This is a genomic window from Streptomyces sp. NPDC031497 (assembly GCF_055580905.1).
In genome coordinates, this window is sequence record NZ_JBVIKO010000040.1 from 1 (window position 1) to 57,671 (window position 57,671).

General features: G+C 66.4%; 31 protein-coding genes and 5 pseudogenes (1 of these 36 running past the window's edge). 17 read left to right on the forward strand and 19 right to left on the reverse strand.

Annotated elements, in window-relative coordinates; translation table 11 throughout:
* The first annotated feature begins 33 nt into the window (after nt 1-33).
* The 5 genes and pseudogenes from ACZ5K7_RS44940 (at nt 34) to ACZ5K7_RS44960 (ending at nt 20,260) form a co-directional block, all read left to right on the forward strand.
* Nucleotides 34-16,401 (forward strand): EndoU domain-containing protein, encoded by a 16,368-nt coding sequence (locus ACZ5K7_RS44940; RefSeq protein WP_468923721.1) that lies wholly within the window; start codon nt 34-36, stop codon nt 16,399-16,401.
* A gap of 265 nt (nt 16,402-16,666) precedes the next feature.
* On the forward strand, nt 16,667-17,365 hold the full coding sequence (locus ACZ5K7_RS44945; RefSeq protein ID WP_468923723.1) for a type VII secretion system-associated protein: 699 nt from the start codon (nt 16,667-16,669) through the stop codon (nt 17,363-17,365).
* Nucleotides 17,366-17,806: 441 nt separating this feature from the next.
* Nucleotides 17,807-18,097, forward strand: a complete 291-nt coding sequence (locus ACZ5K7_RS44950) for a fic family toxin-antitoxin system, toxin component (RefSeq protein WP_468923726.1) — start codon at nt 17,807-17,809, stop codon at nt 18,095-18,097.
* 804 nt (nt 18,098-18,901) lie between these two features.
* The gene (locus ACZ5K7_RS44955; protein WP_468923728.1) at nt 18,902-19,303 is read left to right on the forward strand and encodes a hypothetical protein; all 402 of its coding nucleotides are present in this window, start codon (nt 18,902-18,904) and stop codon (nt 19,301-19,303) included.
* Nucleotides 19,304-19,488: 185 nt separating this feature from the next.
* Nucleotides 19,489-20,260 (forward strand): annotated as a pseudogene (locus tag ACZ5K7_RS44960) (transposase family protein).
* A 76-nt stretch (nt 20,261-20,336) separates the two neighbouring features.
* Here the strand turns inward: ACZ5K7_RS44960 and ACZ5K7_RS44965 are convergent.
* Nucleotides 20,337-21,195: pseudogene (locus ACZ5K7_RS44965) on the reverse strand (IS5 family transposase).
* 100 nt (nt 21,196-21,295) lie between these two features.
* Here ACZ5K7_RS44965 and ACZ5K7_RS44970 point away from each other — a divergent pair.
* From ACZ5K7_RS44970 to ACZ5K7_RS44980, 3 genes are all read left to right on the forward strand, one after another.
* Entirely contained in the window at nt 21,296-21,619 is a 324-nt protein-coding gene (locus ACZ5K7_RS44970; RefSeq protein WP_468923731.1) for a CU044_2847 family protein, read from the forward strand.
* Nucleotides 21,620-21,638: 19 nt separating this feature from the next.
* Nucleotides 21,639-25,538, forward strand: a complete 3,900-nt coding sequence (locus ACZ5K7_RS44975) for a trypsin-like peptidase domain-containing protein (protein ID WP_468923734.1) — start codon at nt 21,639-21,641, stop codon at nt 25,536-25,538.
* 121 nt (nt 25,539-25,659) lie between these two features.
* Complete coding sequence (locus tag ACZ5K7_RS44980) at nt 25,660-25,917, forward strand: hypothetical protein (protein ID WP_468923737.1); 258 nt, start codon at nt 25,660-25,662, stop codon at nt 25,915-25,917.
* 74 nt (nt 25,918-25,991) lie between these two features.
* Here ACZ5K7_RS44980 and ACZ5K7_RS44985 read toward each other — a convergent pair whose 3' ends face one another.
* Nucleotides 25,992-26,408 (reverse strand): hypothetical protein, encoded by a 417-nt coding sequence (locus ACZ5K7_RS44985; protein ID WP_468923740.1) that lies wholly within the window; start codon nt 26,406-26,408, stop codon nt 25,992-25,994.
* 17 nt (nt 26,409-26,425) lie between these two features.
* Here ACZ5K7_RS44985 and ACZ5K7_RS44990 point away from each other — a divergent pair, with 17 nt between their 5' ends.
* The 3 genes from ACZ5K7_RS44990 (at nt 26,426) to ACZ5K7_RS45000 (ending at nt 31,247) form a co-directional block, all read left to right on the forward strand.
* The gene (locus tag ACZ5K7_RS44990; RefSeq protein WP_468923743.1) at nt 26,426-26,701 is read left to right on the forward strand and encodes a zinc ribbon domain-containing protein; all 276 of its coding nucleotides are present in this window, start codon (nt 26,426-26,428) and stop codon (nt 26,699-26,701) included.
* Nucleotides 26,702-27,131: 430 nt separating this feature from the next.
* Nucleotides 27,132-30,884 (forward strand): S8 family serine peptidase, encoded by a 3,753-nt coding sequence (locus tag ACZ5K7_RS44995; protein ID WP_468923746.1) that lies wholly within the window; start codon nt 27,132-27,134, stop codon nt 30,882-30,884.
* Nucleotides 30,885-31,109: 225 nt separating this feature from the next.
* On the forward strand, nt 31,110-31,247 hold the full coding sequence (locus ACZ5K7_RS45000) for a transposase (RefSeq protein ID WP_468923843.1): 138 nt from the start codon (nt 31,110-31,112) through the stop codon (nt 31,245-31,247).
* Here the strand turns inward: ACZ5K7_RS45000 and ACZ5K7_RS45005 are convergent.
* Nucleotides 31,244-31,513, reverse strand: a pseudogene (locus ACZ5K7_RS45005) (zinc ribbon domain-containing protein); the annotation flags it as partial. The gene ACZ5K7_RS45000 and the pseudogene ACZ5K7_RS45005 overlap by 4 nt on opposite strands.
* A gap of 303 nt (nt 31,514-31,816) precedes the next feature.
* On the opposite strand from ACZ5K7_RS45005, the gene ACZ5K7_RS45010 reads away from it, so the two are divergent.
* On the forward strand, nt 31,817-32,644 hold the full coding sequence (locus ACZ5K7_RS45010) for an alpha/beta fold hydrolase (RefSeq protein ID WP_468923749.1): 828 nt from the start codon (nt 31,817-31,819) through the stop codon (nt 32,642-32,644).
* A gap of 391 nt (nt 32,645-33,035) precedes the next feature.
* Here ACZ5K7_RS45010 and ACZ5K7_RS45015 read toward each other — a convergent pair whose 3' ends face one another.
* Both ACZ5K7_RS45015 and ACZ5K7_RS45020 read right to left on the reverse strand, forming a co-directional pair.
* Nucleotides 33,036-34,259 carry a PP2C family protein-serine/threonine phosphatase gene (locus ACZ5K7_RS45015; protein WP_468923752.1) on the reverse strand — a complete coding sequence of 408 codons (1,224 nt, stop codon included), beginning with the start codon at nt 34,257-34,259 and terminating at the stop codon, nt 33,036-33,038.
* Between the two features lie 139 nt (nt 34,260-34,398).
* Nucleotides 34,399-35,022: pseudogene (locus ACZ5K7_RS45020) on the reverse strand (transposase family protein); the annotation flags it as partial.
* 160 nt (nt 35,023-35,182) lie between these two features.
* Here ACZ5K7_RS45020 and ACZ5K7_RS45025 point away from each other — a divergent pair.
* On the forward strand, nt 35,183-35,677 hold the full coding sequence (locus ACZ5K7_RS45025) for a hypothetical protein (RefSeq protein ID WP_468923755.1): 495 nt from the start codon (nt 35,183-35,185) through the stop codon (nt 35,675-35,677).
* Here the strand turns inward: ACZ5K7_RS45025 and ACZ5K7_RS45030 are convergent.
* Nucleotides 35,643-36,425 carry an IS5 family transposase gene (locus tag ACZ5K7_RS45030; RefSeq protein WP_468923758.1) on the reverse strand — a complete coding sequence of 261 codons (783 nt, stop codon included), beginning with the start codon at nt 36,423-36,425 and terminating at the stop codon, nt 35,643-35,645. The two genes, ACZ5K7_RS45025 and ACZ5K7_RS45030, sit on opposite strands and share 35 nt — an antisense overlap.
* A gap of 308 nt (nt 36,426-36,733) precedes the next feature.
* On the reverse strand, nt 36,734-37,075 hold the full coding sequence (locus ACZ5K7_RS45035; protein ID WP_390984630.1) for an ArsR/SmtB family transcription factor: 342 nt from the start codon (nt 37,073-37,075) through the stop codon (nt 36,734-36,736).
* Between the two features lie 116 nt (nt 37,076-37,191).
* Here ACZ5K7_RS45035 and ACZ5K7_RS45040 point away from each other — a divergent pair, with 116 nt between their 5' ends.
* Nucleotides 37,192-38,304 (forward strand): alkene reductase, encoded by a 1,113-nt coding sequence (locus tag ACZ5K7_RS45040; protein WP_468923762.1) that lies wholly within the window; start codon nt 37,192-37,194, stop codon nt 38,302-38,304.
* Nucleotides 38,305-39,652: 1,348 nt separating this feature from the next.
* Here ACZ5K7_RS45040 and ACZ5K7_RS45045 read toward each other — a convergent pair.
* From ACZ5K7_RS45045 to ACZ5K7_RS45060, 4 genes are all read right to left on the reverse strand, one after another.
* Nucleotides 39,653-41,761: a SpoIIE family protein phosphatase gene (locus tag ACZ5K7_RS45045; protein WP_468923765.1), complete on the reverse strand. Its 2,109-nt coding sequence runs from the start codon at nt 41,759-41,761 to the stop codon at nt 39,653-39,655.
* Between the two features lie 365 nt (nt 41,762-42,126).
* Nucleotides 42,127-42,969 (reverse strand): MBL fold metallo-hydrolase, encoded by an 843-nt coding sequence (locus tag ACZ5K7_RS45050; protein WP_075032050.1) that lies wholly within the window; start codon nt 42,967-42,969, stop codon nt 42,127-42,129.
* Between the two features lie 292 nt (nt 42,970-43,261).
* A complete protein-coding gene (locus ACZ5K7_RS45055; protein WP_468923769.1) occupies nt 43,262-44,227 on the reverse strand; it encodes a zinc-dependent alcohol dehydrogenase family protein in 966 nt (321 codons plus the stop codon).
* Between the two features lie 103 nt (nt 44,228-44,330).
* Nucleotides 44,331-44,954: a TetR/AcrR family transcriptional regulator gene (locus ACZ5K7_RS45060; RefSeq protein WP_468923772.1), complete on the reverse strand. Its 624-nt coding sequence runs from the start codon at nt 44,952-44,954 to the stop codon at nt 44,331-44,333.
* Between the two features lie 183 nt (nt 44,955-45,137).
* On the opposite strand from ACZ5K7_RS45060, the gene ACZ5K7_RS45065 reads away from it, so the two are divergent.
* The 3 genes from ACZ5K7_RS45065 (at nt 45,138) to ACZ5K7_RS45075 (ending at nt 46,763) form a co-directional block, all read left to right on the forward strand.
* Entirely contained in the window at nt 45,138-45,554 is a 417-nt protein-coding gene (locus tag ACZ5K7_RS45065; RefSeq protein WP_468923775.1) for a nuclear transport factor 2 family protein, read from the forward strand.
* A 128-nt stretch (nt 45,555-45,682) separates the two neighbouring features.
* The gene (locus tag ACZ5K7_RS45070) at nt 45,683-46,099 is read left to right on the forward strand and encodes a nuclear transport factor 2 family protein (protein ID WP_468923778.1); all 417 of its coding nucleotides are present in this window, start codon (nt 45,683-45,685) and stop codon (nt 46,097-46,099) included.
* Nucleotides 46,100-46,172: 73 nt separating this feature from the next.
* Entirely contained in the window at nt 46,173-46,763 is a 591-nt protein-coding gene (locus ACZ5K7_RS45075) for a flavodoxin family protein (RefSeq protein WP_468923781.1), read from the forward strand.
* A gap of 1,132 nt (nt 46,764-47,895) precedes the next feature.
* Here the strand turns inward: ACZ5K7_RS45075 and ACZ5K7_RS45080 are convergent.
* The 8 genes and pseudogenes from ACZ5K7_RS45080 to ACZ5K7_RS45115 form a co-directional block, all read right to left on the reverse strand.
* Complete coding sequence (locus tag ACZ5K7_RS45080) at nt 47,896-48,609, reverse strand: P1 family peptidase (RefSeq protein WP_468923784.1); 714 nt, start codon at nt 48,607-48,609, stop codon at nt 47,896-47,898.
* Nucleotides 48,610-48,637: 28 nt separating this feature from the next.
* Nucleotides 48,638-49,612, reverse strand: a pseudogene (locus tag ACZ5K7_RS45085) (low temperature requirement protein A); the annotation flags it as partial.
* The gene (locus ACZ5K7_RS45090; RefSeq protein ID WP_468923787.1) at nt 49,555-49,992 is read right to left on the reverse strand and encodes a hypothetical protein; all 438 of its coding nucleotides are present in this window, start codon (nt 49,990-49,992) and stop codon (nt 49,555-49,557) included. The pseudogene ACZ5K7_RS45085 and the gene ACZ5K7_RS45090, both read right to left, overlap by 58 nt.
* Before the next feature lie 204 nt (nt 49,993-50,196).
* Entirely contained in the window at nt 50,197-51,573 is a 1,377-nt protein-coding gene (locus ACZ5K7_RS45095; RefSeq protein WP_468923790.1) for a SagB family peptide dehydrogenase, read from the reverse strand.
* A 182-nt stretch (nt 51,574-51,755) separates the two neighbouring features.
* The gene (locus ACZ5K7_RS45100) at nt 51,756-54,005 is read right to left on the reverse strand and encodes a TOMM precursor leader peptide-binding protein (protein ID WP_468923793.1); all 2,250 of its coding nucleotides are present in this window, start codon (nt 54,003-54,005) and stop codon (nt 51,756-51,758) included.
* A gap of 1,388 nt (nt 54,006-55,393) precedes the next feature.
* Nucleotides 55,394-55,945, reverse strand: coding sequence for a hypothetical protein (locus tag ACZ5K7_RS45105; RefSeq protein WP_468923796.1), 552 nt, complete (start codon nt 55,943-55,945; stop codon nt 55,394-55,396).
* Between the two features lie 83 nt (nt 55,946-56,028).
* Nucleotides 56,029-56,553 carry a hypothetical protein gene (locus ACZ5K7_RS45110; protein ID WP_468923799.1) on the reverse strand — a complete coding sequence of 175 codons (525 nt, stop codon included), beginning with the start codon at nt 56,551-56,553 and terminating at the stop codon, nt 56,029-56,031.
* Nucleotides 56,554-56,563: 10 nt separating this feature from the next.
* Nucleotides 56,564-57,671 carry the 3' portion of a hypothetical protein gene (locus tag ACZ5K7_RS45115; RefSeq protein WP_468923802.1) on the reverse strand. Its footprint extends 44 nt past the window's final position, so the window shows 1,108 of its 1,152 coding nt (coding positions 45-1,152); its start codon lies off the right edge, out of view; its stop codon occupies nt 56,564-56,566.

Sequence of the window (57,671 nt, forward strand, 5' to 3'; positions counted from 1 at the left end):
CTGGCGCAGGATCTGCCGGCCGGCCGGGTGGTGGTGCGTCACTATCTTCTGGATCCGGTGTGGCACACCATGACCGTGGGTCACCAGGCTGCTGCCGTCGCGCAGTGGCTGCGTACCGGAACACGTCCTGTCCCGCCCGCCCGGACACCCCTTACCGAGGTCTCGCAGGACACCGTGCACGAGCCGGCCGGGGTGGACGGGGTTGATCAGGGGCTGTATCTGGAGGTGCGGCGTGAGTATGCCCGTCTGATGTCCGGCACGGCCGCGTTGTCCGTGGAGGCGGTCGGTGAGGCTGCCCGGGTTCTGCCCCGGGAGTACCGCACCCTGCCGGTCCGCCAGCGCGGCGAGGCCATCGCGAGGTACCTGGTCTCCGGCCACCACCACACCATCAGCGGCGGTATGAAGGGGGATGAGTTCGAGACGGGTTTCGCGGCGCACCGGGTGGAGGAAGGCAAGCTCGTACCGGTCACTCTGAGTCTTGGCCAGGTGCTGGCGGTGCGGGACACTCTCGGGATCGTGGTCGATAATGCCATCGATCCGCAGGGGAGGAAGAGGTCGATCCTGGAGATCGCGACGGCTCCCTACCGGATTCTGGACGGTGAGCGGGCAGGCTTTGACGCTGATGCGGTGGCGGCGGACGTCGCGGACGTCTTCCGCCGTCTTGAGGGCGGTGGCTCTCTTGGTGTCATGTTCCCGGACAGTGACGGGTTCCAGGTGAGTCCGGAATACGCCGACTTGCATTTCCGTGCATTCAGGCAGGGCGTGTACGCCCAGTTCAACGTCGGTGTGAGTTACGCGGGTCTGCCGGCCTTTCTGCGCAGCATCAAGGATTACTCGCTGCAGCAGCCGACCAGGGAGATGGGGACCGACAACCTGGTAGCCGGGGAGCTCTTCGCCGAACGGGTGACCGAGTGGTTCACGGGTCCTGCCGCGCGGCATGCGGGAAGTCCAGGGTTCACCCACGCTGCTTTGCAGGAGGCCGCGGCACTGCACGGGTTTGCGGATCTCGCGTATATGCATACCGCGGGCGCGCTGCTCAGCCGCATACGGGGACTGAACCTGGGCAAGAACGAAATACCCGTAATGGCCAGGACTCCCTTCGATGAAGTACGCGAGACGCTCCCGCGGAACGTGAGGGAATTCCTCGAGGCGAACAGTCCGCGCATTGCGGCGCTCTTCGAGGACGTGCTGAGGGCAACGAACCCATGGATCGACCGCAACGTCGACGCGAGGCAATCGGTGCTCGACCTGCCACCCGGTGGCGGCAAGCCGTCCTTCCGTTTGTACCTCGACAACGCGTTGATGGAGCGGCCTGAGCGGTCCGTCAGTCATACCGACATGTTCGGCAGTTCCACCGAGCTGGATCTGGATTATGACGGCCCGGATCCTGAGATCCCGCGTCTCGTGCTTGAAATCAGGAGAATCGGCAACGGCACCGACACGCGAGAGAGCGTCGCCCGTAAGAGCCGGCTGGTGGAACGCTGGGCCCAGGACGCGGAGACCGGCGCGGCGCGGCCAGTGGCGCCACGCCCGGCACTCGTACCGCCGGGTCCTGGCGACGAGTCGTTGGACACCCTCGTCCAGGCGTACCAACAGCAACTGTCGGTCACCGCTCCGCGCCGACGCCGACTGCCGGCTGTGCCGCCGGCTCCGCAGGCCGGACCGTCGCGCCCGGCGCCGGCGGTTGCCGCCGGCGCACACGACGCCACGTCGGTGCAGCGGTCCGTCAACCGCATCCTGACCCGGCAGGAATGGCCGTACGGCGAGATGAACTTGACCACGGTCGAGGACTACCTGCGCCGCTACCCCACTCTGTGGGCGAACCAGCCCGAGGACGTCGTGGCGACCCGCATCGCATCGATGATCCATGACAGAGGCCGCTTCGGCGACCCCACTGTGCAGACCGCCGCCGCGTCTGGCTCCCTGGGCGCCGGAAGGGAAAGCACCGGGCCGGCAGCCCGGCAGCCGGCCGACGGACCGGCCGCCTTGCGTCCCTGGCGAGACATGTCCGACCGCGCACAGGAAACCCTGCGTCTCATGGACACGCCGCTACGACAGCGGCTCTTCACCGATGCCGAGAACATGATGGCGATCCACCGCCTGGCCATGCGTGAGCCCGCACAGGCAGTCGGCCAGATCGGCGAACTGCAGCGCCGGGTAAGGGATTTGGTGGCCTACCGGCTCTACCGCAGCGGTACGCAAGCCGCTGGAGAACTGGCCCAGCAGCTGCGCACGGCGCTGGAACCCCACCTTCGCTACCCCGTCGGCGGCGGTGCGGGGGATGGGTACCCGCCGGACACCGAGGCGGCGTTCGCGGCAGCGGTGCGTGAGGAGCCCTTGCTCGCGGGGCTGGAACCCGCCCTGGTGCGTCAGGCCATGGACATCCAGCAGCAGCACGAGCCGGCCCGGATGCTCATCGGCACCGACCCCGAGACGGTGATGCGGCGCGAGCAGCGGGTCACACACCTGGAACAGATCACCCGGGTACTGCGGGAACAGGGCGAGAGCCAGGCCCATCGCACCGCCCGGGAACTGGCCGAGAACGCCTTCGCACCATCACCGCACACCTCCCGCGACCGCGGCCTGCTGGCCGGCGGCGCCCCGCCCCGCACACGGCAGACGGCCGCACAGACAACCGAAACCGTGCAGGTCCCCACCGCCCAGGACCTCAGCCGCCGCATCGAAGGCGCACTCCGCAACATCCCCGGCATGACACCCACCCGGATCATCCAGACCACACGCACCGTAGACACCGCCGCCCGAACCACCAACTCATGGCACCAAGAATGGCCAGTCCGTGCCATTGCGCAAATGGTTGCGCAGGGTAAGTGGACGGTAGGGTCGCATCTGCAGACGCTCGTGTCTCTGGCCCGGCCTGGTAGGCAGCATGTGGCCGAGGCTGCCGCTGCTTCCTCGAATCTAGCCGATCTTATAAAGGCGCATCCGGACCTGGTGGACGTGTTCGTCGATGCGCCAGTCATGCTGGAAAGAATGGCGGCCATGGACGATGCGGCCCTCCAGCTCTATCTGACCAATCCTCGCATCGTCGAAGGGCTGCTCACGCAGGACGGCGAACGTCGTCCTGCGGTCGAGGCGATCAATAGCGGACACAGGTCCTACCGCAACCTGCTTCGGTTGCCCGGACTGTTCCTCAAGTTCGGCCCCCGGCTTCCGCTCATCCTGAGCTTGGCAGGCGAGGGCCCGGTCGGCCGAGTTGTCCAGTCGAACACGAGGCTCGCAGAAGCCTTGGCGGCGAGTTACGACACATACAAGGAGCAGTACACGGCCAGGTTTGGTTCGGAGTGGACACTGGCTCGGGCCTTCGAAACGGATCGGGGTGTCGATTACGGCCTGGTGCTTCGTGAGGTCGGGTTGCGCCGGAAGCTTCAGGTACATGCGGATCAGGCGTTTTTGTGGATGAGTTCTCCGCAGTTGGCCAGGGCGGTAGTGGCGAGGCCTGCGCTGATCGATGAACTGGCTGTGCCATCAGCGGTGGGCCTGGTCGATGTGCTGGAAGATTTGCCTCGGGTTGCCGAGCGACTGGCGCGTGACGAGCGATTGCTGCGGGCGGCGGCGGGCAATTCGGCTGTTTCGGACGTGCTTTCGCTTGATCCGGGCGCGTTCGACCAAGTGAGCGCTGAGGAGCTGGAGGGAGAGCTTTTCAGGGCGGGGGAGCCGGTGTTGCCCAATTCGGTTGAGCCCGATGCGGCGGCGCCCTTGCTGGTGCGGGTGCGTCAGGCGAACCCGGCACTGGCGGCTTTGTTGGATCGGGAGCCTGATTTGACTTCTGTGCTGGAGGCGGACACGGCGCTGGCGACGGTGTTGGCCGATCACGGTGGTCTGCTGACGTCTCCTCATCATTTCCGGCGGCTGCTGAGCGAGCCTGGCAAGAGGCTGCGGCCGGCGGTGCGTGAGGGCTCCCCGCTGCTGGCTCCGTACATCCTCGCTGCTGCACTCCGCCACGCGCAGGTGCGTCGCTGGCTGCTCACCCCAGGTACGCAGGCACTCATTCACGCACCCGACAGCGACATGCGCCGTCAGTTTGCTCGGGACGCCCAGATCGAACCTCGCGTAGGCTTCGTGCTGTTCGATACGCCGGCCCTTGTCGAAGTACTGAGTAACAATGTCACGATGCCCCGCCAGATACTTGTCGATCTTTGGCAGGCGCGGCGTACCGACGAGATGGCGTTTGAGTACCTGTTGCGTGCGAATTATTCGTCCGCACTCCGGCGGTCGATCGATATTCCGCTTTTCCTTGAAGTGATGCTGCGCGACGATGGCGACCTGCTCCGTCTCGTTAAAGAAAGCCATGCGGCGCATCTTTTTGAAAACGAGCATTTGGCGAATATTAGAAATAATCGCGATGTCGTGAAATATCTGGCATCCAAGTCGGGACTCTCCCTGTCGGACAAGCATTGGCAGGCGCTATTCGGTAATGCTGATCTTCTCGGGGAATTGAGCGGACCCAGTAAGCAATACCTTCCTTTGCTGGCGTCTGCTCCCGAGGCGTTCGTTGAAGCTATTGCGCGTGAATCTTTTGTTCATGCATTGCGCAGTGAGGATTTCCGTAAGAAGCTGTCAGATCTTTCCGTGCAGAAAAAAAATACAAAAGCCAAGACAAAGAATCCCCAGTGGGCGATGGCACTACTGAAGGCGGTGACCGATGATGACATCACCGGCCCACCGCGACTGACACGCGAAGGCGTCGAGCTGATGGAGCACGACGTGACGCTGGCGAAGCTTTGGCGCCTGGACCCGATCAAGGACACGAAAGCCTTTCTCGAAGCAGCCGGAAATTCTCCCGAGGAGTTGTCGCGGCTTCAGAAGGTCGACGCCGAGGTGCGCGCCAACAGTCACCTTTGGGAGAAGGCCAAGACCAGCATGGCGCTGGGGTCCGCCCTGCACCGTCACCCGGAACTGGCGTCTCTGCTCACGGAACGCCCACCTCTAGTGGACTCGCTCCTCGACCCGGCCACCAGCCTTCTGTCGGCAGTAACCCAGAGACCCTCCATCATCGAAAGCCTACGCACCAACGACCACCTCTTCCGACTGATCTTCCAGGTGCCGGCCACGGCAGCGGTCCTGGCATCAAGTCCCGGCTTGGCCGCCGATCTAATTTCCAATCGGGAACTGGCGCGACTTCTCATCGACAATCCCACTCAATGGTATAAGGTTCGAGGAAATGCCGATCTGTACAAAGTCATCTCTGGCTTTGAGGCTTTCGCGCGCGCTTTGGCCGACAGGGAACCTGCGGTCGCGGAAGTGGTGTCATCGGATGCAATACCTCTTCTGCGAGCTCTGCGGATGATTGTGACCCTTCCCGGAAGTGAGCAGGTAGCGGAAGCGGTGGTGAGTGGGGTTTCGGCGGCGAAGTGGCTGAAGATGAATCCGACAGAAATTCTGAAGCTACGCGGGAAGCCGGCGATCGCCGCCGCCCTCGTGGACCACGCGTCATTCTTCTCTGAATTCGACACGGTCCACGCGTTTATGACGGCCGAGCCCTTGTTGGAGCAACTGGAACAGCATCCGGAGCATGTAGATTTTGTGCTTGGCGACGAAAGAATATTTAATGCAGCCAGACGCGACCCCGGTTTGGTGCCGGCGCTTACTGTCTCGGGTGTTCGCGACGTGCTCAAGAAGAAACCTACGGTGATTGATCTGCTGGGGAGCTGGACCAAGCTCAGGAGTCTGCTGCAAAATTCACCGGCGGTGATTCAGGCGCTCAGCCTCGTGCCGACGCTCGACGTCAGACTCAAGAGCGACCCGAAACTGCGCGGTGAGATCGAGCAGGCCCCCTGGGCCGCAGGTGCGCTGACACGTGATTTCCGCATGCTTCCCGAACACGCACTCAAAAACAGTGTGTTGTGGCGCGCCGTTGTAGCGAGCCAGGAACTGGCTGATTCTCTGAAACGCAGTCTCAGGCTGAAGAAAGCACTGCGCAGGCTGACCGACCTATTGGGCGCCAATCCACGACTGGCCGAGACCTTCCTGGCCACGCCGCGGCTGCTGCAGTTCGCGGGCCAGCATCCGGTGGTGCTCACGGATGTGTTCGAGCAGATCACCGCTGAGGGACGGGGCTCGTCAGGTCTGCAGCCGGAAGACCTGCTGCGGAGAGCGAACGACGCGCTCGCCTCCGTGTCCCGCTCCGCTGACACCGGTGTGGAGACGTGGCTGGCGGAAGTGAACGAGCCGCAGTCCGGCGGCTCCGCGACGGCCAACCGTACGGGGGGTGGGAAGAGAGGAAAGAATAGGGCTGCCGGGCGGGCTGGTCGCACAGACAACGAGGGCCGATCCGGCACTGTGCGTGAGGAGCAGCCGGGGCCGGAAGCGCCATGGGCCGCAGCGCTGCGCGCCAACCCAGAAGCGTCACGGCTGTTGCTGGACGCGGAGAACGCGGAGATTCTGGCGGGCCTGGAGACAAGGCCAGATTTTCTGGCGCTCCTGCTGAACTCCGATATCGCGGACAACATCAATGCCGATCCCAGCGCGTGGCACGAGTGGTCGTTCAGTGACTATCTGACGTCCGTACCGGACATGTCTGAGGGCTTCGAAGCGACTTTCGCCGCGTTTCAGTTCCGTCATGCGCTGCTCTTGGAGGGCAGCCAGTGGGAGCGGGTGCGGCAGGAGTTCCTGCCAGTGTGGGAGGCGCGGCGGCAGGAGCAGGAGCGGCGAACCGCGCAGGAAGCGGATGAGGTTCAGCGGAGACTGGCCCGCCTGCGGACCCATGAGCCGCAAACCTGGAAGGACAGCGGTCGCTTCCACTTCGCGACCGAAGGCCTGCGCAAGCAAATTGAGGCGTCCGGGCCGGAGGATCTGGTAGTACTGCGGAACGCGGCGGCAGGCGCCCTGTCACCGCGCGAGGGGTCGTCGTATGCGCTGAACCGGGGTGTGCACTATCACCTGGTCAATTTGCGTGGTCTGTCGGCAGTTAAGGTTCTGGCGGAAGACGGCCAGGTCGACCTCGTGGTGACGGCGATCGCGACGCAGCGCATCGGGGACAAATATGTCTGGGGCTCCGGCGGCAAGCCCATGCCCGGGGCCCTGGATGCCAGCGTGGTACACAACCATCCCCTGATGGCCACATCGCGGGCGATGCTTGAACACGCAGATATTGTTCGGGCCGCCGCTACCACCGCCGACAAGGGGAAGAACAAGAAGGCGAAGGCAGCCGATGACGGCCAGCCGGCCGGAGGCGGCACAGTCCCCCCAACAGAGAAGCGGCCGGTTGGTGACGCAGGTCTGTCCCGACTCGCGCAGCTGCTCGCCAACTACCATGCCGCACTGCGCGAGCATCGCTCGGCGCAGCAGTCGCCGAATGCCCGTACAGCGGTGAGGCAGACGGTGGTCAAGCTGGAGAAGGCGGAACTGCCGCTGCGCAGCTTCGGGCTGCTGGATCTTCGCGGGGACACCGTGCAGGTCATGATGGCCAATGCTGGCGCAGCCCATGCCTCCGGCTTGTGGCAGTCCTTTGAGGATGCCGTCCGCCACGCAAACTATGGTCTGGCGGCAAGGCTGCTCACGGTGATTGACGCGTCTTCCCAGAAAGGCGCGGAAGCTGGCTCGAGGCTATCTGTCCAACCGGAGCCCGCACTCGCACGCGAGCCGCTCCACCATCCCGATGCGTTCGAAGGAAGCCGCGTACCTCAACAACCCGGCGTACCGAGCCACTTGCCGGTGAGTGAACCTGCAGTCGAAGGTGCTGCTGCAGGCAGGAAGGAGTCGCTGGCGGAAGCCGAGTTCCTGGAGGCGATGCGGGGAGGGAGCCAAGATACGTCGTCATTGGGCGGCTGGCCGGCGCACTCTGCTGCGGAAGTGGGGTTGGACTCGGGCGAAGCCCGGTCGATGGAGCATGAACGGCTGATGCACAGTGGCCGCGGGCAGGGTACTGGTCTGGCGGGGAACCAGTTGGTCGGACCCGGCGTCCCCGGCCTGGCTGCGACCGGGGCCGGACATGCCTTGTCCGGTACGCCTATTGTGTCCGGCGCGTCAGGCAATGTGGTCGGTCATGATTTTGTTGGCGGATTTCCCGGTAATGCGTTTCCGTTGAACACCTGGGAGGTCTACGTCGCGGAACGAATTCGTGATACCGGGGGGGAGGTTCTGCGGCCTGCGACAGCACCTTGGCGATCGTATTCCCAGTCCACGCCGGAACCCTATTTCGCTGTATTGAGCGGCACGGAGGAGATGCTTCGGTATTGGGTATCGGGCATCGAGGTCTGGATGGCACCAGACGTGTTCGCGGACCGGTTCGCCGACCGACCCGATGTGCGCTCTCTCGACGCAGACGTCCCGGTTGTTTTGTTGATGTCCGGTGGCGCTGCGGGTGGTCTGGAGCTACCCCGACTCGTGGCGGCCCGCACAGGGCTTATGGTGTGGGCGCATAGCGGGGAGCTTCGGTTTCGGCAGTCAGCGGATGCGCTGCACACGGTCATCGCTTCGATGGCGGACGAGGTTGGTTCGCCCGTGCCGAGCGGAAGTTGGGTGCTCAGTCTCCCCAATGATCTTGGCACTGCCTCGGAGCATGAGCCTGCCAGGGTCATGCCGGCGACTGCCACGACCCTGACCGGGCACGACGGTCAGCTGTTCACCGCCGGATCAATTCTCCAGCACACCCTCGTTGACCGATTCGGCAGGCCTCTTGGCCGCGTAGCTCTTCCGCAGGAGGACTGGGCGCGCGACGAGATAGTGCTGCGCCACCGGCCCGCAGACAGCGTAGAGACCTTCTCTTCGGTCGTTCACGCTGAAGGGGGTTACGAAGCCGTGCCTGGCACAGTCCGGCGCGCACCGTGGGCGTCGAGTGCAGATGCGTATCATTTCGTGGCTCACGGAACGTTCGACGAAGTGAACTTGGCCCAAAGATCCGGCGGTGGCGTCAGCGTGGACGGCGGGACACTCGGGCAATTCCTGCGTCGTCGTCGCAGCCTGTCGAACCGGCCGGCGAACCATCCGATCATTTTGAACGTGTGCTACTCCGGTGCCAGGAGCTCCAGACCGGATGGAAATGTTGCGCAGCTGGTCGCGAATGAGACCGGGCGAGTTGTTTATGCGCCGTCTGGGATGGCGGACATTTACTTCGATCTGATGGATGACGCCGACGGCAACCCTGGCCAGTGGCTGGTTTTCTACCCCCGCCGGACGCGTCCGGACGGGAGGCAGGCTTTTGGAAATGAAAATCCTTCTTTGCAATCAGCTCCTGCACACTCGAGCGGCAATTTGCGCCGGGACGCTGTTCGGTCTTCCGCCTACCAGGCGATGATGTTCGACGCGGCTGAAACGTCCCGCGAGACTGGGCAGACACGTGCGTCGACCTCAATGGCCCACGCAGGCCCTGCCCGTCTGTCCGCAGTCGAGGTGCCGACCCCAGGCGCGGCTCTCAGCAGCAGGGCCAATTCTGCTCGGACTCAGGAGCCCGGTCCGCACCTGTCCGGTACGCGGTTGGTCGATACTGAGGGCAGATTGCTCGGGCACGACTACCGGGTGCAAGGAGCCGCCCTAGGATCGCTCGACGTCGCTCATTTCCACATAGCGAGACAGGAACGCTCGCAAGGCGGATTCACTTGGGAAAGCGTGGTAGCGCCGTGGCATGTTTCCACGCTCCTTCTCCCGTACGTCGTCCTGCTCGATGGCACACAGCAGGGGTTGCGCGTGCTGACGGCGGACGGGGGTACTGCCGATATGAACCATGCCGAGTTCGCCGCTCGCTTTGCTGCACACCTCGCCGCACACGCGCAGCAGATACGTCCGGCTGCTCCGATCGTGCTTCTGCTTGCGGGAGGAGGTGGCGCGGATCTGACGCTGCCCCGGTCAGTGGCGGCGTGGACGGGGCGGCAGGTTTGGACGCACTCCGGAAACGTGGGCGTGCTATCAGAACAGCAGGCATCGCGCATCGTGGTCGCCGGAGGTGACGCGGCACGGCCCGAAGGCCAGTGGATCTTGAGCCTCCCGGAAGATCTAAGGCCTGCTGCGCAGCCCGTGCCCGATGGCGGGGTGATGTCTGGCCAGGTCTCGGCGGAATGGATCCCCGGACTCGACGGGCGCCTGTTCTCCAGCGGTTCTGTTGTGCACTACACCGTCGTCGACCACCGGAACCGGCCCATTGGCAGGGCGTCCCTTGACAACCCGGGCTGGGCCGAGGACGAAAGCTTCACGCGGCGACGCCCGTTGCCTCTGGCGAGGTTCTACAACACCGGCGGCATGGTCGGTGAACAGTACTATCGTCGCTTTGCGCCGCTCCGTCTTCCATGGCAGGCGGAGACGCCGAACGCGTCGCCCTATTACTTCATCGCGCATGGCAACGAGACGGAAGTCAAGCTGCACCGCGGTCGTGCCGGCGAGGGGTTGGTCAGCGGCACCACCCTGGGGGGGTTTCTCAAGCGCCGACGCAGCTTGGTACGGCGTCCGCCGACGGATCCCATCGTGCTGATGGTGTGCTCAGCCGGCGGTCTGACCGCAGCGCCCGACGGGAACATTGCGGAGCAGGTGGCGAACGAGACGGGACGCACGGTGTACGCGCCGACCGGATTGGTCCGGACCGACTTCAACGTGGATGACACCCCCGACGGCTACATCGGCGAGTGGCTGCAGTTCCGCCCGAACCTTCGTCGGGACTGGCGGCAGTACGCCAGCAGCCGCGTGGTCGCTCCTCCGCTTCATACCCAGCCAGATGCTGGTGGCGCAGGGAACTCGGAGGCGTCCGCGGGCGCTCATGGCGGCCCGGCGACGACTGCGGCTGCGGCTGCGGACAAGCTAGCCGTTGCGGGGAGGCCAACGGAGGCGCACGTTGGCTTTTCGACGTCGCCTGCGGTGTTTGCCGAACCCCTCAGCAGTGCACGCGAGGACCGTGGTGGAGACGAGAGTGTCCAGCCGCCGTGGGAACCGCTGTGGGAATTGCCCACGTGGTCAGAGACTCACAGCAGCCATTCCGATGAGTCCGACGTGTCCCACGACGGCCTGAAGCTGACCGAGCGGCAGTCCGCTCAGTACAGAGAGCTTCATCCCGACGTTGCGCGTTACCTGGAGCGAGAGAACATAGAGATGCTGCCGCCTTCGCTCGGCGAGCTTCTCGTGACGGTCTTCGCCCACGGCCGTGATGCGGACGGAAACCTGTCCGCAGAAGGACGACAGCATCTGGTCGGTGAGCTGGACGCACTTTTCACGGAAATGATCGAGGAACTGCGGACGTCCCTCGGAAGTGTCGAAGTCCGCGGCGAGATAACCGATGGATCACTCAATGATCACCTGAAGCGTGTCGAGAACGAATCACTGCTGACTCGCTACCCGGAACTCATGTCCTATCTGAATCGGGAGAATAAAGGAATCCCCTACGACTCCAATGCATCGCTTTTCGCCAGCGAGAAGGAACTGGTGATCGACGGGACAACTGTTCGCATCCAATACGACCCGACGGAAGCCGTCAAAAATACTGAGCTGCGCGAACGCCGGATCGCGCGGGCTATTTTCCTGGTCAAGGCGGGAGGATTTGATGTTCCAGACTTCTCCGTCATTGCGCCGAAATATGCCAAGAACCTCACCGTGGAAAGTTCCATGACCGTCGGAGTGAAAGACGGTTCGTTCGAAGATTTCGCCACAGCTTTCCCGCCGAGAAGGCTCATGGTGAACCTGGCGATGCCTCCTTTCTCGTGGAGTGCCACTCTGAAGAGTGAACCCGTCCCGGAATTCGACGATATTTCCCATGATCCAGGTGTGGGTCACATTGTGCGTGCACTGGGACGGATGCTGCACTATGAAACGGATACGTCGAAATACGTTGACATGATAGCCGCGAATCTTACGCCGCATGCCCTTGACATTGCGCGGTCCGAATTCAGGTCGCCGACGGAGGATCCGGCCGGGCTGGTCGCGGATGTCTTCACCTTTCTGGTTTATGGCAGAGATGTTCCGCCGGAACTGATGAGGATGTACGGCGAACTCGGTGGTCCGCCGAGGCGACGGGCCGCGGCAGAGCCTGCTGTTTCGGCCTTGGACATGGCGTTCTTGACGAAATCGGTGAACTCGCTGCGATCCGAACAGCGGCGCCCGCCCTTGTCCATCGCCCAGGTCAGATACGCTTATTCGCGGCTTCCCACTGAAATCAGATGGGTTCCGCGAAAGATTCAGTCCAGGCGTGTGATAGAAACGTTCGAGGATCTCACGCGCTTCACCGTGCACGGAGAACCAGCCCAGGCTACTGCCCGTGAAAAGGGTTCAGCCGATGTGAATGTGACTGGGGGCGCGGATGTCTCTCCAGACCTGCTGCGAGCGGTCAATGAGAAACTCGCAACCATGCACTGGCCGCTTCTGCCGGTGCGCGGCGACCACCTACTCCGCGTACTTGACGGTGCGGGTCTACTGGGGAAGACAGCGGATCGGCCGCTGGCTGAACTGGCGTACAGCATCGCGGATCGAATCGCCGAACCTGTGGTCACCGTCGCGGGCGCGGAACTGCTCGGGGAAGCCGAGACCACGGTGACGACCCCAGTACACAGGTCGACCACCCTCCGTCGCCGCCGTTTCCTGGTGCAGAGATATCGGCGCCAGGACGGAGAGACGGTGACACGCTTCCTGGTGCGCGTTGCCTGGCGGAACGATCCCAGCGACCCTCGGCCGGTATCCGACAGCGAGAGGGACATGATTGCGCAGCGCTTGTCCCGTGAGCTCGATGCGGTATGGAATTCCGGGATGAGGCTGCCGGACGGGTCGTTGCTGCGCCTGGACTTCGAACTGACAGATCCGGAATCGGCGCATAAGCAGGTCGTCGTGTCGCAGCGTTCCTTCAGAATCCATGACGAGGGGTTCTCCATTCCGGAGTTTGCCAAGCGAGGGTTCATTGGGACGCTCGCCCATGAGGCGGGGCACTGGTTCGGCCAGCCGGACGAGTACCGTGAGGATCGGCCTGGTCGCTGGCCGGTCTATGGTGACGGCGGTGTGATGGGTTCTCATATAGCGGTTCCCGGCCGCCCCTTCCCGATCGACGGAAGCCGCATGGATGAGCCGACTGCGCGAGGGCCGTTGTATGTGGCACCTCGTTATCTGCGGAACCTGGGTGCCGCAGCTGAGCGAGCGCTCGGCAGGGAGCCTGCTGAACCGGGCAGGGCAGGGCACGCCGGGCTGCCGGAGCGAGCCGTGTTCTCCGCTGAGGTGCTGGAGGCAGCCCTGTACGGCCGCAGCGGCAGAGGCGGTCACCTTTCGGTGACGGCCCCCTCCGGTTCGGCGCGCCCGGTATGGCAGGGGCCACCGGCAGCGAACGGGACCTACCGCGCCCGGTTCGCCGAGGCGGACCATCTGCAGCACGAGCCTGCCCGGAGGGAGACGTCGTGGCTCGCCGGAGTGGGCGATGTGGCCGATGCCCTTCCGTATCGTCCCGAGGACGGTCTGGAAGGAGCGAACAGCCTGTCGGCGGAGACTTTGGCCGAGGTCGGGCGCCGCGGAACCACGGATCCGGGCACGGTTCAGCTTCCGAAGCACTGGTCCCTGGAGTTCGCGGTCTACGCCATGCAACAGGCCTACGCGGAGGCCCGGCGAAAGGACGCGGTGAGACCGGTCGAGGGCCGGGAGGCAGTCCACCACTGGGTGGGTACGTATGCGGGCGTCAGGTTCGAGGGGGAGATTTCGGGCGCTGAGTTCACCGGCGTGCGTCCGTCGGAGGACCAGACCGGACTGGAGGCACCACTGTTCTGGGTGGCTCCGCAACCGGTGGTCACGCCTGAGCCCTCCTTTACCCACAGGGCGGAGGACGTCGCCTTCCTGGGCGACCGGCGTACTCGTACCGGCGCCTACCACTGGCCCGAGCGTGCGGGTGTGTACGTCCACGGTCTTGAAGTGAACAAGGAAATCGCACATCCCAACGGCACTTACACGGCGACCGTGCGATTTCTGCACCCGGACTCCGAACCGTTCAGCCCGGAGTCGTACCTGGAGAGCCGATGGATGCCGCACGCCGACGGGACGACCGTACTTTTCCCCGAGAACTGGAGTGCCCGGGACATCCGCGGATCCGTCCAGCGGGCCCACACCTTCGCGGTGCGGCAGGGCAGAGTTCTGGACCGCGGAGACGGTTCGTACCGTTGGCTGGGTGTGGACGGGTGGGTGGTGATCGAAGGCATCGTGCGCGACCACCAGCACACGGCATTCCGTCCCGCTCTGGAACAGTTCCCGACCCACTGGCCGTCACGACCGCCACTGGCCTCCACGTCCGGCACATCTGTCGTACTCGGCGGTGAAGACGGCCAGGATTCCGCCGTCGATGTCCACTGGTCCGTCTTCCGGAACGGCCAGGTGGGCCTCACCCTGACCAGGAAAGTGACGATCACGGGTTCGACCAGCCTCGCGGCCGACGAAGTCCTCCTCCGCGCGGCGGCCGAGGACTTCGGACTCCTGCCCCACCGGCCCGGACAACCGCTGGTCCGGATCCTCGTCGACGTCGTCGTCCCCTCCGGAACAGGAACTTACGACATCGACACAGCACGCCTGTACAGCCCGAACGCCAAACGGAACATAGCCGCTCTGCTGGGACTGCCGGCGAGCGTCGAGGAACTTCTGTCCCGTCTTCCCGGCCCGACTGGCGACGACTACGGCGCGTGGGACTGGACCTTGGAGCCCGGCACGAACCCGGACGAGTTCCAGCGCGCTCTGAAACTGGCGGAGAACCCGGCCGAAGCGCTGCGCGGATCGACTCTGGAAGAGGATGACCACCATGCCGTCCCGGCTGTTCCCTGGCTCTCACCCGCGCAGCGGGACGAGGCGACGCTCAGCAGACTCGTCAGTACCGGCGCTTTCTCCGCCCAGGCCCTGGACGACTTGCCCCGCAAGGCACAGGTGCTGGGCGACTGGAATCCGGCTGACCTGGCCGAGACGGTTTTGGTCGGTGTCAGAGCACGACTGCGTCGGCTGAATGTGACGGAACCCGACAAGCCGGTTCTTGTGGAAGTCGACTTCGCCAACGGGATCAGTGTCACGGCTTCCGTCCGCGGGGGTGTCATCGTCGACTTCGAGGCCCGGCCGATCGTCAGGAGTCCCCGAGAGACCCCGGATCATCGCGTCCCCGAGAAGGAACGTGATGTGAGTGACGCCCACGGCGGGCCTCTCGGTGTGATCAGTGCCCCCGCTCTCGGCCCCGGGCGCTCCCGCCTGGCCAGCAGCATTCCTTTCCGTGGTGTCCCTGATCACGGGATCGAGTTCGGCGGTATCGGGGTCGGGGACGTCAGCGTGCCCTCGGCGCGTCACTCTGCCGGTCTCATCGTGTCCGCAACGTCTGGACTGACCGTCGGCCGTGATTTCTCCGGCACTGGCGCGCAGAGCTTGGTGCTCAGTACTCGGGAGGTCTACGTCGCGGAGCGAATTCCGGACACGGCAGACGAGCGCGTACATCCGTGGGCGGCGCCCTGGTCTTTGCATACTCCGCTCCATGAGCCCTATTTCGCAGTGCTCGTCGGCACGCCGGAGCTGCTTTGGGTGCACACGGAGGGCGGCGAGACCGGAATGACGCCGGAGATGTTCGCGAACTACCTTTCTACCCGGCGTGATGTGTCGTCTCTTCCCGCTGACGCTCCGGTCGTCCTGCTCCTGTCCGAGGGGGCGGCGGGCGGGTTGGAGCTGCCGCGGTTGGTCGCGGCCCGGACCGGTCGCGCGGTGTGGGCACACAGCGGGGAACTGCGGTTCTATCCCGGGAAGGATTCACCGAACACGGTCATTACCTCGACGTTCGACGATGGCAGGACGGTGCCGGCCGGGAACTGGGTGCTCAGTCTGCCGGACGATCTCGGGCCCGCCTCGGTGCATGAGCGTGCCACCGTGATGCCACCGCGGCCCGAGTTCCTGACCGCGCTCGACGGGCGGCTGTTCGGGACGGACGGCCTATTGTTCCAGACCATCGTCGATCGGCAGGGCAGACCGATGGGGCGTGTCAGTCTGCCTCGTAAGGCCTGGGCAGATGATGAAGCGACTCGACAAAGTGTCTCCGGACAGATCCTGGAAACCTATCGTTCGGCGCGGGAGTTGCCCAACGGATCGATAGCGCAGGTTCCTGGTACGGAACGGCCTCTGCCCTGGGCGCAGAGCCGGAACATCTATGAGTTCGGGGCTCACGGAAACCACAAGGAAGTGCACCTGGTAATGCGGTCCGGCGAGAAACGTGTGGTGGACGGTGCGAGGTTGGGCCGCATCCTGAGTCGCCGCCCCAGCGTGTCGAACCGGCCCGCAAACCACGCGATTGTCCTTGTGGTGTGTGAAGCAGGAGGCCGGAGCACAGCACCGGACGGGAACATAGCGCAATTGGTCGCGGATGAGACGGGCCGCGTCGTATACGCTCCGACCGGAATAACCACGGTGATGCTCGACGTGACGGACGACGCCGATGGCCATCCTGGACAGTGGCTGGTGTTCCGTCCCCGTCGGCGGCGGTGACGCGGGGAGAGGCGTACACACACGGAAGTACACACGGCCATTGCGGTGCTGGAAGTACGGCATCGCAGTGAGCGACCGGTGTCGGCCGGACAGGCACTGCCTGGGTTCATGGAGTTGTCCAGCTACCCGTGTGCGGGGCGGCGCCGGCGCCGCCCCGGGCGCTGGCCGGCCTTCCGCCCAAGCCGCGCCTGACAGGGAGACTGCTGCCATGCGCCGAATGGGAACGTAATGACGATGCACACGTACTAGGACGGTGAAGAGAAGAATGAACACGAACGGTGCCAGTGCCGCCGGGACTCCGGCGGGGCAAGAGGACGAAGTGGCAGCGCGCCCCGGTCTGCAGGGTGCTCCAGAGATACCCAACCAGCTGCGGACAGCTGCCCGGCTGGCTCCCGAGCACTGGCTGGCCATGGTGGATCCCGGCTGGAGCGAGACAGGGGTCCCACCGTCGTGGGCGGTGATGGGGGAGGTGCGATCCGGCGTCGATGGCGAGATCGAAGAGTGGCGGGCCAATGAGGCGCATCGGCCTTCGCCGGTAGCGCGCGGCTGGCCGGAGCCCACCGACGAGATCGACGAGGCCCTCCAGTTGGCGGTCACGGGTTACGGTCCCGGCGAAGAGGTGATGCGGCTACTCTCCGTCGCCGAGGTGGCCTTCCCGCTCGACCCGGCGGGACGTCCGCTGGTGGCCTCCACTCCGGACGGCATCCCGGCGCTGGCGGTGTATACCTCGGCCGGACAGATTCCCAGCCTGGGTCGGCTCGGGTACGACGCTTCGCAGGTCAGTCAGTTGCTGGCACTGCTGGAACCCGAGCAGCGGCTGCTCGTCAACCCAGCCGGAGCCGCATGCCTTCTGCTGGAGCCCGAAGCGTTGGCCAGGGCAGCGTCCGCAGAACAGGACCCAGGAGTGACCGGTCAGCCGGATCCGGCGAGGAGCGGGCGACAGGCCGATCAGCCCGCTCACTGACCGTGGGGCGGCTGACATGCCGACGGCCCATCGGTTTCACGACCGACTGGCGGTCGGCTCGCCCGTCCAATGCGGCCTGACACGCAGGGGCAGCGGTCCGGCCTGCGAAGTCAGCGAGTGGTGCCGACGGGGTACACGCACGTCGAGCGGGCTGGGCCGGACACGTCGGGACGACGGATACGTTCCTCATACCGAGGCGTATGCGCGCTCGAGATTCCTCCTGACGGCCACGAGCTGATCCTGACCAGGGTCCGCCCGTACCGGGCCGCCTTGGACAGCAAGTCAAATCGAACGACTCATCCAGGAAGACCCCACCGGGGTTCGGGCGGCCGGCGTCGAGGCCGCGCAGCGCCTCCTCGACCAGTACGGCGGCTTCCTCGACGACCTGGAGCGTCGGCTCGGTGCACCGTATGACGGGACGCACCTGCCGGGATCCGCGGCGTGATCGTGCACGTCGGTGAGGCCTGGATCCTCGAAGTCGCCGAGCGCGCCGGGCACTGCGATCCAAGCACGGACGACTACGGCGTGCCCATCGCGGCCGTCGCCCGCCAGCGGGGCGAACTCTTCAACAATCCAGTCGACGGCGGCTTGTACGTGCGGGCTGCCGCCTTGGTCCATACGCTCGGCCGGTGTCGCTGGCTGGAGCGCTCCAACCTCACCGTGGCCTGTGCCGTCACCGGCATGTACCTCGGGCGTCGAGCATCTTTGTCGCTCCCACCCGCGAACAACTGAAAGCGCTCGCCCACGAGCTGAGCAACCCCCGCTGCACCACTTCGCAGATCTCCGTCCTCCTGCGGACCTGGAAGCCCTGACCCTCTACCGGCTTCCCCCGTCACGACTTCGTGATCCAAGAGAGCCGCCGGCCTGTACGGGCCCGCTTCCACACCCACCATGAGGGGTGCCGAGGCAGGTACCACCCGGACGAGACGGACCGCAGGAAGAAGATCACTGCCGGGTTCGATGCTCATCGACCGGTACCAGGACCTGGCGAACCTGGCGCCACCACAGGGCTGCTGCCCTGTAGCCAGCCTCTGTCGCTGCCAGGAGAACAGTCAGCCGAAGCATGATTGACGCTCATGGAGGCCAGCCTCACAGTTTTTCCGTCTCTGCGACCTCGATCGTCCTGGCACCACCGTGATGTACGACGCCTTTCCTGTGTGTGATGTGCATACTTTGCGTACGTGGCACGGGAAGCTCCGGGAAACCTCAAGTGTGTTCCTCGCCAAGTGCGAGGATGTCATACGTGTGCGATGAGCTGGCCGGAACGATCCATCGCCACCGTTCACTCCTCATGCCCAGCTCAACTGCCAACTGGGGTTGCAGGGAACGGTCTTGATCGGTAGCCAGACACCGGTAGCATGCACCGCACACGTGGCAGCACAGCATGCGACACATTCCGTTGCACACAGCATGCGTCAACAAACGTTCCACAAACATGGATCATGCTCACCGTCCAGGCCGCCGCACCGAATCCGCCCGGCGTGCCTCTGCCTCCGGCGTCACATCTGACGCCCGCAAACCAGAATGGAAGTTCACATGACATCGTCGAACAAGACCCGGCGCACTGCACTGGGCGCAGCCGGCGTCGGGCTTGCGCTCGCCGCCGTAATGGCTGCCTCCACCAACGCTTCCGCCACGATCGGCACGGGCCACGTCGAGCTGTGCTCGAACGGCAACTACGCCTCCTACATCGTCTTCCGCACCGACGACGACGGCGTCTCGGGAGTGACCCAGAACGTGCCGGAAGGAACCTGCCAGACGTTCGCCGTCCCGCAGCGCACCTCCTGGCTGATTGTCCAGGGCCGCTGGAACACCCACCCCACGGAGGCGGGCTTCACGGTCGGATCAGACAACGCCAGCCCCACCGGGCGCGCCCAGCTGCTGCGCGCCATGGGCACGACCACCAACCCCTGGCTCCCCGCGCCCACCGTCTACTAAACCGCATCTTGCCCAACCGCTTCACACACCAAGCCGGGTGACACTGCCACCCGGGCACGGCCCGGGCGCCACCACACAACCAGGGAAACGCCCGGGCCACACCCCCCACCACCGAAAGAATCCCGCCCTGCTCGGCCTCGACTAAAGCGTGTTGCAGAAGGCCGTGAGCAGGGCATTTCCCTTGTATGCGTGGGGTGTTGACGGCTGATCCGTTGTGGATGGAGACGTTCACGGGGCTGCGGATGAGGCAGTTCGAGCGGTTGGTGAAGGTGGTGCGGGAGCGGGGTGGCGGCGGGCCGCGCATCGGGAGGCCGTGGTGTCTGCCGCTGGCCGACCGGGTGCTGCTGGTGGCTGTCTACTACCGCACGAACCTCACCATGCGGCAGCTCGCGCCGCTCTTCGGGGTTTCCGCCTGCCACGGTGTGCAGGGTCATCCAGCGGCTGCGGCCCCTCCTTGCACTCGAGCCGGCCGCACGGCCCGTTGATGCCGCGGACCGGCTGTGGATCGTGGACGGCACGCTGGTCCCGTTCCGTGACCGCAAGGTCGGCGCCTCGAGCCGCAACTACCGGTTCTCCGTGAACGTGCAGGTCATCATCGATGCGGACACCCGCCCGGTCGTAGCCACCGCCCGCCCGGATCCGGGCAACAGGGCCGACGCCCATGTATGGCGTGACTCCGGTCTGCGGCAGCAGTGCCAGGGCGTCACCGTGCTCGGCGACGGCGCCTACATCAACACCGGCCTGGTCGTCCCGCACCGCAAACGACCCGGCCGGGCCCTCCTGGCCGGCGAGGAAGCCGACAACGCGGAGCATCGCCGGGTCCGTGCGCGGGTCGCGCATGCGATCGGCCGGCTGAAGAACTACAAGATCCTCCGCGATTGCCGACAGCACGGCGGCGGCCTCCACCACGCAGTCCAAGCTGTCGCCCACAGGCACAACCTCGCCCTGGCCACGTGATCAGAACAGCCATGATCGCCCTCTGGCCTGCCAAAACACGGCCTTCTGCAACACTCTTTAGGTTCTGTCTCTTTGGTCAGCGGCGGGTCCAGATGAGGATGCCCGCGAGGTGGAGTGCGGCCTGGTAGGCGATCGCGAGTTTGTCGGTTCGTGTGGCCAGGCCGCGCCACTGTTTGAGGCGGTTGATGTGCCGCTCGACGGTGTTGCGCTGCTTGTAGGCATCCGCGTCGAATCCGGGCGGACGGCCGCCGAGTCGGCCTCGCCGCAGGCGGTGGCCGACTTGTTCGGAGGGCTGTGGGATGACGGCACGGATGGCCCGGCGTCGCAGGTGGCTGCGGATGGCGCGGGATGAGTACGCGCGGTCGGCCAGGACAAGGAGAGGTAGGGTCCGTGGCCTGTCCGGCCCACTTCGGGGCACGCGAATGCGGGACTTCACTGTCTCGAAGGCGGGTGCATCGCCTGCCTGGCCTGCGGTGCCGGTGAAGGCGAGGGGCCGTACGCGGCCGTCTGAGGCCAAGTGGACCTTGGCGCTCAGCCCGCCGCGGGAGCGTCCGAGCGCGTGATCGGCGAGCTCGCGGAAATGGACCGCCCCCTTTTGAGTGCTCCGGCGGCGTGCTGGTGGGCCCGGACGACCGTGGAGTCCACCGACACCGTCCAGTCGATGTCGTCGTCGGTGTCCGCCGCCGCCAGGACGGCGGCGAGGAGCATCTCCCACGTGCCGTCAAGGCCCATCTGATCAGCCTCTTGTGAGCGGTCCGGAACGAGCCGAGCTCGTCGGGAAGGTCCCGCCAGGGCGAGTTGGTGCGATACTTCCACGCGATGGCCTCAAGAGTGCGTCGGTGGTCGGCCCATCACCACCTGCGGACCGGATCCGCTGGCATCAGCGGCTCGATCCGGTCCCACATCGCATCGGTGATCACTAATCGGACACGCACATCCGATCAACTCACCAATCCATCAAAGAGACATGCGCTAGCCGACGGGCCCCCGTCCGCAACTACCATGGCCTCTCTGACACGCGGACGGGGAGCCTACATGCAGGACGACGCACTGGCCTTGGTGGACGCGACGCTGCCGAACGGTGCAGTGGTCAAGGTACACGCGGTCACGGAGGCGGGGGGCGGCGCGCAGGATGTCGGCTTCGCGGACGTGTTCCGCTTCGACGCCGTTCAGGACGCGCTCTCCGGGGTGGCGGACATGGTGCGAGAAGCCGTCCGCAATGCGACACCCGACACGGTCGAGGTGGAGTTCGGGCTCTCACTCACGGTGGAGGGCGGCAAGCTGCTCGGCCTGATCACGAAGGCCGGAGGGACCGCGGCGTTCACGGTGCGCCTCGGCTGGGAGGCTCCGGCCGAGTAACGGCTGGTGGGACTGAAAAATGACCGTGAGAGAAGGCGGCCCAAGAGGGCTGCACCGACTGCTCGCCGAATGCACAGCTCAGGTGCTGGTCGATGGATCACCGCGCGGCACCGCCTTCTTCGTGGCGCCGGGCCGCGCGCTGACATGCGCACACGTCGTCGCGGTGGCGGCCGGACAGCCGGACCGGATCACTCTGCGACTACGCGACCGCCGACTGAGCGTCGAGCAGTGCCGGTGCGAGCCGAAGCAGGACCGGATAACCGATCCTTACCCGTTCCCCGACGCGGCGCTGCTCGGCTTCGCGGCCGACGACCACCCCTGGGTCTCGTGCCAGGACGCCGAGCCCGTGCTGTATCCGGAACCTGATCGGCTGTACACGGCCGGATGGGCGGATACCTTCGAGCGCAGAGGACGGCCGCGTCTCATTCCCGCGTCGCTGCGGTACGAGGGTGGCTTCCTGGACACCGATTGGGCAGACGGCGAGGATGACGGCGACGACACCAGGGAAGACGCCTGGCGCCTACAGTTGCGGGACGGCCGCATCTCCGGCGGGATGAGCGGAGCCCCCGTACTGAACGAGCGCACTGGACGAGTGTGCGCCATGCTGACCCGCACCCGTGACGCGCAGTCCGATCTCGGCGGCTGGGCTGTTCCCGTCGGGCGTGCCCTCGACGCCTTCGTCGGACACATATGGCCCGCGAAAGAGCCTGCGGGAGTCCAGCACGAGCGGTGGTTCGCCGTTCGGCAGGATGCCCTGTACGCCCAGACCGGAGCGGAGTTCAGGTCCGCGTATCGGTCGCTCACGACCTCGCGTGACGTTCGACCCAGCGTGCTGCTGCGGCCTGAGTACGGAGTCGTGCCGTTCTTGGGGCGGAAGTCCGAACTCGATGAGCTGATGGCATGGTGCACGTCGGGGGAACAGGCGGCGGTCCGGTTGCTGGCCGGCCAGGCCGGGGCAGGCAAGACGCGCCTGGCGGCCGAGCTGTGCGACGCCATGGCGCGGCAGGGCTGGACTGCGGGGTTTCTGTCGGGTGACGGCAGCCCGAAGGTCCTGGACCGGCTGAGGGAACGAGGCGATCCGGTACTGGCCGTGCTGGACTACGGGGACACTCATACCGGCCTGCATGAGTTGCTGAGCCGACTGGACGCACCCGAGGGGACAGCGCCTCCCACCCGTCTGCTGGTTCTCGCACGCAACCGTAAGACGTGGTCACGTCGGATCCGGGAGGCGGCCAGTCACATCCCGGTGGTGCAGGCAGACCTCGCCCCGCTCGTCGTGACCCGGGAAGCCCGCCGCGACGCCCACGCCTCTGCCGCTGCCGCCTTCGCCGCCCGGCTCGGTGCCGCTGCCTCTGTGTCCGCGGCGCGAATGCCGCAGATGGGGACGCAGCCCATCCTCGTGCTGCACATGTCGGCCCTGCTGCAGGTACTGGACAACGACAGCACGGTCCGCCACGGCGTCGGGGACGAAGACACGCGCCGGGTCATCGTGCGGAGTGTGCTCGACCGTGAGTCCTCGTACTGGAGCCGCAGTTCGGCGGCAGCCGGTCTGTCCATCGACGACGAACTGCTCAGACGCGTGGTGACGTCGGTGGCCCTGTTCGGGGCTCAGAAGGAGGTCCACACCGCTCAGTTGCTTAGGACCATCCCGGATCTCGCCGACGCGTCCGCGGAACGGTTGCATACAGTGGCGCGCTGGGCGTTGAGCTTCTTCCCCACGGCGGACACGACAGGGGTTGCCTACGACACAGAGATCCTCCAACCCGACCTGCTGCTCGAGCAGTTGGTTTCGGACACACTCGTCGACTGCCCCACGATGCTCGAATCGCTGGCCATCGTGCCCCCGGAATCGGCAGAGCGGGCGTGGCTCATCCTGGATCGTGCCTGCACCGGTGACACACGATTGATCGTCTTCATCGAACAGGTTCTGCGCAGCGCACCAGTGGGCATGCTGCGCTCGCTGGTTTCCGTCGTCGAGCGTTCCGAGGGGCCTCTGCAGGACGTGTTCCTCAAGGTCACGGCGGGGATGAGCGAAGGCGACGCCCACGACCGTGCGGCGATGTTGGAACTGGCGGAGTCCATCCCCGTGCGCAGCGTGGTACTGCAGGACGCCGGGATCACGTTGTGGCGGAAGGCGATCGACTCTGCCAGGGAGAGCGACGGTCCGTCCGTCGCCGACCTGCTGAACCGGTTGGCGATTCGGTTGTCCAAGATCGGCCGCCGTTCCGAGGCCGCCGACACCAGCGTCGAGGCGCTCTCGGCCGTACGCGAAAATGCCACGGCGGGAGGTCCGCCGCCGACGCGCCTGCTGGCGGAGCAACTCCTGCAGACTGCCGAACGGCTCAAGGACGGCGCGCGGGAGTGGGACTCGATCGGCATCCTCGATGAGGCGAGGGAGATCGTCGAGGCCGACTCCGGCGAGGATCCCGCGTGGCGCATCGGGATGCTTGCCGACACGCTTCCGAAGCTGTCGAGGTTGAGCGCCGTCCTGGGCAGGGGCGAGGACGCCAAGAGGTATGCCACCGCTCAGTTGGCCCTGCTACGAAGGCTGGAAGAGATCGACGATCCCCGGACACGGGCTCAGGCCGCTCAGAAGATGCAGGAGTCGTTCACTGTATTGCGTCCGTACGTCGATGGTGACCAGCTGATCACAGCCCTCGAAACCCTTCACCAAGCACGCATGGAAGCCGCCGCCACCGGAGAACGCCCCGAAGCCGAGAAGGTCGGGGCCTTGCGGGCGCTGGCGTCCAACCTCAAGAAGCTGGGCAGGGAGACCCAGGCGATGGACGCGTTGCGGGACGCGGAGTCCCTCTGCCGCTCATTGCTTGACGTCGATTTCCCAAGCTACGGACCGGAGTTGAGCGCGACGCTGGTCGCAGAAACAAGCCTCGGCCACGGGATGATCCGGGAAGAGATCGTCGACACACAGAAGGAGATCGTTCGTCTGCGCCAAAGGATCGCGGAACTGGACCCGACGTCCGAGAACGAAGCGGCGCGGGCCAGGGCGCTCATCGTGCTCGGATCCCGTCTGAGCTCGGCCGGTTATGCCTTCGGAGCTGTCAATCCGACCGAGGAAGGGGTGGCCATCTTCAGAGAGCTGGCGGAGAAGGAGCATGGAACCCGGTGGCGCCACGTGGCGAGTGCTCTTGCCGCGCTGGCTTCGAGGCTGGTCTCGGCGGGGCTCCGGCAGCGAGCCCTGATCGCCGAAGCTGAACGCCTCTCCATCGTCCAGCGTCTCGCCGCATCGGACTTCCGCCGCTACGGCCAGGACCTCGCGGGCGCGTACATCAACGCGGCGCGCCTCTATTCCATGGCTGGGGCCGAGCGCAGGGTCAAGGAGACGGCCTGCCAAGCCGTGAACACCGCGCGGCGGCTTCGTGGGCAGCCCGGCACGGACGCGGACAGCGACCTGTCGGGAACACTGGCGGGTGCCGGCCTCGCCCTCGCCGCCGCAGGCCTGTACTCCGATGCGCTCCCGATGCTGGCGGAGTGCGTCGACCTGCGTAGAACAGCGGATACCGCACATGCGGCTGACGTCCGTGCGGCCGAACTGCTGCGAGGGCTCGGGTACCTTGCCGACACATACGCGGCGATGGAGGACTGGGACAGCGCGGTGCCGCTGGCGGACGAAGCGTTCACCCTAAGCATTCGTGCGCTGCTCGAGTTCCCCGAGGACCGCAGCACCGACAGGAAACGCAGATCCGACACGGAGCAGTTCTACGCCTCCCTCATACGGCTGCACGGCCTTCTCCGGGAACGGCGAAGATTCACTTCCGCGCATCGGATCTCCACACAGGGACTTGAGATTCTTGATCAGCTCGCAGAGAGAGGCAACGGCACCGCGAAACGCCTGCGAACCCGCCGACTTCCGCTGTACGAGCCAGTTCGTGGCCTGCGCAACCCGAGTCAACTTGGCTAAGAGCTTGCAGATGATTAACGCGTCGTCCTGATCACGCTGTTGGGGTTGTCGCTCTGGGCTCGAACTCGAGCTGGGGCACGGCTACTGCACGTACACGTTCTTCGAGCAGTGCCCGCACCGCATGGCCTGCGCCCGCTGCGACTTCTACACGCCCAAGAAGTCCAGCAAGGCCCAGCTCCTGGAGGCGAAGGACAACCTCCAGCGCATGCGGGCCACGATCCCGCTCACCGACGAAGAGCAAGCAGCCGTCGAGGACGGCCACGCCGCCCTGGAACGGCTCGTCGAGCGTCTCAAGGACGTCCCCACGCCTTCCGGCCCCACCCCACGCCAGTTGCTGCCGATCATTGAGGTCCGACGAGACATCGCCGAAGAGCGGTGACATGGCTGCACGGCCTGCTCCCGCGCCGCCACAAGCTCTGAGTGGCGCTACTGACGACTTCCTGCTCTGGCGTACTACTGACCGGTGCTCGGGGCAGTGGGGGTGGAGTCGTCGATGGTCCAGGTCTTGCCCTTGCACACGGGCGGGCCGTAGACGTACCTCTTGCCTGAGGTGGCTCCGATGGCGATGAGGCTGACGTCTTTACTGCAGTTGTTGCTATACAGGCCGGGGATATTGTTGATGTCAGGGCCGGAATCCTTACCCGGTCCGACACCCATCAGCTGACGCACGTCAGGTTTGGAACTGGTAGGCGAGGAGACGCTCGTATAAAGTCTGAGCGCTTCGGATGTCTTGTTATCGACGGTGAATACTGCTCCTGGCTGGCATCCCGTGACGCCGAGCAGGACGACGGCAGTGCCGCTAATAGCGAACAGCGCCCGACTCCATCGAGGATGGGCACGCGAGTCCGCCTTGGCTTCCGGCGTTTTCATTTCAACTCCTTGAATAGATGTGCGCGTCTGATCTGCATGTCCGCGCGCTGGTTCACGCTGCTCGCCCGGCGCTGGGCCGCGTCACACCAGCAGATTCGCTTCACCCCGGCCTGAAGGCTGCCCGTTCCTCCGCTGTCAGGGATGCCCAACCTCTGTCCGTCCGGGAGTGGACCTGCGCTGCCTGCGGCACGGTCCACGACCGGGACCACAACGCCGCACTCAACGTCAAACAGGCCGCCGGGCTGGCGGCATCGGCCTGCGGTAAGACCAGAACCTGTTCTGGCACAGCGTGAAGAAACAGGAAGCCACGGATTCTCGACCGGAAACCGTGCCGCGTAGCGGCACAGCAACCAACCGAGAAGGCCAGAATCCTCACCCTTCGGGGCGAGGAGCATGTCAACGGCGCAACAACGACCACAGGTCGGGCGATGAGGACCGTCTCGTCCGGCACGGGTGGCACACCACCTGCGACGTTCAGCTTCGTCGGTGTCACGCAGCGCACGAAGCCTCATCCCAGCGTGAGACGACAGGTGAAGTGGCCGGCCGCAACGACCGTCACGGCGGTGAACGGCTCCCAGAGCGGCGGGCGGCGGTATGAGCAACTGCACTACATTTCAAGGCTGTTGCCAAGATGCTGCCAATGCTGTCGGGGGCTTCCCGAGATCCACATCGGACGCATAGATTCCCGTCGGCCTGAACATCCATCCAAGTCGAGGGAATCCTTTGACACACCGAAAGTCCCGAAGAAGGCGCCGCTCGCTCGTCGTCGCGGCAGCCCTCCTGGTCACGGCGGCGACCCCGCAGCTGACCGCCTTCGCAGACACACCGCGGAGCGGCACCACCGCCCGCGCCTCCGACAACGTTGCCACGACCGTCGTCACCCTGATCACGGGCGATAAGGTCTCCGTCATCCCCGGCGCGGGCGTCGGGCCCGGCACCCTCACCGTGCAGGGAGCCGACGGCGAACCCACCGGCGCCCGGGTGCTGACCGTCGGTGGAGACACCTACGTCTATCCCGACTCCGCGCGCCCGTACCTGGCCTCCGGCGCCTTGGACGAACGGCTCTTCGACATCACCCGGCTGGTGGCCGACGGCTACGACGACGCCTCGCGAAAACGGCTGCCGCTCATCGTCACGTACGGCGGAACGGACGCCCCCGCAGCCACGCTGCGCAAGCGCGCCGCCGCCCTGCCCGGTGACGCCACGGACGTCCGTCCTCTCACCAGTGTCAACGGGGTCGCGCTCGCCGAGGACCGCGACGCCTCAGGTGCCCTGTGGAAGAAACTCACCGCGATCCGTCCCACCGTGTCCTCCGGGCAGACAGCTGGTGAGGGAGCCTTCACGGGCGGCGTCGCCAAGCTCTGGCTCGACGGCCGTGTCGAGGCCACCCTGGCCGACTCGGTCGCCCAGATCGGCGCGCCCGAGGTCTGGCAGGGCGGCAACACCGGACAGGGTGTCGACGTGGCCGTCCTCGACACGGGCTACGACCCTGACCACCCGGACCTCAAGGAGGCCGTCGAGGACAGTGCCAGCTTCGTCCCCGGACAGGACGTCACCGATCGCAACGGCCACGGCACGCACGTGGCGTCCACCATCGCCGGCAGCGGCACGGCCTCCGGTGGCAAGGAGAAGGGCGTCGCGCCCGGCGTGAACCTGCACGTCGGGAAGGTCCTGGCCGACGAGGGCGTGGGATACGACTCGTGGATCCTCGCGGGCATGGAGTGGGCCGCCCGCGACGTCCACGCCCGCGTCATCAGCATGAGCCTGGGCAGCAGCGAGAACGCGGACGGCCAGACGGTCCTCGCGCAGGCCGTGGACGTACTCAGCGCCGAGACCGGCGCTCTGTTCACCATCGCCGCGGGCAACGACGGCCCCGGCGCGCAGACCGTCAGGTCTCCTGGCACGGCCGATGCCGCCCTGACCGTCGGCGCGGTCGACTCCACCGATGCCATCGCCGACTTCTCCAGCCGGGGCCCGCGCTACGGCGATGACGCCATCAAGCCGGAGATCACGGCGCCCGGTGTCGGCATCCTGGCCGCCCGCTCGCAGTACTTCAGCGAGGGTTCCGGGCCCTACATCAGTCTGAGTGGCACCTCGATGGCCACCCCGCACGTCGCGGGCGTCGCCGCCCTGGTGGCCGCCGCCCACCCGGACTGGAGCGGCAGCCGTATCAAGAACGCCCTGGTCAGCACTGCCAAGGCCACTGCGGACATCTCCGCTGACGACGGCGGCAACGGCCGTGTCGACGCCGCGGCGGCAGCGACGGCGACCCTCACCGCGACCGGCACCCTCGACGCGGGCATCCACTCGCCCAGCGACGTCACGGGAACCGTCGAGAAGACCGCGACCTGGACCAACACCGGCGGCCGGGCCGTCACCGTGGCCCTCGCCGTGGACGCGCCCGGCGTACCCGCGGGCGTCTTCGGCGTCTCCAACGACCGTCTGGAGGTGCCCGCGCACGGCACGGCGAGCGTCACCGTCACCACCGACCTGCGCACGGCCGGCGAACTCCAGCGCTGGACCGGCCGGCTGACGGCGTCCGCCGACGGCAGGGTGCTCACCCGTACCCTGCTCGGCGTCAGCACCCGCCAGCAGCTTCTCCACGTACGCAGCACAATCACCGGACGCGCCGGCGAACCCGCCTACGGCGCCCTCACCTTCTTCCGCGAAGGCGATGAGTACGCGGGCTACTACATCTTCGACGGCGGGCAGTCCGACCAGCTCCTGCCACCCGGCCGCTACACCGTCTACGCGGACTTCCGGGTCGAAGGCACCCACGGGGCGGCCTCGGCCGGATACGCCCGCATGGTTCTGCCGCAGGTCGACATCACCGGTGCCACCGACCTGGTCTTCAATGGCACGAAGCTGCGAAAGATCTCCGCGGTCACGCCGAAGAGGACCGAGACGTTCTCCCAACGCCTGGACTACTACCGCGCGTTCGACGACGGCACCTCCGTCGTCGACAGCACCCTGATCGGCGACGGCTGGGACAGCTTGTGGACGGCGCCCACTCCGCGCGTTCTTGACGGCGAGCAGTACCTGACCGCCCGCTGGCGCGACCAGGAGCCACTGCTGTCCCTCTCCTCGGGGGGACAGAACCTCGACGACCTGTGGATCATGCCGGGTTCGGCCAAGCTCCCCGAGGACGACTACGACCTCGACCTCATCCACCCCGGTGAGGGCTTGCCGGACGACTACGAGGGCGTGGACGCGGCCGGAAAGGCGGCCGTCGTCCCCTGGGACTCCGACGACGAGGACACCGCCGACAACCAGATCAGGGCCGCGCAGAAGGCCGGTGTCAAGCTGCTGCTGTTCGTCAACGACCTCGACGGACGGCTGCGCGAGCCGATCATCAAATCCTCCATCGAGGTGGCGGGCCTGTCCCGCACCGAGGGCGAGGAGCTCCTCGCCCACGTCGACGCCAGTGCCACCGGGAGCGTTCCGCTGCGGGCGCTCTCAAGGCCCGACACCGACTACCTCTACGACCTCGTCCGCACGTGGAAGGACCGCATACCCGCCGATCTCGTCTACGCCCCCCGGACCTCTCAACTCGCCCGCGTGGAAACGTCGTTCCGCAACCCCACCGGCAGCGAGGTGTACGAGAACCGCTACGACATCCACCCCTGGACCACCTACCAGGTCGGAAGCAACCGGCTCAGCACCGCCGGCGCGCACCGCACCGACTACGTCACCGCCGACAGCTCCTTCTCCTGGGCCGAGGAGGGCGAACTCCAGTCTCTGTCTTACAGCGCGTCCGGACCGCTCCGCTATCCTGCGGGACGCACCACGGACGTCGGCTGGTTCGGCCCCGTCGTACGCCCCCGTATCAACGGCAGCGTCGCCGCGCCGGTCCGCACCGGTGACGAGATCGACGTGACCCTGCCCGCCTGGGGCGACTCCGGCGGCGACCACGTCAACTGGAATCCCTTCGGTAGCGGCGACACCACTGAACGGACTCGCCTCTACCGCGACGGCACCCTGCTCGCCGAAGGCGGCGCCGGACTCAACACCACGGTGCCCGCGAAGAAGGGCGCGTACCGCCTCGTCCACGACGCGACCCGCACACCCACGGCCGCCTTCCCCTACTCAATTGCCACCCGCACCGAGTGGACCTTCGCCTCGGCCCGCCCGCATACCGGCGAGGACAGCGAACAACTCCCCCTCATCCAGATCGACTACTCCCTGCCCACCACTGACGACGGCAAGGCGGCCGACGGCACAACCCTGTTCGTCACGCCGGTCCACCTCGACGGCGGACCCCGCGCCGCGCTGCACACCACCAAGGTCCAGCTGTCCTATGACGACGGCACCACCTGGACCACCGCCCGCCTCACCGACAAGGGGGCCGGCAGGGTGGGCGTCGCCCTCCACACACCGGCCTCGGCCGACTACCTCACCCTCCGCGTGACGGCCCGCGACAGCCAGGGCGACACCGTGACCCAGACCGTCGTACGCGCCGCGGGAATCACCCCCTGACCCAACCCTCCCGACCACACCGCCCGTCGGCTACTTCCGGCCGCCGGGCGGTGTGGTCCGAGGATCACAGACTGGTCAGCAGCATGAGGAGGGCGAGTACGCGACGTCCGCCGAGTAGAGCTCGGTCAGGTTCACTCGCCGGTGGGGTGTCTGCGTGATTGCCTGTGCTGTTGAGCGGGTGTGTTGGGTGTGGTCCGGTGTGATCTGGAGGGTTTCGCGGTGAAGATGTTCGGGCCGTTCGCGCGGGCTGATCAGCCGCGGTGGGGCGCGGTGTACCTGCGCGGTCTGCTGCTGGACAGGCGGCGCAATTCGGTGGAGCCGGTGGCTGGCTGGGTGAAAACGTTGACGTGCTCCCTGGCCTAAAGTCCAGGGATCCCGGCCTGGGTCGGCTGACCCTTTCGGGGGCTTCCTGCTTCACCGCGCTGCGCGGGCACGTGTGCCCGCCTTACCAGCGCTCCACAGGCGTTTAGCGTCTCCGTGCGTCCGCTGGCAACGATACGGCGTCCTTCGAGGAGGACATTGCGGGCTGCGTTGTGGTCTCGGTCGTGCGCCGTGCCGCACTGGCCGCACGACCACTCGCGGACGTGCAGGGGCTTGGGGCCGTCCCGGAATCCGCAGGCCGAGCAGACCTGTGAACTGGCCGGCCCTTGTACCCGGTAATGAAACTATCCCGCTAACCTGCATCGGCATCGCACCGTGGTCATCCTGCGCATAGACGGTTCCGGTCGCATTTCAGGTTTCCTCGACGCGCTGAAGCGGTGCCCCTCGGTTAGGGTGATGGCGACGTGCTCGCTCCGGTCGCCCCGCGCTGCTGACCTGTCTGTCGGCTCACCTGTACGTCCGAAGCTGGCTTGCGGCGTTGGAGAAATCCGATTCGGGAACTGAATTCGATTCCTGCCGAACTCCGGACCATTTTCGAAAGGAAAACAGTCATGCCCTTCGCCACCGCCAAGGACGGCACGCAGATCTTCTACAAGGACTGGGGATCGGGCCAGCCCGTCGTCTTTTCCCACGGCTGGCCGCTCATCGCCGACGCCTGGGACCCTCAGATGAAGGTGATGGCGGACAACGGCTTCCGCGCCATCGCCCATGACCGGCGCGGTGGCGGACGCTCCGGCCAGCCCTGGGAGGGCAACGACCTCGACACGTACGCCGACGACCTGGCCGCGGTCATCGAAGCCGAGGATCTTCACGACGTCATCCTGGTCGGCCACTCCACCGGCGGCGGCGAGGTCACCCGCTACATGGGCCGGCACGGCACCGGACGCGTCGCCAAGGCCGTGCTGGTCGGCGCGATTCCCCCGCTCATGCTTAAGACGGACGCCAACCCCGAGGGCCTTCCGCTCAAGGTCTTCGACGAGATCCGCAAGGGCGTGGAGACGGACCGTTCGCAGTTCTACCAGGACCTCAGCGCCGCGTTCTACGGCGCCAACCGTGACGACTCGACCGTCACGCAGGGCACCCGCGACGAGTTCTGGCTCTGGGGTATGACCGTCGGGATCAAGGGTGCCTACGACTGCATCAAGGCGTTCTCCGAGACGGACACCACTGAGGATCTCAAGAAGATCGACGTGCCCACCCTTATCGTGCACGGCGACGACGACCAGATCGTTCCCAAGATCGCAGCGGGAGACAAGTCCTCGAAGCTCGTCAAGGACTCGATTTACAAGGTCTACCCGGGCGCACCGCACGGTCTCGCGATGGTCCCCAAGTTCGCCGAGATCTTCAACGAGGATCTCCTCGAATTCGTACGCAGCTGATCACCGTGCAGCAGTGGTGACGGAACACGAGGGAAAAATTTTCCGCTTCTGCCCCGGCGTCGCCCGTGAAGGCCGAGTGCGTCCTTACGGCCCTGCAGTCGGCACTCACGGCACTGTGCGATCAAAGGCCGCACGCGTCGTTCATGTGCTGCGGCCGCCGAACAGCGGTACCACTGCGAGTTCCAAATCTTTGCGCACCCGCAGCTGCCGCACGGGGTGCCGTCACCACCACTGCGTCCCGTCCGCAGAGACGGCGCAACGTACGCTGGCGCACGAATCTCAGGACAGCGGCAGGATGCGCGAGCGTACTCGGTGATGGCGACGGTGTGCTCGAAGTGGGCGGCCCCTATTCTTCGGGCGAGTGGGAAGGCTTTGGATGAAGCGTGACGGGTCATAGACGCACGATGACCAGCGCTGTGTCGTCGGTGAGGCCGGTTGGGGGGATCAGGTCGGCCAGGAGAGCGTCGGCGAGGGCGTCCGGGTCGGTGGTGTGGTGGCGGGTGAGGGAGTCGGAGAGACGGCTCAGGCCGATATCGATGTCTTCGCGGCGGCGCTCGACGAGCCCGTCGGTGTAGAGGACGAGGACGCAGCCTTCGCGAAAGGTCGCGTGCGCTTGTGGTCTGGGGACGTGCTCGGGGCGGGCGCCGAGGGGAGGGTCGGTGGCCTGGTCGAGAAAGACGACGGTGCCGTCGGGATAACACAGGGCGGGCGGGAGATGACCGGCGCTGCTGTAGCTGAGGGAGTGGCGCGTCCAGTCGATGAAGACGGACACGGCAGTGGTGGACTCCGCACCCTCGACGGAGCGTGCGTACAGACCGAGGACTTCGAGGGCTCGGGCGGGACCGTCGGCGACATGAGAGGTAGCGGACAGGGCACTACGGAGTTGGCCCATGATGCCGGCGGCGCGCAGTCCGTGGCCGACGACATCGCCGACGGCCACAGCCGTACGGTTGCCGCCAGGCAGGTCGACGAGGTCGTACCAGTCACCGCAGACGTTCAGGGCACCGACTGCGGGCCGGTAGCGTACGGCGGCGCGGTGGTGGCTGAGCTGCCGGGGCTCTGGCAACATCGCTTTCTGGAGGTGCAGGGCGACTTCGTGTTCGCGGTCGTGCGTTCTGCGTAGAGCTTCGTTGACCTCCTGGAGCTCCAGGGCCCGCCTGTAGAGCTCGGCTTCCAGGACCTGGGCGCGGTCCTCATCGCTACGGGTCTTGACGAGTTCGGTGACTTCCTCGACCCGGTTCAGTAGCAGTGCCACGGTGCCGTCCCGGGCAAGGACGGGAACGTTGACCGTGCTCCAATACCGCGCCTGCCAAACTCCTGGGCGCTCGGGGTTTTGTACGTCGTAGCGTTGCGGGGCCATGCTGTCGCGTTGCCTGGTGGCTGCGACGCGGCGCAGGGAGGCGTACAGGTTGCGCATCCCGGTCGCGTCCGGGGCGCTGGGGTTCTCAGGGAAGACGTCGAACAGATGGCGGCCGATGACTTGCCCGCGGGTGAGCCCGGCCATCGACAGGAGGGCCTCGTTGGCGTCCACGTACACCAGGTCGGAGGTCAGCAGTGCGGCCGCGCCGGGCTGAGCCTGGAAAACCGCCCGGTAGTCGACGACGGGTTCTTTCACGATTCACCTGCTCGCACACCCGACGGCCGTTCCGATCACGGGTCCCTTTACGATGCCACGGCGGCCGGGTAGAAAATCCGCAGGCCAGAGTTATGTAGGCCATTCAGCCTCTCTGCGGGCGTCCGGTCGACACCACCCGTTCCGCTCCACGAGCGGCCTTGGCCTGCAGTAGGGCCCGTCCCGGGCGTTTGCGGTGCGGCACCGCCATCCCGCAGTTGAGATAGGCACCGTCACCCAGCACGGTTACACCCTCGCAGTGCCTGCTCAGCCCGGACGCCCGCCAGGCGTGGGCGTCCGCGGTCGTCCCCGGCACCGGCCGCGCGGCCGCGATCACCAGCCGGGTGTCGGCGTCCACGACGACCTGCACGTTCGCCGAGAACCGGTAATTGCGACTGGAGGCCGCCAAACTGCGGTCCCGCATCGGGATCAGGGTGCCGTCCACGATCCACATCCGGTCTGCGGCATCCGTCGGACGGCTGACGGGCTCGACGGTGAGCAGGGGGCCCAGCCGCTGGATGACCCGGCACGCGGTGGAGGAGGAGACACCGAACAGCGGGCCGAGCTGCCGCATGGTCAGGTTCGTGCGGTACTACACGGCGACCAGAAGCACCCGCTCAGCCAGTGGCAGCGACCACGGCCGGCCCCGCAGGGTGCCGTTGCCACCTCGCTCCCGTACTACCTTCAGGAGGACCGAGAACTGCGTCAACCGCAGCCCCGTGAACGTCTCTACCCACAACCGATCGGGCCTCAACACCCCACCCATATAAGGGAGATGCCCAGGTCAGAGAGTTGTGCAACGCCCTTTACTGAGAAGCCGTTGTCTTTCCGAGAGTGGCGGGTGTGTTTCTGCTGTTCAGGCATAGGGGTGGTGGTCTGGCGGCAGAGACGAGGTGTCGTGTTGTCTCTTCGGTGGAGGTGCCGAGATGCCGTCGGTGATGGGGTTGTTGGAGGAGCGTGAACGTGCCGCCCGGCATCGGGTGGACGCCCTTCAGGCCGAGCTGCGGGAGGCGGAGGCAGCATGTGAGCGGTTCGTGATCGCCCGCGAGACGGTGGCCGAGGTCCTGGCGGAACCTCGCGAAGGAGAGAAAGCTCCGTCAACTGAGGTAGTCGACGAGCGGCCGGCACGGGTCGCGGCCGCGGCACCCGGTTCGGTTGTGCCGACGTGGCGGGAAGGGCTCGCCCCGACGGTGCTGGCGCCGGATTACCTACAGCTCATGAACGCCCTGGCCGTCGGCAGCGGGTCGGGCGGCGAGCCGATGGATTGCCGGCAACTCGCCGTGGCGGTCGGTTTGGATTCGGTTCCGGCGAAGGTGGAGGGGGTTCGGTCGAAGGCGAAGCGTCTGGTCGCGCGAGGTTGGCTCGCCGAGGAGCGCCCGGGAATGTTCAGCCTGCTCGTCGGGCGAGACGGCGGCTCATGACCATGCTCATCGACCAGCGGACCATCGCCTCCGAGGTGTCGGTGCGGGCCTCGTAGTCGCGGGCGAGGCGGCGTGAGCGCATCAGCCACGCGAACGTGCGCTCGACCAGCCACCTCTTGGGCAGCACGGTGAAGCCCATGGTGTCGTCGCTGCGTTTGATCACGGTCAGCGCGATGCTCAGGACATCGCGGGCGAGGTCGACCAGGCGTCCGGTGTAGCCGCCGTCCGCCCAGACCAGGGTGATGTGCCAGTGCCGCTCGCGGATCCGGGCCAGTAGCGTCCGGGCCGCGTCGCGGTCGGTGACAGAAGCCGCGGTGACCATCACGGTCAGCAGCAGGTCGAGGGTGTCGACCACGATGTGCCGCTTGCGGCCGTTCACCTTCTTTCCGCCGTCGAAGCCCCGGCTCGTGGCCGGCACCGACGCGGCTGCCTTCACCGACTGCGCGTCGATGATCCCCGCCGTCGGCTCCCGGTCCCGGCCTGCCGCCTCGCGGACCCGGTCGCGCAGCCGGTCGTGGAACTCGCCGACCAGGCCCTTGTTCCGCCAGCGCCGGAAGAAGGCGTAGACACGGTCCCATGCGGGGAAGTCCGCGGGTATCGACCGCCAGGTGATGCCGCCCGCGAGCACGTAGCGCACCGCGTCCACCATCTGCCGGTGGCAGTAGCCCTCCGGCTGCCCGCCCCGGCCCTCCAGCCAGCCCGGCATCGGCAACGCATCGCGGACCACGGCCCATTCGGCATCCGTCATGTCCGACGGGTACTTCGGCTGCCTGTGCGGGTGGTTCGCCGCGTTCCCGAACCGGTGAGCGAGGCAATCACACTCACGAGCAGCCGAGTTGGAGCCTGCGGGCGCGAGGGCGTACAACTGCGGCAACAGGGCCTCCTGGCATGCTTGCGGTCTCGACAACCTCGAGCTGCACCAGGGGTCCTGTATTCGTGCGCGACAGGCCCCAAGATCACCGAGTGCCTGCAATCGCACTCGTGCTCACCAAGATCGATACGACAACGGTCACCGACCCGGGCCGGGGGGCACCGCGGCCCCTCCGGTGCGGCTGTTCACTGCGAAGACTGGATTGGCGTCCGGTCGGCTTCCTTCACGATGAGGTCGATCAGGCCGGGGAATCGCTGGTCGAGCTCGTCCTTGCGCAGCACGTTCTCTCGGCGGATGCCGCTATCGCTCTGGCGGATGATCCCGGCCTCGCGCAGGGCCCGGAAGTGGCGGGTCAGCACGGACGCGGTGAGGTGGGGGAAGAAGCCGCCACAGCTCAGGCCGGGGCTGTTGATCAGCCGGACGACCATTTCCAGGCGGAGCGGGTCGGAAAGCGCGCTGAGCACCGTGCGCAGGTCGACGTCATCCAGGTCGGGGTGTGCGAGGGGGGCTGGGGTGCGGCTGGCCATGGTTCGAGAGTACCGCCGATCCCCCCATGTACGCGTTTGCGCGTACACGCGTTATGGTTGTGGAGCGGGCGCGAGATCCCCGCCCGCACTCTTTCGACTTTGCCAAAGGAACCACCATGTCGGACACCCTTCCAGTGGACATTTCGACCTCTCGCCTGTTCGAGCCGACCACCTTCGGCAAGATCGAACTGGCGAACCGGGTCGTGATGGCTCCGCTGACCCGGATGCGCGCCGGCGAGCGCGGCACCCCCGGCGACCTGCTCGTCGAGTACTACCGGCAGCGCGCGAGCGTCGGCATGATCACCACTGAGGGCACCTACCCCAGCTTCGACTCGCAGTCCTACGTCGGGCAGCCCGGCATCGCCAGCGACGAGCAGGCCGCCGGCTGGGCCCGGGTCGCCGAGGCAGTGCACGGCGAGGGCGGCAAGATCGTCATGCAGCTCATGCACGGCGGCCGCACCAGCCACCCGCAGCTCAACGGCGGACGCCGAGTCCTCGCGCCGAGCGCGATCGCGGTCAACGGTGAGTTGCACGTCGGTGCGGAGAAGCTGCCGTACGCGGTGCCGGAGGCGATGACCGCCGAGGAGATCAAGGCTTCTGTGGCTGATCACGTCGCCGCGGCCCGCCGTGCGATCGACGCCGGCCTCGACGGTGTGGAGATCCATTCCGCGAACGGCTACCTGCTGCACCAGTTCCTCGCGCCCGGCTCGAACGAGCGCACCGACGAGTACGGCGGCACCCCCGAGGACCGCGCCCGGTACGTGATCGAGGTCGTCACCGCGGTCGCCGAGGCCGTCGGCGCCGACCGGGTCGGCCTGCGGATCTCTCCGGCGCACAACATTCAGGACGCCCACGAGCCCGACCACGACGACGTCCTGGCCACCTACGGCCACCTGCTCGAGCAGGTGCGCCCGCTCGGCCTGGCCTACCTGTCGGTGCTCTATGCCGAGCCCGCCGGCGACCTCGTGAAGGAACTCCAGCAGCACTTCGGCGGCAAGCTGGTCGTCAACGGCGGTTTCATGGCCCCCGCCATCACCGCCGAGAGCGCGGCCAAGCTGCTGGAAGCGCCGTTCGTCGACGCTGTGGCCGTCGGCCGCGCGGTCATCGCCAACCCGGACCTGGTCGCCCGGTGGAGGGGCGGGCACCCGGAGAACGAGGCACGGCCCGAGCTGTTCTACGCCTTCACCGCCGAGGGCTACACCGACTACCCGTTCCTGACTCAGTCCTGATCTACCGGCACGGCTCCTGCCCAGCGCGAGGGCGTACAACTGCGGTAACAGGGCCTCCTGGCATGCTTGCGGTCTCGACAACCTCGAGCTGCACCAGGGGTCCTGTATTCATGCGCGACAGGCCGCAAGATCACCCAGCCGAGTACCTGCAATCGCACTCATGCTCACCAAGATCGATACGACAACGGTCACTGAGTTTCTCGTTAGGTTCTCTGGGCGTGGCGGCCTCGTTAGCGGGACCCTGATGTTGTGTCTTTCAAGCCTTCGTCTGTTGCCTCCAAGCCTGTGGTTCCTCCTTTGACACGGCCGCAGTTGGCCGAGGCCCGGCGTGTACGGGCGGCCGAGCTGTTTGGGCAAGGACGCTCGAGTGCCGAGATCGCACGGATGCTGGGGGTCAGTGCCGAGTGTGCGGCGGTGGAAGCGGGTGTGGGAGGAGGGCGGCATGGATGCCTTGCGCCGGTGCCCGGCCACGGGTCGTCCGCCCAAGCTGGACGATGCCCAGGTCGAGTAGGTGCGGACCGCGCTGGAGCAAGGCGCCCAGGCGCATGGCTTCGAGGCTAATCTGTGGACGTTGGAGCGGGTCTGTGTGTCCTCCCGGAGCGTGGGCTGGTGGGAATCCGCCGTATGGAACTTCCCGTACTCAGCGCATGCCGCGTCCGCACTCCTTATCGGGAAGAACGCCCAATCTGAGCTCCCCCTTGCGGTTCCGTCCCGGCTGTCCCTGACGCACTCGAACAGCTTCTGGAGACTGCCTCAGCCGGCTTGGCGGTGACCGCGCGGGCGAGGAGGCCACCTACACCTCCGGTCAGGCAGGGCACGAAGTTCTGGTCGGCCCCCTGAGCGGTGCCGGGCAGCCGCTGGGGTCTCCCTGACGGGACCGTCTCAGGCGTTCGCGGGCCTACTGCTGCAGGCTGTCCCGGACGAGATCCGTGACTTCCGCTACCAGCGCGGTATGTGGACCTCGCCATGGGGCCATCGCGAGGGTGCCTTCGCATGACTACTTGCCGGCGGGCGAGCCGTCGTTCGAGTATCTTCCCCCGTTCGACGGGGCCCACCTTGCCACTCACCCGCTCGAACGGCTCACCGTGCCGGCGCATTTCGCCCGGGGATGCATTCGTATCGGGTTCGAGTGAGATGCACGGGCGATTCTCCGTTTCGAAGACCACAAGCCTGCGCGTGATCTTTGTAGCGGGCCAGCCTGGTGGTGGCTGGGCAGGCCGGGTTCCCCATGCGGAAAAAGGTCGAATTGCGCGGGAGAGGCTGCCGATCTGACGGAAGTCGAGCTCAACGGAGCCTCGCCACGACTCCGGCGGGTGTTGTGACGGATGGGCGTGTCCGCGGTCGTGGCTCAGTTCGTGACGCGGACCAGCAGCATGGCGATGTCGTCGGTGCGCGGGCTGTGCAGGGCGTCGCCGAGAAGGGCTTCGGTGAGGCCTTCGATGTCATGGCCCGGTGCCTGGGCGAATCGGCTGGTGAGGGCGGCGACGGCATGGTCGATGTCGATGCCCGGCGCTTCGACAAGGCCGTCGGTGTAGAGGGCCAGAGTGGTGCCGGTGGCCAATGGGATGTCCACGAGCGGGTAGTCGGCGTCCGTGACGATGCCGAGCAGCGGTCCCGGGGGGAGGGTGAGGGCTTCGGTAGTGCCGTCCGGTTGGCGCAGCAGGGGTGGAAGGTGTCCGGCTGTGGCGAGAAGGGCGCGGCGCCGGCTCAGATCGAGCTGGACGCAGAGGCAGCTGGCGAACAGACCGGGATCGAAGTCGCACATGACCTGGTTGGTGCGGGTCAGGAGATCGTCCGGACCCATGCCGGCGATGGCGTGGGTGTGCACGGCGGTACGCAACTGGCCCATCAGGGCCGCGGCCCGGACGTTGTGGCCCTGGACGTCGCCGATGACCGCTGTCGCGCTCGTGGTGCCGCATCGGATGAGGTCGTAGAAGTCGCCGCCGACGTCCATGCCGTGGGCCGCGGGCAGGTAGCGGGCGGCGGCGAGCAGGCCGGGAACGGTGGGTAGCCGTTGCGGCAGCAGACCGGTCTGCAGGGTCCGGGCGAGATCGTCCCTGGCCTCGTGCAGACAGGCTCTGTCCAGGGCTTGGGCGACCAGTCCCGCCATGGAGACCATGAGGTTTCGCTCCGTCGGCGGGAAGTGCCGCGTCCGGTCGAAGGACAGGACGAGGATTCCCACCGGCCGGCTTCGGATGACCAGCGGCAGGAATGCCCATGCGTTCCTGGTGCCGTATTGGACAGCGTCCGGGTAGGTCTCTTTGAACTCGGCGAAGCTGCTGAAGAAGAGGGGGCTGTGACCGGTCAGGGCCTTCGCGGGCGGGGTGCCGGAGGCCAGTGAGTGGCCGTCGAAGGCGGACAGGAATTCGGTGCTGTAGCCGCGCTGACCGACGACGCTTAGCCGTCCTTCGGACACGGTCATCAGGATCAGGCCGGCGGCCCCGAAGGCGGGCAGGAGCTGATTGGCGATGGTCTCGGCCACGTCTTTCACGCGCACTGCCTCTGTGAGGCCCGCCGCCAGATGCATCAGCTGGTGGTATGGCCTTGCATCGGTCTGCTCCACAAGGGAACGGATGTGATGGGTCTGGCTGGCCGGTGAGGCGTGGGGGAGGGCGGCCATGTGGACGCTGACACCGGTGGCGTTGGGGTAGAGCTCGAAGGACAGACGTGCGTCAGGTCGGTGCCAGATGGTGAAGTGAGCGGGCCGGTGGCTGATGACGGTGGCACGGAACTGGTCCTCAAGGGCGGTAGCGCCGAGCGCCTGCATACATTCCCACGGTCGTGCGCCCAGCAGGTCGGCGGCGGGCACGCCGAGTAGATCGCCTGCGGCATCGCTGACAAAGGTGGTCCTGCCGTCCAGATCCAGGGACATTGCTCCTGGCAGGCGGATGGCGTAGTCGTAGGCTGCCATGGCTTCGGTCTGGTCAGGGGGGCTGGAACGGTCCGTATCCAGGGTCAGTGGACGGTTGCCGGGCAGCAGCGGATGACCGTCTTGCGTCGTGCGCTCTAGCAGCCGGCCCGCGCGGTGGCAGTACGTGTCGATGGCTGCTGTTTCCTCCGCGTTCAGGTGCTGGGGATGCGAGGGGGGCCACAACACGCAGACCGCACCCCGCACAGTCTCACCGGCGATGATCGGGGCAGCCGCCACCGCGTGCTCGGGCACCATGAGCGCGAGACGCGGATAGTGCAGAGCCAGCATCCCGGAGTCACCGACCCAGATCAAGCGCCTCTCCCGCGTTGCCTCAGCAGCTGGGATCGCCTCTTCCACATGGATCCGTGCCCATGGAAAGGCAACGGTCCAGGACGTCCCGTACAGCATCGACAACCGCAGGACGGGCTCATCGGGGGACAGGAGGAACAGCATGGCGCTAGAGGCTGCGGTGTCCTTCGCCAGGCGGCGGAAGAGCGCGGCCAGCGCATTCCAATCCCGCTCGGAGCCCGAGGCGGCAGTCACCACGACGTAACCGACCTTCCTGAAGACAGGCCACGCAGTTAGTCACCGCGTACCCGAGAAGCACCGTCCTTCATTCCGGGCATCGGCCTTTCGGCTCCCGGACGTGTCGACTCTGGTGCCACACCCGACCCATCAAAGCGCAAACAACACATATAAGACAATATTTACGCTTGTCTATTAAACTGTGTTAATCACCAAGATTTGCCGCCTCCGGCTCCGGCGGCTTTCACGGCGGGCTCACCCCTTCTCGTCGCGACGTTCTGATAGTCGTCGAGGATCGCGATCTTCATGCGGGTGGCCATGTCGGCAACCTCCGTATTTCGTTGAGGTGATGCGTCTGTCTTCGCGGGGTGGCGACGCGGCGTGGCTCAGGCGAGCAGGCCCAGGGCGCTGTACCAAAGGGGTCCCGGGTTGAGCCGGTCACCGTGGAGCTTCGACATCTCCTCGAAGAACTCCAGCGGCTCCGGCTTGCCGGCCAGGAGTCGGATCGCGTCGCGCAGGTACTGCCGGGTCTCGTCCAGAATCTTCGGGTCGTCGGGCAGGTCTGCCTTCTTGTGGCCGGCGACCACGTGGCGCGGATCGAGTGCGGCGAGCCGGTCGATGCCGTCAAGCCACGCCTGAAGGCCGCCGTCACCGCCTTCGAGCATCATCAGGTGCACGCCGTTGTAGACCACGTCCCCCGCGACGACGAGACCGATCGACGGCACGTGCAGGACGCTGGAGTCGTCGGTGTCGGTGTGACCGGTCTCGACGGCCCGGAGGACTCGGCCCTCCAGCCGGAATCCCTCGGTCGGCACGGGCACGGCGAGGACCGGGGTGTTCTCCGGGACCCCGGGGAAGGTCTTCGCGAACCCCTTGTCCTTGCTCTCCAGTTGGCTGCGCATCTGCCGGATGGTGCCCTCGGTGGCGTACACCACGCTGTCGGCGTCGCCGAACCGTTCCAGCAGCGTCGCGGTGCCGAACCAGTGGTCGGGGTGGCCGTGGGTGACGTAGACGTACGCCAGACGCTTCCCTGAGCGCGCCAAGCCCTCGGCGACCTGCGCGATCTGGGTGTGAGTGAGCGGCGGGTCCACCAGGACCGCGTCGCGTTCTCCGGTGATCAGGGTGGATGAGATCGGGGAGGACACGATCCCGTCGCCGTTCGGCAGCTGAAGATCGATCTTCCGGGGAACGCCGTCAGAGACGAGGACTTCGTAGGACAGTTCGGGCATCGCGATACTTCTCTCGTGGCGGGGGCTGCCCCTCACCGAACGCGCGAATGAGCGGCGGTTTGCCTGGCGAGGGTGAGCACTATTGATCAGTGGATCTACATCCCACGGTGGAAACCCGTGGCGCGCGTTGCCGGCGTGCACGCGGTGGTCTGGAGAGCTCCGGCAGGTCAGGCCAGGCGCCGGGTTGTCATCGTCCCCGGCGGAATGGCCCTGATGCCGCTTCGAACGCCCTGCTACGGCTCGGCTCGCGTCCGCGCGGGACCCGCGACGGTGCGAGTTCCTCCGGAGATCGTCATGACCGGGCCACCTTGAGCAGGGTCTTTCCGCCGCGGACGACCTGCTCGATCGCCGTATGGATGTCATCGAGGTCGAACACGGCACCTAGCGGAACGAACAGGGCTCCGCTCGCGACCAGGGGCGCGGCCTCGCGGATGACGGGGAGCACCTTTGTCGCGTAGTCGAAATGGCCGGCGAAGAATCCGTGTACCGTCGCGCGCTTGCCGATCAGGGTCAGTGCGTCGACGGACATCGGCTGTCCGGTCGCCGAGGCGTAGCTGACGAGCGCACCGCCCTCGGACAGCAGGTCGAGCAGGCGGGCGGGAGCCTCGCCGCCCACCGAGTCGACGGCGAGCCCGACCCGGGCATCGCCGATCGCCGTGCGAACCTCTTCGACCGCCGTCGCGCCGTCGAGGCGGACGATGTCCGCGCCGGCCGCGGTCAGTTCGGCGAACACGGACTTGTCCCGGACGAAGTTGATCGTCCGGAATCCGCGGGCCTTCGCCAGGGCGATCAGGGAACGTCCGACGCCGGAGTTCGCGGCGTTCTGGACGATCCAGTCCCCGGGCCTCAGGTCGGCGTACTCGCTCAGGATCAGACCGGCCGTGGGCGGATTGCTGCCCAGCATCGAGAACTGCTCGAGGCTGCCTTCCGGCAGTCGGAACAGCCCGTCGGCGGGCAGCAGCAGCCGCTCGCGCCAGGCACCGGCGAACAGCGGCAGAACCACCAGGTCGCCCGCCGCGAGCGTGTCGACGCCGGGGCCCGCCTCGACAACCCGGCCGACACCCTCGTTGCCGAGGACCAGCGGGAGCGGTGGCCGCCCGAGCTCGCCCCTGACGACCTTGAGGTCGTGCAGGTTCAGCGGTGAGAACTCGACCGCGACCTTGACCTCGCCGGCGCCGGGAGCGTTCGGCTCCTGGAGATCGACGACGCGTACGACGTCCTCCGGCTTTCCGAACTGGGTGATCTGGATGGCACGCATAGGGACTCCCGGTGAGAGACGGCGAGCTCTTCTACACAGTCAAACTACACATTTTGCTTATATCCGCCGCTGCATGTCCGTCGTCGGACGAGAGGGGGGAATGTCAGCGCCGCACGTTCGGTGCGTCCGCCCTGGGGATCAGCTCCAGCGCCGATTGGGCCGTCTGCCGGAGCGTCGTGGCGTCGACGCCCGCCTTGGCCATGTTGTCGATGCCCCTGATCACGCTCAGCAGCAGATATCCCAGGGCCGTGGCGTCGGCATGCTCGGCCACTTCTCCCGCGTCCTGGGCGTCGCGTATCGCGGACGCGAGGGCGCCGGCGAGATCCTCGAACGCGCGACGGGCCGTGCCCGCCACCATGTCGTCCTCTCCGGCGCGGTCCGCGGTGACCTTGCTGAGGAAGCATCCCCGGCGGGGCGACTCGGTCGCGAAGGCGTCGGTGAGTGAGACAACGTAGTGCTCCAGGCGGGCCATCGGCGAGGTGAGCACCGCGTGCGGGCCCTCCCGCAGCTCCTCGCGGGCCTGGGCGACGAGGCCCTGGCAATAGTCGGAGAAGACGCGCACATAAAGGTCGTGCTTGTTGCCGAACGCCTTGTAGATGCTGCCCTTGCCCAGGCCGGTCGCATCCATGAGGTCATAGGTGGACGTGCCGTCGAATCCGGTGGTCCAGAACCGGTCGCGGACGACATCGAGCACGGTGGTCTCGTCGAAGCCTCGTTTTCGCCCCATGACCTCACCATACCTCATTGTGGTCCAGGTGGACCACAATGGTCGGCAACCCAGCCTTCCATGCCGGCACGGAGGGATCGCCTGACGCTCCTCGTTTTGTTGACCGACTGGACCGTTTCATGTTTCCGTTGTGGTCCAGTCGGTCAATAAAGCCGTGTCAGTCGGCAAACCTGTGGAGGACGGATGACTCAGAGCCGAACGAAGACGGAGACGGAGCGGAACAAGGCCGCCGTCCTCGAATTCCTGACGACCGCGTTCAACTCGAAGGACTTCACCGCGCTGGACCGGTACCTGCACCCCGACTACATCCAGCACAGCCCGGTCATCCCGCCGGCCAGGGCCGGGCTGCGCACGTTCATCGCGGACCTGCCCGACGCCGTCCGGTACGAGCCGGGAGCGATCATCGCCGAGGGAGACCTGGTCGTGATCCACGGCAGGTACTCCGGCAGCACCGAGACGCCCCTCGTGGCGGTCGACATCTTCCGCTTCGAGGAGGGCCTGGTGGTGGAGCACTGGGATGTCCTGCAGGACGAAGTGCCCGCGAAGGACACGGTGGCGGGCAACCACATGTTCACCAACCCGCAGGCCGGCCGGGCCTGAGGCACCGGACCGGCAAGGCGGCACGCGCCGCGCGGGCCATGCCGGCCAGGGGCTCGACCGGACTTGCCGTTCCAGGGCTGAGGCCCGACCGACACCTGATGCAAACGAAGAGACAAAGGACAAGGACGATGACAACAGATACGCAGACCCCGCGGACCGTGGCCAAGAAGTTCGTGGAGCGCCTCGCAAAGCATGACCCCGACGGCATCCAGGAACTGTTCGCCGAGGAGATCGACTGGCACGTCCCCGGCAGCGACGCGCTGCCCTGGACCGGGCGCCGTACCCGCCGGGAGGAGGTCGCACCGTACTTCACCACGATGTGGTCGCACTTCACGGACGGCCAGAGCAAGGCCGTGCCGGAGGGGATCATCGTCGACGGTGGTGACGTGGTGCTGCTGGCGGCCTTCACACACACCGTCGCAGCCAGCGGCAAGGAGTTCACCACACCGACGGCCATGCACCTGACGGTCGAGGACGGCCGGATTGTTCGCCTGCACCAGTACGAGGACACCCTGACCGTCGCCGAGGCGTTCAACGCCAGCTGAGCAAAGAGTACTCAAGGGCCCCGCGGCCCGGATCCCGCGCGGCCCGACATGCACATCCGAAGGAGCAAGTAACGTGACCACCCCTGTCGTCTCCATCGCCTACCACTCCGGCTACGGCCACACCGCCGTCATCGCCGAGGCCGTCCGCGATGGGGTGACCACCGCCGGCGCCACCGCCCACCTGATCAACGTCGAGGAGATCTCCGAGGAGCAGTGGAACCTGCTCGACGCCTCGGACGCGATCATCTTCGGCTCGCCCACCTACATGGGCACCGCCTCCGCCGTCTTCCACGCCTTCGCCGAGGCCAGCTCCAAGCGCTGGTTCAACCAGACGTGGAAGGACAAGATCGCCGCAGGTTTCACCAACGCCGGGGGCAAGAGCGGCGACAAGCTCAACACCCTGCAGTACTTCACCGTGCTCGCCGCGCAGCACCACATGCACTGGGTCGGCCTCGGCCTGATGCCCGGCTGGAACACCTCCACGGCGTCCGAGAACGACCTCAACCGCCTCGGCTTCTTTCTCGGCGCCGCCGCCCAGAGCAACATGGACCAGGGAGCCGAGGGCGTGCACAAGGCCGACATAGCCACCGCCGCCGAGCTCGGCAAGCGCGTCGTCGAGGTCGCCCGCGTCTACGCCGCAGGCCGCACCGCCCTCGCCGCCTGAGCGACCGACGCCGGGGCGGATGCGCGGCCCGGACCACGAGGTGGTGCTCGACGAAGCGCACCGGCAACTGCTCCGGACCGGGCAGCAGCACCGCAGACTCGCGATCAGCGACGCCAACATGAGGCGGTCACCGGCCTTGGTACTTACTGGTGGGCTCGCCTATTCAGCTGTCGCCAGTTCCTCGCGGAACCCATCCTGCTAGTGACCGCGGGTGGTCGCCGGAGGCGTACCGGCTCCAGGTTCCACCGGCCTCGGATGTGAGGCGTGTTGTGGTGACGTGGTGGTAGCCGAGCGCGTCGGCGACCACGGGGGCGGGCAACAGCCCCTGCTGGCGGATCGCTGCGGCCCGGCTGGCGGTCGTCGGGACACCGAGGTCGTTGATCAGCTCGGAGAGCGAAGGCCCGGCGCCGAGACATCGATCCGCTCCGGGTCACCACCCTCCGTCACTCGCATTGGATGCGAGAAGACCGCATCAGATGCGAGCCGATGAGCGATCTGCTGGTCAGTCAGTCGCATGAGTGACGGCGCCTGGCGATCACACACCGCGAGTCGCTGCCGTCGCTACCGCGTTCTGAGCCCAACGACCCTGATCACGAAGGGGGAGAGCGGCTCCCCGCGACGACGAATCGCGAACCGTCGCGAGTTCGCATCCGATGCAATTGGCGGCAGTTGGAACATCGGTACAGCGGTTACCGGTGAGATTGATCTTGAAGTTGCAGGACCCCGGCGAGGTGTGTTCGCCGGGGTCCTCCGCCTTCTGGTGGTCGGTCAGCGGCGGGGGCGCCAGCGAGTGAAGACCGGTCCTCGCATGACTGCGCGCGCCGGAGTCCGTGAGCCGACGGCTGATCTGCCGTATCGGGCGCCGTGGCGCGTCGCTGCTGCTGTTCGGCTCCCTCGTCGGCTTGTACGGGGCCGGGCAGCTCGCCGAACGGCTGCCAGACACCCGCGGCGTACGCCTGCTGCTGGCCCTGGCGCCCGATGGCGTTGTGGTCCTCGACGTGGATCGCGGCCGGGCTCATCGCTGTGGCGTGCGCATTCCGCCGCGACAACGACTGGCCCGGGTTCGCCGCCCTCACCGCGGTCACCATGCCGTGGATTGTGTCTTCCCTGGCCAGCTGGATCCCCGAGCGCATCAGATTGACCGAGGCTGACGATCGGCCCCGGACCTCCTCCATGGCACCATCCATTCGGCGAATACTGGCAGTGCCGCGATCTCGGCCAGACGCGCGGCCCGGTGGACGTCCTGCGCCGGACAGCTCACCCGCCCCTGCGACAACTCCCCGTACAGCGCCCCGGTCCCAGGTTCCACGGCCGACCCCGCCGCGTTGGCCACCACCAGCGCGGCCACCGTGACCCCCGAGTCGAGCACCGTGCTCGCGGTGCCGATCCCGCCCTTGACCGGCCCCGCGGTGGCTCCCGCACCGGCGCCCACACAGCCCTCCGGCACCGCGGCGCCCGCCTCGCTCGCCGCGGCCGCCTCGACCGCGGCCCGTCCGGTGGCCGTGTCCGGCCTGGCCCGGAGCCGCCGCGGCCGAGGCCGAAGACACAGGCGGCGGGCACCACCGGCACGACATGCGCCGGATCCCCCCACCCGCACCCCGCGTCGCTGTTCCTCCAGCCAGGCCATCACCCCGGACGCCGTGTCGAGCCCGTACGCGCTGCCGCCGGTCAGCACGATCGCCTCGACCTTCTGCACCAGGTTGCGCGGATCGAGCGCGTCGGTCTCCTTGGTGCCGGGCCGGCCGCCGCGCACGTCCACCGTGGTGCCGGTGAGCCAACCGTCGCCGGTACGCGTCGCGTGCCCCATCCGCAGCCCCACGACATCTGACCGAGCGTCAACTGTCATGGGGCCGGTCTCGTCCGGACCGGGCCGGTCAGGCGAACGGCGCTCCCACCGCCGTCTCGCGCTCCCGGGCCGTCGTGCGCGCCGTCAGTGTCTCGCCGGTCGCCACCGTCAGCGCGCAGACGAGACCGGCCGAGAGCACCGCCCACTCGCCCAGGAACATGCAGCAGATCACCAGCAGCGCCGCAGTCGGCAGTACCAGCTGCTGGGCGATGCCCACCTTGAAGTGACGCGCGTGCAGTGCCCAGACAGTGAGCAGATACAGCGCCGTCGGCAGGGTCACGGCCGCCGACGCGGACAGCGTCGAGATATGCGCCTTGCCCACGGACTGCTCGACCGCCACCTCCAGACCCGCACCGATCGCGGCCGCCGAGGCGAAGACGACGTAGTGGCCGTAACCCCACAGGAACGCCTGCCTGTTGGATCTCAGATGACCGTGGATCGGCACCACGAAGTAGATCCACCAGGCGGCGAAGATGATCAGCAGCCCGCCCGCGGCGATCGGCAGCAGTTCGCCCAGCGCGTCCTGCTCGTCGATGCCCGTCTTCACGGCGACCGTGGCAGCCGCGATGGTCTCGCCGAGCACGATGATCGTGAACAGCCCGTACCGCTCGGCGATGTGGCGCGGGTGCCAGGACGTGGGCTGGACCTTCTCCGCGTACGCCGGCACGCACATCTCGAGGACCGCCATCACCACGAACACCGCGACCAGAGTGTCCTCGGGCAGGACCACGAGGCCGACCCAGCCGATCTGGCACAGCACCACCCCGCCGGCGTACCGCAGGGCCACCCTGCGCTCCCTGCCCTGACTCGACCTGGCCACGCGCAACCATTGGGACACCGAGGCGAGCCGCATGATCACATAGCCCACCACCCCCGCCCGGTACTCGTGGTCCTCGAACGCCCGGGAGACCCCGGCCGCGAGCACCAGCACACCGGCGATCTGGATCAGCGTGACGACCCGGAAGAGCACGTCGTCGTTGTCGTAGGCCGAGGCGAACCACGTGACCCCTCGACCTTCGCCGGGACCGCTTCCAGCCCCAGCGCGACGGCCAGCAGCCGGCAGCACATGCCCTCCCGGCCCGCTTCCGACTCCAGCAACAACAAGATTCGCTGATAGTCCGGCGAGAGGGTCCGGATCGCCATGCCCGTCTCCCGCCGGGGCACCGTCGACCCTGCCACCGCGCCCCGCGCAGGCTCCGTGACCACGCACAGCGGCCCGGCCAGCACCTCGGCCACCGTCACCCAGGCATCGACCAGCCGCTGAAGTGCGCGCTCGGCGTCGCCGAGCGCGGCCTGCACCCGCTCGGCCTCCTCCCGCAATCGCGCGAGCTTTTCCCGAACTCTCATCTCCCGGGCTTCCAACAAAGCGAGCACCGACGGCACCAGCCACCTCCACAAGCGAGACGAACGGACAAACCACGCCCCTGTCTCCCGCTAAAAAACGGAGTTCATCCACCCCGGACCAACCGATCACGTTCGGAAAGCGGAAGGCGTCTCACACACGACAGGAAAGCGTGACCGCTCTGAGCCCATCAGAGACTTTGAGCAGGTTCACCGTGGCGAGCCGAAGTCATTATCTGCGAGTCATCAGAAGCGACGGTGCCACTCGTGATCATTGACGGCCTGCCACTTTTCGTGCTGAGCAGGAATAGGTTCTGTGGAGGTGTTGTTGAGGATGAACTCTCCGACGGGGACTTCGGTCACCGGATCAATCCCTAGGACGCGTTCGATTTCCGAAGAGTTGCCATTGCCCACGGCGCTTGCTGCCAGATTCATAGCGCATGCGATGAGGTACATCGTCTGGTAGACAACGCCGACGTTTTTCAGTGCCGTCGCGTAGGCCATACCCGCGTACTTCCAGGAAATGCGCTGAAGTCGGGACGTCAGGTTGATCAGTACATCGGGCCGTGATCCTCTCCCCGCAGCCTGTGTCGGGTACATCAGCAGAGCATGGCGGTCTTCCGTTTCGGCGTTCACCAGGGTGAGAGCATGACCGAGAGGATCATAGTGATAGATGCCTGACGGAGCACCCTCACACCTGTCGATCGTGACGTAGAACTCGAGATCGTAAGTGGCGCCCCCGCTGGGATAGGGGCGGGTGCTCGTCGGATAGGGCGCTTCTGTCATGTCCTCGGGGGTGATGGCACGAACTCGAGCTGTTCGATAGAGGAATTCACCGAGCTGGTCGATGGTGATAGGTTTGTCGCCCGGGCGCCGTAGCGATCTGCGAGCTTCTATGACGGATGTCAGGGGCGGGTCATTGGCAAGTACGGTCTCGAGTCGCGGCCGTGGCAGACCGATGACGGTGCCGAGCCGTGGACGGCGTACGACCGGCTGTGGCGGGACGACGCCTCGGAAGGGGAAGACACCACCCACAGGGTAGTCGTGGTGTCCGATCCGGCTCCGGGAGTGGAACAACATGTCGTGGAAGCTCCACTGTGCCAGCGCCGGGTTGCTGTCCTCGGGGAACGCGCCGCCGGTCTCCTCCTCGACGAACTGCGCTCCTGCTAGATGTGCTACGAGCGCGGTGACCTCTGCTTCGGATATGCCAAGCGCATTCGCGAGTTGTGGCGTGGTTGTCGCACTGCCGAGAGACTGAAGCAGAGCTGCGCCCTGGGCTGTACGTATTCGCAAGCGTAGGCCGGACCTTGGGGACTCCAGGATCAGACCATCGCCTTCGCGTCTGAGGAACGCGAAGCGGGACAGGCGCAGGGATCCGCCATTCAAGGGCAGCGGCCGGTGGAGTGGGGCGGAGACCATGGTTTCCATGACGAATACGTCGTGGCCCGCCCAGTCGCAGACGCGGTACTCGACCATGCGCTGCAATGCTGTGAACAGTCGGTCGTGTGAAGGACCCTGGCCCATGGGGGATGCGAGAGGTGACGGCTTGAGGAGGCGTTCCGGCTGGTCGGGAGATTCCTCTGGCGCATATGGCTGCCATAGCGCGAATCCGTCTTCCTCCATACTCCGGAGGATTTCGTCGGTGGTGTCCGGAACGCGCCGGAGGAATACCGAATGTTTGGCCAGCCGGATGTGTACGGTCCCTGGTTCCGGCCGGACGACGGTAGTTCCAGAGCGAAAGGCCGCGTAGACGTAGGTGGAACAGGGCACAGGGTGCGAGGCCGGTGAGGAGCCGTCTTCTTTTGTCACAGAAACATCCCGATGGGATTGAGGTTCTCTTCCGCGGTGGGACTTGTGAGCCATCCCATGCGGACCGGCACGTCAAACAGGCGGCCTGGGGCGAACCGGGGCCAGAAGTGACGCAGGCCCGGGATGAGGACCTTCGCTACCGGCATGCCGATGTCGGGGCGTGTCTGGTCGGCGACGAGAACCTCGAGGCCAGCTTTTTCCAGGGCAGTCCTGAGAACGGGACGGGCGGTTGAAGGTGCGATTGCCGTGGCGCGAGTGGATGTGTCCGCGCTCGACGGGCGCAAGTACTGCTCGTTCGCCACCGTGGCCGACTGCCACCAGTCGAAAAGGGCTTGCTCCTCCTTGGACACGCCTTGGCGTCCGGAGTTGGTGTGCGGTGCGTCCGCACGAGGCCTGAGCTGGTCCGCTTCTTCCGTCGCCTTAAGGACAGCCGTCCGCATGTCCAGTGCTGCTCCGAAGCCCAGCAGGATGCGTTCGCCGGCCTCTCCTGGGCGGGCGATCCGGGACACCGCAACAGCCGCAGAGATTCCCAGGTCCGAGGTGATGTCCAGGACCCAGGCATCCCGACCGGTACGCGCGTGGTCTTCCTGCCAGGTAGTGAGATGGTCCGAGCCGATGTCTCGGGCGGACACACTGGGTCGGGTCAAGCGGTTGTACCACCACAGGGCGACGCTGTCGCGCTCTATCAGCTCAAGTGTTCCCTGGACCACGGCTTCTGCCAGGGTTCCCCCTGCCGCGCTCCCGTTGGAGTCTCCCGAGTAAAAGGCTCCGACCGCACCCGGGAGTGGGTAGCGGTAGTACAGGGCAGAAGTCGGCACATAGACGTTACGCTGCCTCGTGAGCGACCATACCGGTGTCCAGTCGCATGGAATGGTGGGGTCATAACGCACGGGTACCTTGTGGAAGGCGACTCCGCGTTGATTCCAGGTGTTCCTGGCCGCGTATTGTCGTTCGCTGAAGAGTTGCAGAGCGTCAGGGTGGACAGTTGGGCCGTCCATTTCCTGTAAGGTTGCACGGACACGGTACTCGTCCCCTTGCCAGATCCCCGAAAAGCGCTCGATAGCCTCGGCCAGGGCCCCCGCCTCAGCCTTGATAGAACTGTCTCCTTTTCCAGTGCTCCGCTCCCGGAACGCGCCACGGCCTCGGCGGCCCTTAAGGGTGTGCAGAGCAAAGTTATGCCTTGCAGAGGAGACATGATGGGTTGCGTCATCGCTGGTCACCAATGTGAGGTCCGTTACGATTCCTGTGATGGGACTCACAAGGTGACCATAGGTGCGCAGTACGGCTTCAGGGGACAGGACTCGTCTGCCGGACTCCGCAAAGGCTTCGTCCTCGCCCGCCAGTACCAAGGGTCGTACGGCCTGGGCGGCGACCATACCGGAGTCACCGCATGACGGGCATTGCGGCCTGCGGGTCAGGCGGTGACGCTCGGACTTGAGCGACAGTGCGTCGAAGGTCAGGGCGAAAGAGTCTGCGGTGTCGGCCCCTGTTGCCCACCGCGCGATCCTCAGGGCGGCGAGTCGAGCCACTAGCGGTGCGACCACGATTCCGCCGAGAGGCATGTCGCTCGAAACGTGCTCGCCGGTTCGGGCTTCCATGTAAGAGGCTTCGATGTGCCGACCGGAAAGCTGCCAATCGGCACAGCGCCAGCATGCACCGGAGTTTGCACACAGCGGTGGGCTGACGAAACCAATGGCGCCGCTCAGTTTGACCACCCACAGAGGTCGTGATGTCCTGCGCGCCGCATCGCTCGCAGCGTGGAGATCTGGGTGGCGTAGATCCTCGGTGACAATGACTTCGACGTCGTGGTTGTCTCCGGCGAGGGGGTCAAGTACGCGGATACCGGCGTCAGACAGTGCCTCGGCCAGTGAATCCGTCTGGCACCCGTCTACTGCGGTAAGTCGTGCCGTCTGCATGCGCAAACGGTCCTTGGCTGTTTCGGCGTTGATTCCCGACCGCTCCCAATAGGCGGCGACCTGTATGTCTTCGACGGGTTCGCTCTCCATCAGGAGCCCTGCTGAGTGCAATTTGTCCAGTTGCGCCCGGATGCGGTCCGCCGGAAATACCTTCGACAACTGGTCGATCACTTGCTCACGCGTGAACCGACCGTCGAGTAAGGGAGCGATGGATTCGGCCATATCGCCGTGCAGAACCAAGGTCCGCTCACCGCGCAGCAGAAAAACACCGTCGCCCACGACTGTTTGGACGTCAATGTCCGGGCTGATCCGGATGAACTTCGCAGTCATTACACCACATTCACGTTGCACGGACGGAGAGACCGCAGTCATGTCGACTGCGGCCCTCGCCCTGTTCGATCGTAGGTCTCAGTCCTCCGAGAACCAGTCGGTCGCGAGGCCGCAGTAGACGCTCGTTTGGCCGTCTTCGACGATCTCGACCTCGATCTCGTCCGGGGCGCTGATCGACGTGTTGTTCATAGTCGTTCCTCCTGGCTTCGATTGGAGATCCCAACGTATGCGGCCGGATTGGGCCTCGTCACTTTTCAGAGCCAGCCGTGCCCATTCGGGCACGCGAAGGCGTTCAATGAGGCATGGACTGAACTGTGGCCAAGGACGCTACGCCTGCCAGAAATGACGTCATCGCGCAGTCGTTCGCTGCTGTGTATGCGCTGTCCTGCAGGGTGCAGGCGGTAACCATTACGATGGAGCGGGCTGCGTGCAGCGCAAACTCTGGGCGCCGAGCAACCCAGGCGGGTGAGCAGCGGCCCAGAGGCAGAGACATGCATTACTGCTAGGACCGCACCGTACTGCTTGCCACCGAAGTACGGACCCGCCTGGAGAAGTACCGGGCATACCGAACCACCCGGTGGCCACGCACCGCCAATCCGCACCTGTTCATCTCCCAGACCACCGCCTGCGGCACCGGTCGAGTCAGCCACGTGTGGATCAACGACACTCTCGGCATCCCCGCCCGTCGGCTTCGCGAGGACCGTCTCCTTCACGAAGCCGCATCCACCGGCGGAGACCCCCGCCGCATCTGCGACCTGTTCGGCCTCTCCGTCGGGGCGGCGCTCCGCTACACCTCCCCCGTCGACCAACCCGGCATCGTCGAGTACCGCCTACGCAACTCCGGGCCACGCCCGTCCCCCTACGCGCCAACGGCAGCGGCTGACACCGCCGGTGAAGCGGGCCCCGACAAACCCGGGCCCGCCCAGGTCCCGTGAGCACCGATCCTGCTCGGCGCGAGCAGCAGGCCGGCGATCAGTTCCGGACCCGGGGGTGCCTTCATCGCCTGCGATGGGCTCGGGCAAGAGGTGGGCGACGTTGGTACGAACGGGCCCGCGGCTGACGTCGTGGTCACGGGCTAGGGAGGCGATGGCCTGGCTGCCCAGGCACATGGTGGGCGCATTGTCGATCTTGTCTGCCCGGCTTGGGCGGCCGGCGCCCGCCCTTCTCGGGGCGTCGCTCCACTACACCTCCCCCGTCGACCAACCGGGCGTCGTCGATTACGGACGTCGCACCTCTCTGAGAGTGCGGGAACGGCAGCGAAGAAGAGGGATGACCGGAGGTCGGTCCGACGACCTTCACCTCTGCACGTGCACTGCCCGGCCAATGGCCCTGCAGTGCTCGCCATGGTGTTGAGCCGTCGCTCCCTCCGGTTCCCCGGTATTCGACGGTCAGACGGACAGCCAGTAGCGGGCTCGGTTCGAGGTGATCTGAAGGACCTCTGGATCGCTTTGAGGCTCGGCCCAGATCTGCAGGTGGAAGGCGTCGATCGGCACGGCGGAGTACAGGTCGAACGCCTGGTCCATGTGTCGGGCGTGGTAGCGCAGGCGGTACCAGCCGGCCCCAGCTGGCATGGGTGGCAGAGCGATGAACCTGCTGCCGCCTTCCCAGGCGCTGACATGGACCGTTTCAGTGTCGACTTGAAGGCTGACTTCGACCGCGTCCTCGTAGTCCCCAAGAAGCGGATCCGGCTCCCGGGCGTGGACCGATACCGTCAGGTCGGTGACGCCGCTGTTGAGGCCGGTGACGAGGAAGGCCCCACCATGTACGGTTCGCAGGATGCCTGCGTGAGATTCTCCGGGTGCTTTCGGTTCGGGGTGCACGGTGCGGTGAAGGTTGCGGTCGAGTACGTAGAACTGCGCATAGTTCACGGGGAATTCGGCCGCGTGGATATAGGTGTTCTCGGGATCTCCCGACACGACAGTCTCGATTTTTCCGGTCACGCGACTTCCTCCGTATGCGTAGTGCACGCCCGGCTCCGCGGCAGGCATCGGTGGCTGCGGAGTCAGGCGTGCACGACTGGCTCTCAGGTGACGTTCAGCAGGAACAAGGAGTCGTTCTGGCTGGTGGCGCTGGAGTCGACTCCGCTGCCGGTGTAGTCGAGCAGTTCGTGGTGGGACCAGTCACTGATCGGTGCACCGCCGCTGGTCAGATGGGTCCAGCCCGAGGCGCCCCAGCCGAACCTGTAGATGCGGTTGTGGTCGGCATGGTAGTCCGTGTAGCCGCTGCCGTACGAGAGTTGTTTCTTCATCGTGTTGTTGAAGAAGATGTTGTTGGGGCCGGATGAGCCGGACCAATTGACGGCTTTTTGGCCGGCGGCCCACCAGATCGGGAACCAGGTCGAGTCGTCAGGGGCATTGCCGCCCTCGTCGCCGCAGTTGCTGTAGCAGCTTCCCGATCTGTGCTCGTAGGGAACTGTCGATGTGTTGAGTTCGAACAGGTTATTGCGTTCCCAGCCGCCGTGGAGGTTCAGGTCCGAGTCGAAGTCGTTGCCGATGGCGACGTTCCCCGACGCGGACCACTGGAAAGTGAAGTGACGGAAGCCCAGCACGGCCTCGGCTTCACCGTGGCGTGCCGTACCCGTGGATCCCAGGGATGGTGAGCTCTCCCCCCGTCTGTCCGGCCTGGTCGATGTCGGCCTCGTCCAGGTCGAGTTGGAGTTTGAGGCCGAGCTTCCCGACCGTGTCGTAGAGCCACTCCGGAACGGTGTCGGGCGTGAGATGAAGGCGGAGGACGGCAGGCAGGGGAATTCCCTCGATGCCGGAGAGGGTGCCCGTCAGGCTCTCGACGTACATCGTGATGCGGTCGCCTCGCAGCGTGGATGTCGAGCCGGGTGCTCCGTCGATGTGCTGGATCTGCGGGCCGACGGGTACGGACATCCTCAGGTCGCGGATCGTCACACCGGCCGCGGAGAACTTGAGCACCCGTTTGGGGCCGGCGGCCGTGTCCACGGTGACGACGCCGCCGAAGACGACGTCCCGCAGCCGGAGGCGGCTGCCCTTCATGTTCAATGCCTCGGAGGCGAATCGACCGGCGCTCGCGTCCTCGGGGGCCCTGAGACCTCTGATGTCGCAGGTGCTGGTGGCCCCGGTGGTGGGTCCTGGCCGGGACGGCGCATCGGTGGTCCGGTGGTCGGGGGAGGGCGATGCGTGGGGCGCGGACGGTGGGGCCGACCGCTCTGGGGCCGCGGTCGGCGTCGGAGCGGTCGAGTTCGGTGACGGGCTGACGTCGTGTGCCGGATTCCTCTGCTCGGTGTCGCCGCCGAGGAGGGAGCCGAGGAGGCCCACGAGGCCGCTGGGGGCGGCGCTCGCGCTCGGCGAGGGGGGTGGAGCCGTGGCGGGGCTCGTTTCCTGGTCGTCGATGTGATCCGGCGGTGTGACGGATGCGTCGCTCGTGGGGGAGCTCGGAGTGGTGGTCGGAGTCGGCGCCGCGGCACGGGGTGACGGCTCGTCGGGACGGGCGCAGTCGACGCCGCCGCCGGCCCCCTCCTCGGGAACGGAATGCGCTGCGGTGGCGGTCGTGTCGACGGCGGCCGGACGCTGACTTCCCAGGACGAGAGCGGTAGGCAGCGCGGTGAGTGCGAGAGCCTTCCCGAGCGGCAGGCGCAGGCGGGTCAGCGTGGACGTCCGAGGAACGGCGTGTCGGCTCTTCGACGGCCGCACGAAGCGG

Bases quoted from the DNA above. Each gene is read 5' to 3' on its own strand.
- ACZ5K7_RS45000 (WP_468923843.1), top strand. From the start codon at position 31,110: ATGTTCGGGCCGTTCGCGCGGGCTGATCAGCCGCGGTGGGGCGCGGTG.
- ACZ5K7_RS45080 (WP_468923784.1), bottom strand. From the start codon at position 48,609: ATGACAGTTGACGCTCGGTCAGATGTCGTGGGGCTGCGGATGGGGCAC.
- ACZ5K7_RS44955 (WP_468923728.1), top strand. From the start codon at position 18,902: ATGACATCGTCGAACAAGACCCGGCGCACTGCACTGGGCGCAGCCGGC.
- ACZ5K7_RS45050 (WP_075032050.1), bottom strand. From the start codon at position 42,969: ATGCCCGAACTGTCCTACGAAGTCCTCGTCTCTGACGGCGTTCCCCGG.
- ACZ5K7_RS45010 (WP_468923749.1), top strand. From the start codon at position 31,817: ATGCCCTTCGCCACCGCCAAGGACGGCACGCAGATCTTCTACAAGGAC.
- ACZ5K7_RS44985 (WP_468923740.1), bottom strand. From the start codon at position 26,408: ATGAAAACGCCGGAAGCCAAGGCGGACTCGCGTGCCCATCCTCGATGG.
- ACZ5K7_RS45035 (WP_390984630.1), bottom strand. From the start codon at position 37,075: ATGGCCAGCCGCACCCCAGCCCCCCTCGCACACCCCGACCTGGATGAC.
- ACZ5K7_RS45025 (WP_468923755.1), top strand. From the start codon at position 35,183: ATGCCGTCGGTGATGGGGTTGTTGGAGGAGCGTGAACGTGCCGCCCGG.
- ACZ5K7_RS44970 (WP_468923731.1), top strand. From the start codon at position 21,296: ATGCAGGACGACGCACTGGCCTTGGTGGACGCGACGCTGCCGAACGGT.
- ACZ5K7_RS45070 (WP_468923778.1), top strand. From the start codon at position 45,683: ATGACAACAGATACGCAGACCCCGCGGACCGTGGCCAAGAAGTTCGTG.
- ACZ5K7_RS45040 (WP_468923762.1), top strand. From the start codon at position 37,192: ATGTCGGACACCCTTCCAGTGGACATTTCGACCTCTCGCCTGTTCGAG.
- ACZ5K7_RS44975 (WP_468923734.1), top strand. From the start codon at position 21,639: ATGACCGTGAGAGAAGGCGGCCCAAGAGGGCTGCACCGACTGCTCGCC.
- ACZ5K7_RS45060 (WP_468923772.1), bottom strand. From the start codon at position 44,954: ATGGGGCGAAAACGAGGCTTCGACGAGACCACCGTGCTCGATGTCGTC.
- ACZ5K7_RS44990 (WP_468923743.1), top strand. From the start codon at position 26,426: ATGTGCGCGTCTGATCTGCATGTCCGCGCGCTGGTTCACGCTGCTCGC.
- ACZ5K7_RS44945 (WP_468923723.1), top strand. From the start codon at position 16,667: ATGAACACGAACGGTGCCAGTGCCGCCGGGACTCCGGCGGGGCAAGAG.
- ACZ5K7_RS44980 (WP_468923737.1), top strand. From the start codon at position 25,660: ATGGCCTGCGCCCGCTGCGACTTCTACACGCCCAAGAAGTCCAGCAAG.
- ACZ5K7_RS45030 (WP_468923758.1), bottom strand. From the start codon at position 36,425: ATGACGGATGCCGAATGGGCCGTGGTCCGCGATGCGTTGCCGATGCCG.
- ACZ5K7_RS45065 (WP_468923775.1), top strand. From the start codon at position 45,138: ATGACTCAGAGCCGAACGAAGACGGAGACGGAGCGGAACAAGGCCGCC.
- ACZ5K7_RS45100 (WP_468923793.1), bottom strand. From the start codon at position 54,005: ATGACTGCGAAGTTCATCCGGATCAGCCCGGACATTGACGTCCAAACA.
- ACZ5K7_RS45095 (WP_468923790.1), bottom strand. From the start codon at position 51,573: ATGGAGGAAGACGGATTCGCGCTATGGCAGCCATATGCGCCAGAGGAA.
- ACZ5K7_RS45055 (WP_468923769.1), bottom strand. From the start codon at position 44,227: ATGCGTGCCATCCAGATCACCCAGTTCGGAAAGCCGGAGGACGTCGTA.